53 protein-coding genes (2 of these 53 cut by a window edge) are annotated in these 57,671 nt (G+C 70.5%); 6 read left to right on the forward strand and 47 right to left on the reverse strand.

What is annotated here, in order from left to right; translation table 11 throughout:
* Window positions 1-80, reverse strand: partial view of a methionyl-tRNA formyltransferase gene (fmt, locus tag AB0N16_RS14110; protein ID WP_365796389.1) — the beginning only. The gene continues 853 nt to the left of window position 1, outside the view; the window shows 80 of its 933 coding nt (coding positions 1-80); it begins with the start codon at window positions 78-80; its stop codon lies beyond the left edge, outside the window.
* 661 nt (window positions 81-741) lie between these two features.
* Here fmt and AB0N16_RS14115 point away from each other — a divergent pair.
* A complete protein-coding gene (locus tag AB0N16_RS14115; protein ID WP_365796391.1) occupies window positions 742-1,290 on the forward strand; it encodes a hypothetical protein in 549 nt (182 codons plus the stop codon).
* 305 nt (window positions 1,291-1,595) lie between these two features.
* On the opposite strand, the gene AB0N16_RS14120 is transcribed toward AB0N16_RS14115, so the two are convergent.
* From AB0N16_RS14120 to pyrR, 14 genes are all read right to left on the reverse strand, one after another.
* Window positions 1,596-3,743, reverse strand: a complete 2,148-nt coding sequence (locus AB0N16_RS14120) for a primosomal protein N' (protein WP_365796393.1) — start codon at window positions 3,741-3,743, stop codon at window positions 1,596-1,598.
* Window positions 3,744-3,979: 236 nt separating this feature from the next.
* Complete coding sequence (metK, locus tag AB0N16_RS14125; protein WP_365796395.1) at window positions 3,980-5,188, reverse strand: methionine adenosyltransferase; 1,209 nt, start codon at window positions 5,186-5,188, stop codon at window positions 3,980-3,982.
* Window positions 5,189-5,428: 240 nt separating this feature from the next.
* Complete coding sequence (gene coaBC, locus AB0N16_RS14130; protein WP_365796396.1) at window positions 5,429-6,634, reverse strand: bifunctional phosphopantothenoylcysteine decarboxylase/phosphopantothenate--cysteine ligase CoaBC; 1,206 nt, start codon at window positions 6,632-6,634, stop codon at window positions 5,429-5,431.
* A 128-nt stretch (window positions 6,635-6,762) separates the two neighbouring features.
* Window positions 6,763-7,035: a DNA-directed RNA polymerase subunit omega gene (gene rpoZ / locus AB0N16_RS14135; RefSeq protein WP_003982715.1), complete on the reverse strand. Its 273-nt coding sequence runs from the start codon at window positions 7,033-7,035 to the stop codon at window positions 6,763-6,765.
* Between the two features lie 51 nt (window positions 7,036-7,086).
* Entirely contained in the window at window positions 7,087-7,680 is a 594-nt protein-coding gene (gmk, locus tag AB0N16_RS14140; protein ID WP_365796398.1) for a guanylate kinase, read from the reverse strand.
* Window positions 7,681-7,740: 60 nt separating this feature from the next.
* Window positions 7,741-8,064, reverse strand: a complete 324-nt coding sequence (locus AB0N16_RS14145) for an integration host factor (RefSeq protein WP_003977346.1) — start codon at window positions 8,062-8,064, stop codon at window positions 7,741-7,743.
* 278 nt (window positions 8,065-8,342) lie between these two features.
* A complete protein-coding gene (gene pyrF / locus AB0N16_RS14150) occupies window positions 8,343-9,188 on the reverse strand; it encodes an orotidine-5'-phosphate decarboxylase (RefSeq protein ID WP_365796400.1) in 846 nt (281 codons plus the stop codon).
* The gene (locus AB0N16_RS14155; protein ID WP_365796402.1) at window positions 9,185-10,291 is read right to left on the reverse strand and encodes a quinone-dependent dihydroorotate dehydrogenase; all 1,107 of its coding nucleotides are present in this window, start codon (window positions 10,289-10,291) and stop codon (window positions 9,185-9,187) included. Before AB0N16_RS14155 ends, pyrF begins: the two co-directional genes overlap by 4 nt.
* A gap of 150 nt (window positions 10,292-10,441) precedes the next feature.
* Window positions 10,442-13,750 (reverse strand): carbamoyl-phosphate synthase large subunit, encoded by a 3,309-nt coding sequence (gene carB, locus AB0N16_RS14160; RefSeq protein WP_365796403.1) that lies wholly within the window; start codon window positions 13,748-13,750, stop codon window positions 10,442-10,444.
* A complete protein-coding gene (gene carA, locus AB0N16_RS14165) occupies window positions 13,743-14,897 on the reverse strand; it encodes a glutamine-hydrolyzing carbamoyl-phosphate synthase small subunit (RefSeq protein WP_365796405.1) in 1,155 nt (384 codons plus the stop codon). The genes carB and carA overlap by 8 nt, the downstream gene beginning before the upstream one ends.
* Window positions 14,894-15,463, reverse strand: a complete 570-nt coding sequence (locus tag AB0N16_RS14170) for a hypothetical protein (protein ID WP_365796407.1) — start codon at window positions 15,461-15,463, stop codon at window positions 14,894-14,896. The genes carA and AB0N16_RS14170 overlap by 4 nt, the downstream gene beginning before the upstream one ends.
* Window positions 15,460-16,746 carry a dihydroorotase gene (locus AB0N16_RS14175; protein WP_365796409.1) on the reverse strand — a complete coding sequence of 429 codons (1,287 nt, stop codon included), beginning with the start codon at window positions 16,744-16,746 and terminating at the stop codon, window positions 15,460-15,462. Before AB0N16_RS14175 ends, AB0N16_RS14170 begins: the two co-directional genes overlap by 4 nt.
* A gap of 5 nt (window positions 16,747-16,751) precedes the next feature.
* Window positions 16,752-17,732, reverse strand: coding sequence for an aspartate carbamoyltransferase catalytic subunit (locus tag AB0N16_RS14180; protein ID WP_365796411.1), 981 nt, complete (start codon window positions 17,730-17,732; stop codon window positions 16,752-16,754).
* An 85-nt stretch (window positions 17,733-17,817) separates the two neighbouring features.
* A complete protein-coding gene (gene pyrR, locus AB0N16_RS14185) occupies window positions 17,818-18,393 on the reverse strand; it encodes a bifunctional pyr operon transcriptional regulator/uracil phosphoribosyltransferase PyrR (RefSeq protein WP_365796413.1) in 576 nt (191 codons plus the stop codon).
* Window positions 18,394-18,644: 251 nt separating this feature from the next.
* On the opposite strand from pyrR, the gene bldD reads away from it, so the two are divergent.
* A complete protein-coding gene (gene bldD, locus AB0N16_RS14190) occupies window positions 18,645-19,148 on the forward strand; it encodes a transcriptional regulator BldD (protein WP_020938842.1) in 504 nt (167 codons plus the stop codon).
* Window positions 19,149-19,409: 261 nt separating this feature from the next.
* Here the strand turns inward: bldD and nusB are convergent, their stop codons facing one another.
* From nusB to AB0N16_RS14255, 13 genes are all read right to left on the reverse strand, one after another.
* Entirely contained in the window at window positions 19,410-19,841 is a 432-nt protein-coding gene (nusB, locus tag AB0N16_RS14195) for a transcription antitermination factor NusB (protein WP_365796415.1), read from the reverse strand.
* Window positions 19,842-19,843: 2 nt separating this feature from the next.
* A complete protein-coding gene (gene efp / locus AB0N16_RS14200; RefSeq protein WP_365796417.1) occupies window positions 19,844-20,410 on the reverse strand; it encodes an elongation factor P in 567 nt (188 codons plus the stop codon).
* Between the two features lie 44 nt (window positions 20,411-20,454).
* Window positions 20,455-21,561, reverse strand: coding sequence for an aminopeptidase P family protein (locus AB0N16_RS14205; protein ID WP_365796419.1), 1,107 nt, complete (start codon window positions 21,559-21,561; stop codon window positions 20,455-20,457).
* A 176-nt stretch (window positions 21,562-21,737) separates the two neighbouring features.
* Window positions 21,738-22,577 carry a Pro-rich N-terminal domain-containing protein gene (locus AB0N16_RS14210; protein WP_365796421.1) on the reverse strand — a complete coding sequence of 280 codons (840 nt, stop codon included), beginning with the start codon at window positions 22,575-22,577 and terminating at the stop codon, window positions 21,738-21,740.
* Window positions 22,578-22,719: 142 nt separating this feature from the next.
* Window positions 22,720-23,811 (reverse strand): 3-dehydroquinate synthase, encoded by a 1,092-nt coding sequence (gene aroB, locus AB0N16_RS14215; protein ID WP_365796423.1) that lies wholly within the window; start codon window positions 23,809-23,811, stop codon window positions 22,720-22,722.
* Window positions 23,808-24,326 (reverse strand): shikimate kinase, encoded by a 519-nt coding sequence (locus AB0N16_RS14220; RefSeq protein WP_365796425.1) that lies wholly within the window; start codon window positions 24,324-24,326, stop codon window positions 23,808-23,810. The genes aroB and AB0N16_RS14220 overlap by 4 nt, the downstream gene beginning before the upstream one ends.
* Entirely contained in the window at window positions 24,323-25,507 is a 1,185-nt protein-coding gene (gene aroC / locus AB0N16_RS14225; RefSeq protein ID WP_351707176.1) for a chorismate synthase, read from the reverse strand. Before aroC ends, AB0N16_RS14220 begins: the two co-directional genes overlap by 4 nt.
* 168 nt (window positions 25,508-25,675) lie before the next feature.
* Window positions 25,676-26,515 carry a shikimate dehydrogenase gene (locus AB0N16_RS14230; protein ID WP_365796427.1) on the reverse strand — a complete coding sequence of 280 codons (840 nt, stop codon included), beginning with the start codon at window positions 26,513-26,515 and terminating at the stop codon, window positions 25,676-25,678.
* Between the two features lie 321 nt (window positions 26,516-26,836).
* Window positions 26,837-28,579, reverse strand: coding sequence for an endolytic transglycosylase MltG (mltG, locus tag AB0N16_RS14235; protein WP_365796429.1), 1,743 nt, complete (start codon window positions 28,577-28,579; stop codon window positions 26,837-26,839).
* A gap of 122 nt (window positions 28,580-28,701) precedes the next feature.
* Entirely contained in the window at window positions 28,702-29,166 is a 465-nt protein-coding gene (ruvX, locus tag AB0N16_RS14240; protein WP_365796432.1) for a Holliday junction resolvase RuvX, read from the reverse strand.
* A 16-nt stretch (window positions 29,167-29,182) separates the two neighbouring features.
* Window positions 29,183-31,855 carry an alanine--tRNA ligase gene (alaS, locus tag AB0N16_RS14245; protein ID WP_365796434.1) on the reverse strand — a complete coding sequence of 891 codons (2,673 nt, stop codon included), beginning with the start codon at window positions 31,853-31,855 and terminating at the stop codon, window positions 29,183-29,185.
* Window positions 31,855-32,202, reverse strand: coding sequence for a hypothetical protein (locus AB0N16_RS14250; RefSeq protein WP_365796436.1), 348 nt, complete (start codon window positions 32,200-32,202; stop codon window positions 31,855-31,857). Before AB0N16_RS14250 ends, alaS begins: the two co-directional genes overlap by 1 nt.
* An 11-nt stretch (window positions 32,203-32,213) precedes the next feature.
* Window positions 32,214-32,657, reverse strand: coding sequence for a DUF948 domain-containing protein (locus AB0N16_RS14255; RefSeq protein WP_365796438.1), 444 nt, complete (start codon window positions 32,655-32,657; stop codon window positions 32,214-32,216).
* A 155-nt stretch (window positions 32,658-32,812) separates the two neighbouring features.
* Between AB0N16_RS14255 and AB0N16_RS14260 the strand changes: the two genes are divergently transcribed.
* Complete coding sequence (locus AB0N16_RS14260; RefSeq protein ID WP_365796440.1) at window positions 32,813-34,978, forward strand: AAA family ATPase; 2,166 nt, start codon at window positions 32,813-32,815, stop codon at window positions 34,976-34,978.
* Between the two features lie 26 nt (window positions 34,979-35,004).
* On the opposite strand, the gene rpsD is transcribed toward AB0N16_RS14260, so the two are convergent.
* The 3 genes from rpsD to AB0N16_RS14275 form a co-directional block, all read right to left on the reverse strand.
* On the reverse strand, window positions 35,005-35,619 hold the full coding sequence (gene rpsD / locus AB0N16_RS14265; protein ID WP_351707197.1) for a 30S ribosomal protein S4: 615 nt from the start codon (window positions 35,617-35,619) through the stop codon (window positions 35,005-35,007).
* Between the two features lie 304 nt (window positions 35,620-35,923).
* On the reverse strand, window positions 35,924-37,279 hold the full coding sequence (locus AB0N16_RS14270) for a replication-associated recombination protein A (RefSeq protein WP_365796442.1): 1,356 nt from the start codon (window positions 37,277-37,279) through the stop codon (window positions 35,924-35,926).
* Between the two features lie 43 nt (window positions 37,280-37,322).
* The gene (locus AB0N16_RS14275; protein WP_365796444.1) at window positions 37,323-37,979 is read right to left on the reverse strand and encodes a vitamin K epoxide reductase family protein; all 657 of its coding nucleotides are present in this window, start codon (window positions 37,977-37,979) and stop codon (window positions 37,323-37,325) included.
* Window positions 37,980-38,204: 225 nt separating this feature from the next.
* Here AB0N16_RS14275 and AB0N16_RS14280 point away from each other — a divergent pair, with 225 nt between their 5' ends.
* Window positions 38,205-38,531, forward strand: a complete 327-nt coding sequence (locus AB0N16_RS14280; protein ID WP_365797113.1) for an ATP-binding cassette domain-containing protein — start codon at window positions 38,205-38,207, stop codon at window positions 38,529-38,531.
* Between the two features lie 166 nt (window positions 38,532-38,697).
* Here AB0N16_RS14280 and hisS read toward each other — a convergent pair whose 3' ends face one another.
* Together hisS and AB0N16_RS14290 are read right to left on the reverse strand one after the other, a co-directional pair.
* Window positions 38,698-39,960: a histidine--tRNA ligase gene (gene hisS / locus AB0N16_RS14285; protein ID WP_365796446.1), complete on the reverse strand. Its 1,263-nt coding sequence runs from the start codon at window positions 39,958-39,960 to the stop codon at window positions 38,698-38,700.
* 12 nt (window positions 39,961-39,972) lie between these two features.
* A complete protein-coding gene (locus tag AB0N16_RS14290; RefSeq protein ID WP_365796448.1) occupies window positions 39,973-40,680 on the reverse strand; it encodes an MBL fold metallo-hydrolase in 708 nt (235 codons plus the stop codon).
* A gap of 178 nt (window positions 40,681-40,858) precedes the next feature.
* On the opposite strand from AB0N16_RS14290, the gene AB0N16_RS14295 reads away from it, so the two are divergent.
* Both AB0N16_RS14295 and AB0N16_RS14300 read left to right on the forward strand, forming a co-directional pair.
* Window positions 40,859-41,680 (forward strand): peptidylprolyl isomerase, encoded by an 822-nt coding sequence (locus tag AB0N16_RS14295; RefSeq protein ID WP_365796450.1) that lies wholly within the window; start codon window positions 40,859-40,861, stop codon window positions 41,678-41,680.
* A gap of 135 nt (window positions 41,681-41,815) precedes the next feature.
* Window positions 41,816-43,045 (forward strand): DUF349 domain-containing protein, encoded by a 1,230-nt coding sequence (locus tag AB0N16_RS14300; RefSeq protein WP_365796452.1) that lies wholly within the window; start codon window positions 41,816-41,818, stop codon window positions 43,043-43,045.
* A 72-nt stretch (window positions 43,046-43,117) separates the two neighbouring features.
* Here the strand turns inward: AB0N16_RS14300 and AB0N16_RS14305 are convergent, their stop codons facing one another.
* The 14 genes from AB0N16_RS14305 to AB0N16_RS14370 all read right to left on the reverse strand — a co-directional run.
* On the reverse strand, window positions 43,118-45,658 hold the full coding sequence (locus AB0N16_RS14305; protein WP_365796454.1) for a bifunctional (p)ppGpp synthetase/guanosine-3',5'-bis(diphosphate) 3'-pyrophosphohydrolase: 2,541 nt from the start codon (window positions 45,656-45,658) through the stop codon (window positions 43,118-43,120).
* A gap of 228 nt (window positions 45,659-45,886) precedes the next feature.
* Entirely contained in the window at window positions 45,887-46,426 is a 540-nt protein-coding gene (locus AB0N16_RS14310; protein ID WP_365796456.1) for an adenine phosphoribosyltransferase, read from the reverse strand.
* On the reverse strand, window positions 46,423-47,532 hold the full coding sequence (gene secF, locus AB0N16_RS14315; RefSeq protein WP_365796458.1) for a protein translocase subunit SecF: 1,110 nt from the start codon (window positions 47,530-47,532) through the stop codon (window positions 46,423-46,425). The genes AB0N16_RS14310 and secF overlap by 4 nt, the downstream gene beginning before the upstream one ends.
* Before the next feature lie 3 nt (window positions 47,533-47,535).
* Window positions 47,536-49,329, reverse strand: a complete 1,794-nt coding sequence (secD, locus tag AB0N16_RS14320; RefSeq protein ID WP_365796460.1) for a protein translocase subunit SecD — start codon at window positions 49,327-49,329, stop codon at window positions 47,536-47,538.
* Between the two features lie 141 nt (window positions 49,330-49,470).
* A complete protein-coding gene (yajC, locus tag AB0N16_RS14325) occupies window positions 49,471-49,998 on the reverse strand; it encodes a preprotein translocase subunit YajC (RefSeq protein ID WP_365796462.1) in 528 nt (175 codons plus the stop codon).
* Window positions 49,999-50,464: 466 nt separating this feature from the next.
* The gene (ruvB, locus tag AB0N16_RS14330) at window positions 50,465-51,532 is read right to left on the reverse strand and encodes a Holliday junction branch migration DNA helicase RuvB (RefSeq protein WP_365796464.1); all 1,068 of its coding nucleotides are present in this window, start codon (window positions 51,530-51,532) and stop codon (window positions 50,465-50,467) included.
* Window positions 51,533-51,559: 27 nt separating this feature from the next.
* Window positions 51,560-52,165 (reverse strand): Holliday junction branch migration protein RuvA, encoded by a 606-nt coding sequence (gene ruvA / locus AB0N16_RS14335; protein ID WP_362565300.1) that lies wholly within the window; start codon window positions 52,163-52,165, stop codon window positions 51,560-51,562.
* Window positions 52,162-52,701 carry a crossover junction endodeoxyribonuclease RuvC gene (gene ruvC, locus AB0N16_RS14340; RefSeq protein WP_365796466.1) on the reverse strand — a complete coding sequence of 180 codons (540 nt, stop codon included), beginning with the start codon at window positions 52,699-52,701 and terminating at the stop codon, window positions 52,162-52,164. Before ruvC ends, ruvA begins: the two co-directional genes overlap by 4 nt.
* Window positions 52,702-52,824: 123 nt before the next feature.
* On the reverse strand, window positions 52,825-53,577 hold the full coding sequence (locus AB0N16_RS14345; RefSeq protein ID WP_365796468.1) for a YebC/PmpR family DNA-binding transcriptional regulator: 753 nt from the start codon (window positions 53,575-53,577) through the stop codon (window positions 52,825-52,827).
* Between the two features lie 52 nt (window positions 53,578-53,629).
* Window positions 53,630-54,232: a pyridoxal 5'-phosphate synthase glutaminase subunit PdxT gene (pdxT, locus tag AB0N16_RS14350; RefSeq protein WP_365796470.1), complete on the reverse strand. Its 603-nt coding sequence runs from the start codon at window positions 54,230-54,232 to the stop codon at window positions 53,630-53,632.
* A complete protein-coding gene (gene pdxS / locus AB0N16_RS14355) occupies window positions 54,232-55,137 on the reverse strand; it encodes a pyridoxal 5'-phosphate synthase lyase subunit PdxS (protein ID WP_365796472.1) in 906 nt (301 codons plus the stop codon). The genes pdxT and pdxS overlap by 1 nt, the downstream gene beginning before the upstream one ends.
* A 127-nt stretch (window positions 55,138-55,264) precedes the next feature.
* On the reverse strand, window positions 55,265-55,828 hold the full coding sequence (locus AB0N16_RS14360; protein WP_365796474.1) for a hypothetical protein: 564 nt from the start codon (window positions 55,826-55,828) through the stop codon (window positions 55,265-55,267).
* A gap of 482 nt (window positions 55,829-56,310) precedes the next feature.
* A complete protein-coding gene (locus AB0N16_RS14365; protein WP_365796476.1) occupies window positions 56,311-57,471 on the reverse strand; it encodes a glycosyltransferase family 4 protein in 1,161 nt (386 codons plus the stop codon).
* A protein-coding gene (locus AB0N16_RS14370) for a phosphatidylinositol mannoside acyltransferase (RefSeq protein WP_365796478.1) crosses the window boundary here: on the reverse strand, window positions 57,468-57,671 show its 3' portion. The gene runs 705 nt beyond the window's last position; the window shows 204 of its 909 coding nt (coding positions 706-909); its start codon lies beyond the right edge, outside the window; the stop codon is at window positions 57,468-57,470. Before AB0N16_RS14370 ends, AB0N16_RS14365 begins: the two co-directional genes overlap by 4 nt.

Below are 57,671 nucleotides of genomic sequence, written 5' to 3' on the forward strand. Positions count from 1 at the left end.
ACCTCATGCCGCCCGGAGGCGAGGAGAGCGTCCAGAGCGGGAACGGCGACTTCGGGGGTACCGGCGAAGACAAGCTTCATGGGCGACTGGGGGCCTCTCGGACACGACGAACACGGGCAACGCACAAGTCTATGCCGCAACCCGAAACCACCACCCACAAACCACAGCGCCGCAGCCACAACCCCACAGCCCCGCTCCTGCCCCGCAGCCCCGCAGCCCCACAGCCCGCAGCCCCGCAGCCCCGCAGCCCCAGAGCCCGCAGTCCCGCAGTCCCGCTGCCCCAGAGCCCACAGCTCCGCTCCTGCCCCGCAGCCCCACAGCCCCGCAGCCCCGCAGCCCCGCAGATCCGCAGATCCGCAGCCCCGCAGCCCCGCAGCCCCGCAGCCCCGCAGCCCGCGCACCACAGCATGCGAACCAGGAGCCATCAAGCGCGAAGCGCCAACCCCGAACTGCCAACCTCCAACCGCCAACCGCGGACTACTAACGGCGGACTACGAACCGCGGACTACGAACCGCGATCCACGAAGCGCAATCCGCCGACGGCGAACACCCCCACGGGTCGCCAGCCTCTCTGCCAACCGATCGGGCGGTGCGCGGGCGGGAAAACCCGGCGTACGCATATGCCCACACGCCCCCACACCGTGACCAGCGGAGCGCCCACGCGTTGGTCAAGGAAGAGTTGACCACAACGGGCCGCATACGCGGCCCATTCCTTTCAACGCCGGTTCGAGAGGCTTGTTCATGGCCGACCACGCATCCCACGACGCCCAGGCCCGGGCCAGCCTGCACTTGTTGGTGCGGGACATCGAGCGGGTCCGCCGGCAGGTGGACGCACTGCGCACGCTCACCGCCCAGTTGGGCAACGTCTACCGCCCGCGCCGCTCCGGCCCGTCCACGGGCTTCGTCGTCTACGGACGCGCCCCCGCCCCGACGGTCCGCCTCGCCCAGGAACTCCGGGACAGTGTCGAAACCCTGGTCACGGCCGCCGTGGACTTCGACCGCTCGCTCGGCTTCTCGTGGGACGCGGTGGGCTCCGCCCTAGGGGTCACCAAGCAGGCGGTACACCGCCGTTACGGCGCCCGACGCACCACGGCCCAGCCGGCACCGGCCGCCGAGACCGAACGGCCGACCGAGCCGTCCGGCACCCGCACGCTCAGCATGGGCGCAGGCCTGCCCACGGTACCCACGGTCCCGGCCGCCCGCTCCATGCCGACCCAGCCGACCGCGGGCAGCCCCACCCTCCGCGACGAGGCGAGGCCAACAGCCTTCCCCGGCCCGCGCAACGGCTGACCCAGCACAACGGCTGACTCAAGGGGCTGACCCGCCCGCCCTCTGCCCTCCCGGCAAACACCCGGGAGGGCAGCCGTCTACCCAGCCGCCTCTCCCTCTCCCCGCAACCCCGGTCTCCCCCGCTAGGGCTGCGACCCGACCGGAAAGGTTCACCGGCTCGCGAACGCCCGGCACGGCACCTCGCCGCGTCGTCGCACCAACCGAGTACATCCAGCGAGTACATCCCGTAGGCGGGTGATGCTCCGCCCTGCGATGCACCGCACCGGACGCCGCGAGCTTCCCGCCAAACCTTCCCGGTCACAGCACTAGCCGATGTCCGGCGGATCGACCCGCACCCGTACGGCCTCCCCGCTCCCCCGTGCCATCCGCGCCGCCTGAGCCGTCTTCAACGCGGCCGCCAGCGCGGCACCGCTCCCCGGCGGCACCCTTACCAGCGCCCGCTCCCAGTGCTCCCCGGGAGGCGGCGCCCCCGCCCGCCGAGGCGCCCCGGCCCGCACCACGGGCACCGGAACCGGCCCCAACACCTCCGCGTCCGACGGCAGTTCGGCTGTGGCGAGGAACTCCGCGAGCGCCTCCGCCGGCCCCGACACCGCCGCCATCCGCGACACCGGTGGGAACCCCAGCTCGGCCCGCTCGGCGAGTTCCCGCACCGCGTGCCCGACGGGATCCCAGCGCACCAGCGCCTGCACGGGCCGCAGCGTAGGCTCCGCGACGACGACCACGGTGCCGCCCTCCTCCTGCGGCCGCACCAGCGCCCCGGCCGCGATCCACCGGCGCAGCGCATCCTCACCGGCGCGCAGGTCGGGCCGCCCGAGCATCGCCCAGCCGTCCAGCAGCAACGCCGCCGCATAGCCGCCTTCGGCGACCGGCTCGGCGCCGGGCGTGCTCACGACCAGCGCGGGCGCCCCCGGGACGGTGTCCAGTACATGCTCGCGCCCCGAGGTCCGTACGGGTACGGCGGGAAAAGCCCGCCCCAGTTCCTCGGCGGTCCGCCGGGCCCCCACCACCTGGGCGCGCAGCCGGAAGCCGCCGCACTCGGGGCAGTGCCAGTCCCTCTCCTCACGCCCGCACCACCCGCACCCCAGCGCCCCGGCGTCCCGCCCCTCCAACGGACCGGCGCAGTGCCGGCAGCGTGCCGGCGCCCGGCACTGGGCGCAGGCCATCCGCGGCACATACCCCCTCCGGGGCACCTGCACGAGCACCGGGCCGTGCCGCAGACCGTCCCGTACCGCCTGCCAGGCGAGCGTCGGCAGCCGCGCGGCCCGCGCGGCCTCGTCCCGGGCCAGGTCCCCGTCCCCGACCGTCCGCACCAGCGGCGCGGCCCTGCGCACCTGTTCTCTCCCCGCCACCAGGGGCCGCGCCCAGCCGTTCTCCATCAGCTGCGCGGCCTCCACCGTGCAGCTCCAGCTCCCGAGCAGAAACGCGCACTTGTCCAGTGCCGCACGCAAGAGCAGCACATCCCGCGCATGCGGCTGCGGGGCGTGCTGCTCGCTGTGGCTGTCGTCGCCGTCGTCCCAGATCGCGACGAGCCCGAGGCCCCGTACCGGCGCGAACATGGCAGCCCGCGTCCCCACCACCGCCCGCACCGAGCCGCGGCTGACGGCGAGCCACTGCGCGTACCGCTTCTCGGGCCCGGCGTCGGCCGTGAGCAGCGCATGCCGCCCTTCACCGAGCACATCGGTCAGCGCGGCATCGACCCGCCCGGCGGCCCGCCCGTCCGGTACGACGACGAGCGCGCCGCGTCCCGAGGCGAGCGTGGCGGCGACGGCCCGGGCGATCTCCTCGCTCCACTCGGGCCCCGGCAGGGCGTTCCACACGGCACGCGGCGCGCCGCCGGAGGCCAGCGCCTCGATGAATGCCGCCCCGTGCTCGTACCGCGTCCAGGATCCGGCGTCGGGCACCGGCGGGGGCGGCGACGGCTCGGGCGAGGTCCGCTTCTCGGCCCGCGCGCTGCGCGGCGGCACGGCCAGCTGCAACACGTCCGCGAGGCTCCCCGCGTACCGGTCGGCGACGGCCCGCGCGAGCCGCAGCAGTTCCTCGCTCAGCACCGGCTCGGGCGACACCACCTGGGCCAGCGCGGCCAGCGGCCCCGAGTACTCGGATTCGGCGAGCCGCTCCACGAGGAACCCGTCGATGAGCCCCCCGCCCTCCCGGCGCCCGTCCCGCACCCGGTGCCGGCCGGCTCCGAACCGCACCCGCACCCGCACCCCCGGCTGTGCGTCGGCGTCCAGCTCGGCCGGGACGGCGTAGTCGAAGTACCGGTCGAGATGCAGCACACCCTTGTCCACGAGCACCCGGGCGACCGGCAGCCGCTCGGCCAGCTCGGCCCCCCGCCAGGTCCGCGGCTTGGCCCGGGGCACCTTGGCCCCCCGCACGCTCTCCCGAATGAGCGCGAGCTGCTCCGGCGGCGCCCCTTCGACGCCCCCGCCCCCCTGCCCGTTCTCGCTGCTCACGCTTGCATTTTTACCAAACGCCACTGACAACCGACGCCGCCCGAGACCATTCCGCCCCCGGACCGCCACCCGGCGCTCCTCTGCCCTGGACCACTCGGCCACGCCGGTCGGCGTCGGCGGCGAAGCCTCCGAGACGTCTCAGGACGACGGACGACGAGCCTTCGCCATGACATGCCGAGGCCCGGCCCCCTGCGGGGAGACCGGGCCTTCGGGCGGGTGCGGGGAGTCGGCCGGGGTTACAGGCCCACGGCCTTGCGCAGGGCGTCCACACGGTCCGTCTTCTCCCAGGTGAACTCGGGGAGCTCGCGGCCGAAGTGACCGTACGCGGCGGTCTGGGCGTAGATCGGGCGGAGCAGGTCGAGGTCGCGGATGATGGCGGCCGGACGCAGGTCGAAGACCTCGTCGATCGCCTTCTCGATCTTCTCGGTCTCGACCTTGGCGGTGCCGAAGGTCTCCACGAACAGACCGACGGGCTCGGCCTTGCCGATCGCGTAGGCCACCTGGACCTCGCAGCGGGAGGCCAGGCCGGCCGCGACGACGTTCTTGGCGACCCAGCGCATGGCGTAGGCGGCGGAACGGTCGACCTTGGACGGGTCCTTGCCGGAGAAGGCACCGCCACCGTGGCGGGCCATGCCGCCGTACGTGTCGATGATGATCTTGCGGCCGGTCAGGCCGGCGTCACCCATCGGGCCGCCGATCTCGAAGCGGCCGGTCGGGTTGACCAGGAGGCGGTAGCCGTCGGTGTCGAGCTTGATGCCCTCGTCCAGCAGGGCCTTCAGCTCCGGCTCCACGACGAACTCGCGGATGTCGGGGGCGAGCAGCGACTCCAGGTCGATGTCCGAGGCGTGCTGGCTGGAGACGACGACGGTGTCGAGGCGGACGGCCTTGTCGCCGTCGTACTCGATGGTGACCTGCGTCTTGCCGTCCGGGCGCAGGTAGGGGATGGTGCCGTTCTTGCGGACCTCGGACAGGCGCTTCGACAGGCGGTGCGCCAGGAAGATCGGCAGCGGCATCAGGGTCGGCGTCTCGTCCGTCGCGTACCCGAACATCAGGCCCTGGTCGCCGGCGCCCTGCTTGTCGAGCTCGTCCTCGTCGCCCTCGACCCGCGACTCGTACGCGGTGTCCACGCCCTGTGCGATGTCCGGGGACTGCGCGCCGATCGACACCGAGACGCCACAGGAGGCGCCGTCGAAGCCCTTCTTCGAGGAGTCGTAGCCGATCTCGAGGATCTTGTTGCGGACCAGCGTCGCGATGTCCGCGTACGTCTTGGTCGTGACCTCGCCGGCCACATGCACCAGGCCGGTGGTGATCAGCGTCTCGACGGCGACCCGGGAGGTCGGGTCCTCGCGCAGAAGCGCGTCGAGAATGGTGTCGCTGATCTGGTCAGCGATCTTGTCGGGGTGACCCTCGGTCACGGACTCCGAGGTGAACAGGCGACGGGACACAACGCTCCCTGGGGTTGCAGCGGCTGCTGGCTGATCATTGGCGGACGACGCGGTGGGCTGCACCTGTGCGTCGTCCGAGAACAGTTTATCGGTCGCACTCCGCCGCCGGCCCACCTGTCTCGACACTCGGGAGTGCTGTGACCTGCGGCACGGGCATTCTGCCCAATGGGCGGCGGCGTTGGCCAGAGCCACCGCACCCTAATGTGACGTCCGGGAAAGTTGACATACGGCTGAAAAAAGTTAACCCAAACGGGCCGCCACCAGATCCCACACGATGTCCGCGAGAGCCTCCTTGGGCCCGTGCGGCACAGGCGTCTCACTGCCGTCGGCACCGAGTACCACGGCCTCGTTCTCCTCGGAGCCGAAGGTCTTGCGCTCCCCCACCTCGTTCACCACGAGCAGGTCGCAGCCCTTGCGCGCCAGCTTGGTTCGGCCGTTGGCGAGAACGTCGTCGGTCTCGGCGGCGAAGCCGACGATCACCTGTCCGGGCCGCGCCCGGTCGGCCGAGATCTCCGCGAGAATGTCCGGATTCCGCACCAGGACGATCGGCTCTGGATCCTGGCCGTCCTTCTTCTTGATCTTCCCGGTCGCGTAGACCGAGGGGCGGAAGTCGGCGACGGCGGCGGCCATGACCACGGCGTCGGCGTCGGCGGCCGCCTTCAGCACCGCCTCCCGCAGTTGCACGGCCGTCCCCACCGGGACGACGTCCACTCCGGCCGGGTCGGGCAGGCCGGAGGTGTTGGCCGCGACCAGTGTCACCCGGGCGCCCCGCGCGGCGGCCGTGCGGGCGAGGGCGTAGCCCTGCTTGCCTGAGGAGCGGTTGCCGAGGAAGCGGACGGGGTCGAGGGGCTCGCGGGTGCCGCCGGCGGAGACGACGACATGGCGGCCCGTCAGGTCGGCCTCTCGCGCTCCGCGCGCCAGGACGCGACGACAGTCCTCGAAGATCTCCGCGGGGTCGGGGAAGCGGCCCTTGCCCGTGTCGACCCCGGTGAGGCGGCCGACCGCCGGTTCGATGACAACGGCGCCGCGGCGGCGCAGCGTCGCCACGTTCTCCTGGGTGGCCGGGTGCTCCCACATCTCGGTGTGCATCGCGGGGGCGAAGACGACCGGGCAGCGGGCCGTGAGGAGGGTGTTGGTGAGCAGGTCGTCGGCGAGGCCGTGGGCCGCCTTGGCGAGCAGGTCGGCGGTGGCGGGGGCGACCACGACCAGGTCGGCGTGCTGGCCGATCCGGACATGCGGGACCTCCTCGACGTGGTCCCAGACCTCGGTGGAGACGGGGTTGCCGGAGAGGGCGGACCAGGTGGCGGCGCCGACGAAGTGCAGCGCGGAGGCGGTGGGCACGACCCGGACGTCATGGCCCGACTCGGTGAACCTTCTCAGCAGCTCGCAGGCCTTGTACGCGGCGATGCCACCACTGACCCCCAGCACGACCTTCGGCTTGTCCACCGTCTCTCCCCGCACTCGGCTCCCGTGCACCGGCTCCGGCGCACGACTCCATCACACACCACAGGCCCGACAGTCGGCTGCCGGGCCTGTGGATAAGTCAACTGCAATACGAAAGTACTACTGCGCTGCTACTGCGCCGGGCCTTCGACGGCCTCGGACGTCAGCAGACCCGCGTTGATCTCACGCAGGGCGATGGAGAGCGGCTTCTCGTGGACGTGGGTGTCGACGAGCGGACCGACGTACTCCAGGAGACCCTCGCCGAGCTGCGAGTAGTACGCGTTGATCTGGCGGGCACGCTTGGCCGCGTAGATCACGAGGCTGTACTTCGAGTCGGTGGCCTCGAGGAGCTCGTCGATCGGAGGGTTGATGATGCCCTCGGGCGCGGTGATGGAAGAGGACACGCTCTGCCTTCCGATGGATGGGAAAGATTCAGTCTGAATGACCAGAGACGATCACACAACGTCCATCAAGGCTAGCAGCTCGCGCGCCACGTCCTCGACGGAGGTGTTGACCAGGGTCTCGTCGAACTCCGGCTCGGCCGCCAGCTCGATCCTGGCCGCTTCCAGACGGCGCTCGATCACCTCGGGCGGCTCGGTACCCCGTCCGGTGAGCCTGCGCACCAGCTCCTCCCACGACGGAGGGGCCAGGAACACCAGCCGGCCCTCCGGCATGGACTCGCGGACCTGCCGGGCGCCCTGGAGGTCGATCTCCAGCAGCACCGGCACGCCGGACTCCAGGTGCTCCAGCACCGCCTGCCGCGGGGTGCCGTAGCGGTTGCCGGCGAATTCGGCCCACTCCAGGAGCTCGCCGTTGGCGATGAGCTTGTCCATCTCCTCGTCGGAGACGAAGAAGTAGTGCACTCCGTGCTTCTCGCCCGGGCGGGGCTTACGGGTGGTCGCCGACACCGAGAGCCAGACCTCGGGGTGCACCTTGCGCATATGGGCGACGACCGTGCTCTTGCCGACCCCGGAGGGGCCGGAGAGCACGGTCAGCCGCGGACGTACGTCCGGGGGCTCGGGGGTCGTCCCCCGGAATGTTGCAGCCATGCAGCGATTATTCCAGCAATCGCAGGTAGCCCGGGACGGCTGTCCCGGACGACCCGGTGATCAGGAGCCGGTGCTGCCGAACTCACGCTCCAGGGAAGCGATCTGGTTGGAACCGAGGCCACGCACCCGGCGGCTCTCGGAGATCCCGAGTCGCTCCATGATCTGCTTGGCGCGGACCTTGCCCACGCCCGGCAGGGACTCGAGCAGGGCGGAGACCTTCATCTTGCCGATGACGTCGTTTTCCTGACCCTGCTTGATGACCTCGTGGAGAGAGGCGCCGGAGTGCTTGAGTCGATTCTTGACCTCGGCCCGCTCCCGGCGAGCCGCGGCGGCCTTTTCGAGCGCGGCTGCGCGCTGTTCAGGGGTAAGGGGCGGAAGAGCCACGCCTACGTCACCTCGGATGTCGAACTGTCGGATACGGACCGGTGAGGAACCTAGTCGCCCCACACCTGGGGAGCCACGAGCAACACGCTTGCCCGTTCACCCTGCTCGGAGACTAGCGGGCAAGTCCGCCAGAGTCAGCGAGAACAGCGGAAAAGTCCTGGTCAGCCTCCGCCAGGCCGGACATTTCAGACATACTGCCCAGGATTTGAGGATGTATTCACGCTGAACCCGTCGGCCGAGCGCCCACCGAAGCGCTCCCGGAGGACTCGCCGGAGTCCTCACCGACCTGCGACGACGTCCCGGATCTCGCCAGCGAACCGCTCCGCGGCCACCCGCAGCGCCCCGGCATCGGGACCGTGACGCAAAACACCTCGGCTCACGTTTGGAACCACGTTGCGCACCGCCGCCCCGAAGACCATGGGCAGGTCGGCCGCCGTCGCCCCCTGCGCCCCGACGCCCGGCGCGAGCAGCGGGCCGTTGATGTCGAGGTCGTACGACGACAGATCGCCGACCGTGGCACCCACGACGGCGCCGAAGGAGCCCAGCGGCTCCTCCCCCGCGTTCTCGGCGGCCAGGTGGGCCAGCATGGTCGCGCCGACCGTCCGGCCGTCGCCGCGCACCGCGTGCTGCACCTCGGGGCCCTCCGGGTTCGACGTCAGGGCCAGCACGAACAGGCCGGCCCCGCTCTCCCGGGCCAGCGCCACGGCCGGGCTGAGCGAGCCGTAGCCGAGATAGGGCGAGACGGTCAGGGCGTCCGAGAACAGCGGCGCGTCCTTGCTCAGGTAGGCCTCCGCGTAGCCGGCCATGGTGGAGCCGATGTCGCCGCGCTTGGCATCCATGACGACCAGCGTCCCGGCGTCCCGTGCCTCCCGCACCACCCGCTCGAGGACGGCCACCCCGCGCGAGCCGAACCGCTCGAAGAAAGCGCTCTGCGGCTTCATGACCGCGACCCGGTCGGCCACCGCCTCCACCACGGTACGGCTGAACCGCTCAAGCCCTGCCACGTCGTCGTTCAGGCCCCACTCGGACAGCAGTGAGGCATGCGGGTCGATGCCGACGCACAGCGGACCGCGCTCGTCCATCACACGGCGCAGCCGCGCGCCGAAGGGCTCCAACGGGCTCATACGGCCTTCCTCACATCGGCGCCGACCGCGTCGGCGAGCGTGGCGTACGGGCTGGTGCGCAGACGCGCCGCTAGCCCCTTGTGGAGGGCGCGAGCGTAGAACGGCCCCTCGTAGATGAAGGCGCTGTAGCCCTGGACCAGCGTGGCACCGGCCAGGATGCGCTGCCAGGCGTCCTCGGCGTTCTCGATGCCGCCGACACCGACCAGGGTGATCCGGTCGCCCACGCGCGCGTACAGCCGCCGCAGCACTTCCAGGGACCGCGCCTTCAGCGGCGCCCCGGAGAGCCCTCCGGTCTCCTTCACCAGCTCGGGGCCGGAGCGCAGTCCGAGGCCCTCGCGCGCGATGGTGGTGTTCGTCGCGATGATCCCGTCGAGCCCCAGCTCGACGGCCAGGTCGGCGACGGCGTCGACGTCCTCGTCGGCGAGGTCCGGCGCGATCTTCACCAGCAGCGGAACCCGGCGGTTCGCCGCCACCCGGTCGGCGGCCTCGCGCACGGCCGTCAGGAGCGGACGCAGATGGTCGACGGCCTGGAGGTTGCGCAGGCCCGGCGTGTTCGGCGACGACACGTTCACGACAAGGTAGTCGGCGTACGGCGCGAGCCGCTCGGCGGACTTCACGTAGTCGCGGGCCGCCTCGGCCTCCGGTACGACCTTGGTCTTGCCGATGTTGACGCCCACGACGGTCCTGAAGACGGGCTCACGGGTCGCCAGCCGCGCGGCGACGGTCAGCGATCCGTCGTTGTTGAACCCCATCCGGTTGATCAGCGCCCGGTCGGCGACCAGCCGGAACAGCCGCTTCCTGGGATTACCGGGCTGCGCCTCACCGGTCACGGTGCCGATCTCGACATGGTCGAACCCGAGCATCGACATCCCGTCGATCGCGACGGCGTTCTTGTCGAACCCTGCGGCCAGCCCGAAGGGCCCGTGCATCCGCAGCCCGAAGGCCTCGGTACGCAGTTCCTTGTAGCGAGGGGCCAGAGCGGCCGCGACGAAGGTACGCAGCACGGGGATGCGAGCGGCGAGCCGGATCCACCGGAAGGCGAGGTGATGGGCCTGCTCCGGGTCCATCCGCTTGAAAACGAGGTTGAAGAAGATCTTGTACATGGAGTCCTCATGCAGAGGGGGACACCGATGTACGGTGCCCCCCATATCGACGGCTGGGCAACGCGCCCCCGAAGGGGCGCGGGGCGGTGCTCAATATGCGGCTCCGCCGCGCGACCGGCCCCCACCGGCCCGCAGCTTCACTACGGCCTCTCAGACCCGCGCGGCCGTCAACCCCTCCGCATGCTCCTGGAGCGACCGCACACCCACATCCCCGTGGTTGAGCGCATCAATGCCCTGCACAGCCGCCGCCAGCGCCTGCACCGTCGTCAGACACGGCACCGACCGCGCCACCGCGGCCGTCCGGATCTCGTACCCGTCCAGGCGACCCCCCGTGCCGTACGGGGTGTTGACGATGAGGTCGACCTCGCCGTCGTGAATCAGCTGAACGATCGTCTTCTCGCCCTGAGGACCGACACCGTCCGACTGCTTGCGAACAACGGTCGCGTTGATGCCGTTGCGCTTGAGCACCTCGGCCGTGCCGGACGTGGCGAGCAGCTCGAAGCCGTGGGCGACCAGCTCACGCGCCGGGAAGATCATCGAGCGCTTGTCGCGGTTGGCGACCGAGATGAACGCCCGGCCCTTGGTCGGCAGCGGCCCGTACGCCCCCGCCTGCGACTTGGCGTACGCCGTGCCGAAGACGGAGTCGATGCCCATGACCTCGCCGGTGGAGCGCATCTCCGGGCCGAGCACGGTGTCGACGCCCCGGCCGTGGATGTCGCGGAACCGCGACCACGGCATGACCGCCTCCTTGACGGAGATCGGAGCGTCGAGCGGCAGCTCACCGCCGTCGCCGCGGGCCGGCAGCAGTCCCTCGGCGCGCAGCTCGGCGACGGTCGCGCCCAGCGAGATCCGGGCGGCGGCCTTGGCCAGCGGCACCGCGGTCGCCTTCGAGGTGAAGGGGACCGTACGGGACGCGCGCGGGTTGGCTTCGAGGACGTAGAGGATGTCCCCGGCCATCGCGAACTGGATGTTGATCAGACCGCGTACGCCGACGCCCTTGGCGATGGCCTCCGTCGAGGCCCGCAGGCGCTTGATGTCGAATCCGCCCAGCGTGATCGGCGGCAGGGCGCACGCCGAGTCGCCGGAGTGGATACCGGCCTCCTCGATGTGTTCCATGACGCCGCCGAGGTACAGCTCCTCGCCGTCGTAGAGAGCGTCGACGTCGATCTCGATCGCGTCGTCCAGGAACCGGTCGACGAGCACCGGACGGGAGGGGCTGATCTCGGTGGACTCGGCGATGTAGGCGGCGAGGCGGGTCTCGTCGTAGACGATCTCCATGCCCCGGCCGCCGAGGACGTACGACGGCCGCACCAGCACCGGGTAGCCGATCTCGTCGGCGATGGCCTTTGCCTCGGCGAACTTGGTGGCGGTGCCGTGCTTGGGGGCCGGCAGGCCCGCCTCCGCGAGGACCCGCCCGAAGGCGCCCCGGTCCTCGGCCGCGTGGATGGCCTCGGGGGGCGTGCCGACGATCGGCACGCCGTTGTCCTTCAGCGCCTGCGCCAGACCCAGCGGCGTCTGCCCGCCGAGCTGCACCACCACACCGGCGACCGGACCGGCCTGCTGCTCGGCGTGGACGATCTCCAGGACGTCCTCCAGGGTGAGCGGCTCGAAGTACAGCCGGTCGGAGGTGTCGTAGTCGGTGGAGACGGTCTCCGGGTTGCAGTTGACCATCACGGTCTCGTACCCGGCGTCCGACAGCGCGAAGGACGCGTGCACGCAGGAGTAGTCGAACTCGATGCCCTGGCCGATGCGGTTGGGACCGGAGCCCAGGATGATGACGGCCGGCTTCTCGCGCCGGGCGACCTCGGTCTCCTCGTCGTAGGAGGAGTAGAAGTACGGCGTCTTCGCGGCGAACTCGGCCGCGCAGGTGTCGACCGTCTTGTAGACCGGGCGGACGCCGAGCGCGTGCCGGACCTCGCGGACGACGTCCTCGCGCAGACCGCGGATCTCGCCGATCTGCTGGTCGGAGAAGCCGTGCCGCTTGGCCTCGGCGAGCAGGTCGGGGGTGAGTTCGGCGGCGGCCGCCAGCTCGTCGGCGATCTCCTTGATCAGGAAGAGCTGGTCGACGAACCACGGGTCGATCTTCGTGAACTCGAAGACCTCCTCGGGCGTGGCGCCCGCGCGGATGGCCTGCATGACGGTGTTGATCCGGCCGTCGGTGGGCCGTACCGCCTCGTGCAGCAGCGCCTCCTTGTCGCCGGGCTCGCCGACGAAGGTGAACTGGCTGCCCTTCTTCTCCAGCGAGCGCAGCGCCTTCTGGAAGGCCTCGGGGAAGTTGCGGCCGATGGCCATCGCCTCGCCGACCGACTTCATGGTCGTGGTCAGCGTGGAGTCGGCCTGCGGGAACTTCTCGAACGCGAAACGGGGTGCCTTGACGACCACATAGTCGAGCGTGGGCTCGAAGGAGGCCGGGGTCTCCTGGGTGATGTCGTTCGGGATCTCGTCGAGGGTGTAGCCGACCGCCAGCTTGGCCGCGATCTTCGCGATCGGGAAGCCGGTTGCCTTGGAGGCGAGCGCCGAGGACCGCGACACGCGCGGGTTCATCTCGATGACGATGACCCGGCCGTCCTCGGGGTTGACCGCGAACTGGATGTTGCAGCCGCCGGTGTCGACACCGACCTCGCGGATCACGGCGATGCCGATGTCCCGCAGGATCTGGTACTCGCGGTCGGTCAGCGTCATCGACGGGGCGACGGTGATCGAGTCACCGGTGTGCACGCCCATGGGGTCGAAGTTCTCGATGGAGCAGACGACCACGACGTTGTCGTGCTTGTCGCGCATCAGCTCCAGCTCGTACTCCTTCCAGCCGAGGATGGACTCCTCCAGGAGCACCTCGGTGGTGGGCGAGAGGGTCAGGCCCTGGCCGGCGATCCGGCGCAGCTCCTCCTCGTCGTGTGCGAAGCCGGAGCCGGCGCCGCCCATGGTGAAGGAGGGTCGGACGACGACGGGGTAGCCGCCCAGCTCGTCCACGCCCGCGAGCACCTCGTCCATGGAGTGGCAGATCACCGACCGGGCGGACTCACCGTGCCCGATCTTGGCGCGCACGGCCGCCACGACGTCCTTGAAGAGGTCGCGGTCCTCGCCCTTGTTGATGGCTTCGACGTTGGCGCCGATCAGCTCGACGCCGTACTTGGCGAGGACGCCGTTCTCGTCCAGCGAGATCGCGGTGTTGAGCGCGGTCTGGCCGCCCAGGGTGGGCAGCAGGGCGTCGGGGCGCTCCTTGGCGATGATCTTCTCGACGAACTCCGGGGTGATCGGCTCGACATAGGTCGCGTCGGCGATCTCCGGGTCGGTCATGATCGTCGCCGGGTTGGAGTTGACCAGGATGACGCGCAGGCCCTCGGCCCGCAGGACGCGGCAGGCCTGGGTACCGGAGTAGTCGAACTCGGCGGCCTGGCCGATGACGATCGGGCCGGAGCCGATGACCAGGACGGACTGGATATCGGTGCGCTTAGGCACGCTGGCCCTCCATCAGGGAAACGAAGCGGTCGAACAGGTAGGCGGCGTCGTGCGGGCCGGCTGCTGCTTCGGGGTGGTACTGGACGGAGAAGGCCGGCTGATCGAGCAGCTGCAGCCCCTCCACGACGTCGTCGTTCAGGCAGACGTGGGACACCTCGGCGCGGCCGAACTTCGTGTCGCTGACCTGGTCGAGCGGGGCGTCGACGGCGAAGCCGTGGTTGTGCGCGGTGACCTCGACCTTGCCGGTCGTACGGTCCTGGACCGGCTGGTTGATGCCCCGGTGGCCGTACTTCAGCTTGTACGTGCCGAAGCCGAGCGCGCGGCCGAGGATCTGGTTGCCGAAGCAGATGCCGAAGAGCGGGGTCTTCCGCGCCAGCACGGCGGTCATCAGGGCCACCGGGCCGTCGGCCGTGGCCGGGTCGCCGGGGCCGTTGGAGAAGAACACACCGTCCGGGGAGACGGCGTACACGTCCTCCTCGGTGGCGGTCGCGGGCAGCACGTGCACCTCGATGCCGCGCTCGGCCATGCGCTGCGGGGTCATGCCCTTGATGCCGAGGTCTATGGCGGCGACGGTGAATCGCTTCTCCCCGACGGCCGGGACGACGTACGCCTCCTTGGTGGCGACCTCTTCGTACAGCGAGGCGCCCTTCATGTGCGGCTGGGCCTGCACGCGCGCGAGGAGCTCGGAATCGGCGGCGATCGCCTCGCCCGAGAAGATGCCGGAGCGCATCGAGCCGCGTTCACGGAGGTGGCGGGTGAGGGCGCGGGTGTCGATCCCGGAGATGCCGACCACGCCCTGCGCGACCAGCTCGTCGTCCAGGGACCGCTTGGCACGCCAGTTGGAGGGCACGCGCGCGGGGTCGCGCACGACGTAGCCGGAGACCCAGATGCGGGCGGACTCGTCGTCCTCGTCGTTCCACCCCGTGTTGCCGATCTGGGGGGCGGTGGCGACCACGATCTGGCGGTCGTAGGACGGGTCGGTGAGGGTCTCCTGGTAGCCGGTCATGCCGGTGGAGAACACGGCCTCGCCGAAGGTCTCCCCCACGGCCCCGTAGGCGCGGCCGCGGAAGATCCGGCCGTCCTCCAGGACGAGTACGGCGGGAAGAGCCCTCTGCTGAGAAGCGGTTCCCCTGGTGGAGGTCGTCATCGTTCGGCGCCTTCCGTGCTGGGTGTCTTGATCATGGAGTTGATGGCGTCGACCCACTCGGTGTGCTCGGCCGCGTGGTCGGAGCGGAAACCGGAGTCGATCAGCTTGTCGCCGTGTGCCCAGGTCACCACGAGGAGTCCGCCCTCGGTGAGGACCTTGCCCGCGATGCCCTTGCCGAGCAGGGCCTCGCGGAGCGCGTCCGCGGGGATGAAGAAGTCCGGCGCGCCGGGGCGTACGACGTCCAGGCCCGCGTCGGTCAGGGTGAGCTCGACCCGGCTGCGGGAGCCGAGGCCGCGGGCCACGATGCGGTCCAGCCACTGCCCGGCGGTGGTGGAGCCGTGGTAGCGGCCGCTCATGGTCAGTCTGGCCGCACCGAGGTCGTCCGGCGCGGTGGGCAGCTCGGGAAGGTCCCCCTGAAGCGTGCCGCGCCATTTCCAGCCCTCACGCATCAGCCAGTAGACGAGCGCGACGAACAGGGCGAGCCCGACGAGCCAGCCGATCCGCGCGGACCAGTCGGTGACCGCGGCCGACTTCTTGTCGTCGGCCAGCAGGATCAGAGGTGTCACGTCAGCTTCCCGTCCACGAGCGTCGCCTTGCCCCGCAGCCATGTGTGGGTGACACGGCCCGGCAGCTCACGCCCCTCGTAGGGGGTGTTGCGGCTGCGCGAGGCGAAGCCCGCGGGGTCCACCAGGCCACGGTATTCCGTGTCGACGAGGACGAGGTTGGCGGGCTCACCTGCCGAGACGGGACGGCCGTGGCCGGCGGCCCGTCCGATCCGCGCGGGCTTGACGGACATCCGGTCGGCGACGCCGGCCCAGGTCAGCAGGCCCGTGTCCACCATGGTCTCCTGGACCACCGACAACGCGGTCTCCAGACCCACCATCCCCATGGCGGCCGCGGCCCACTCGCAGTCCTTGTCCTCGTGCGGGTGCGGGGCGTGGTCGGTGGCGACGATGTCGATGGTGCCGTCGGCGAGCGCCTCGCGCAGGGCCAGCACATCGCGCTCGGTGCGCAGCGGCGGGTTGACCTTGTAGACCGGGTCGTACGACCGGACCAGCTCGTCGGTGAGGAGCAGGTGGTGCGGGGTGACCTCGGCCGTGACGGCGATGCCCCGGGACTTGGCCCAGCGCACGATCTCGACGGACCCGGCGGTCGAGAGGTGGCAGATGTGGACGCGGGAACCGACGTGCTCGGCGAGCAGGACATCCCGGGCGATGATCGATTCTTCGGCCACCGCCGGCCAGCCGCCGAGCCCCAGTTCGGCGGAGACCACACCCTCGTTCATCTGGGCGCCCTCGGTCAGCCGGGGCTCCTGCGCGTGCTGGGCGACGACGCCGCCGAAGGCCTTCACGTACTCCAGCGCGCGGCGCATGATCACGGCGTCGTCGACGCACTTGCCGTCGTCGGAGAAGACGGTGACCCCGGCGGCCGACTCGTGCATGGCCCCCAGCTCGGCGAGCTTCCGGCCCTCCAGGCCGACGGTGACGGCGCCGATGGGCTGGACGTCGCAGTAGCCGTGCTCCTGGCCCAGCCGGTAGACCTGCTCGACCACACCGGCGGTGTCGGCGACCGGGAAGGTGTTGGCCATGGCGAACACGGCCGTGTAGCCGCCGGAGGCGGCCGCGCGGGTGCCGGTGAGCACGGTCTCGGAGTCCTCGCGCCCGGGCTCGCGCAGATGCGTGTGCAGGTCGACCAGGCCCGGCAGCAGCACCTGGCCGGCGGCCTCCACGACCTCGGCGCCCTCGGCCGACAGCCCGCTGCCCACCGCCTCGATGACCTCGCCGTCGATCAGGACGTCCTGCGGGTCACCGCCGAGCACCTTCGCACCACGGATCAGGATCTTGCTCATGGGTGTTACTTCTCCTCGATGGTGCGGGCGTGGCTGACGGCGGGTTCGTTTCCGCCGAGCAGGAGGTAGAGAACGGCCATCCGGATGGAGACTCCGTTTGCGACCTGCTCGACGACGGTGCAGCGGTCGGAGTCGGCGACCTCGGCGGTGATCTCCATCCCGCGGACCATCGGGCCGGGGTGCATCACGATGGCGTGCTCGGGCATCCGCGCCATGCGGTCGCCGTCGAGGCCGTAGCGCCGCGAGTACTCGCGCTCGGTCGGGAAGAACGCGGCGTTCATGCGCTCGCGCTGGACGCGCAGCATCATCACCGCGTCGGACTTGGGGAGGACGGCGTCGAGGTCGTACGACACCTCGCAGGGCCAGTTCCCGACGCCGACCGGCACCAGGGTGGGCGGGGCGACCAGGGTGACCTCGGCGCCCAGGGTGTGCAGCAGGTCGACGTTGGAGCGGGCGACCCGGCTGTGCAGGACGTCTCCGACGATCGTGATGCGCTTGCCGGCGAGGTCCTGCCCGATCCCGGTGTCCCGGCCGACGAGCCGGCGGCGCATGGTGAAGGCGTCCAGGAGGGCCTGGGTGGGGTGCTGGTGGGTGCCGTCACCGGCGTTGATGACGGCGGCGTCGATCCAGCCGGAGTTGGCGAGGCGGTAGGGGGCTCCGGAGGCGCCGTGCCGGATGACGACGGCGTCGACGCCCATAGCCTCCAGGGTCTGGGCGGTGTCCTTGAGGGACTCGCCCTTGGAGACGCTCGACCCCTTGGCGGAGAAGTTGATGACGTCCGCCGACAGCCGCTTCTCGGCGGCTTCGAAGGAGATCCGGGTCCGCGTCGAGTCCTCGAAGAAGAGGTTGACCACGGTGCGGCCGCGCAGGGTCGGCAGTTTCTTGATCGGCCGGTCGGCGACCCGGGCCATCTCCTCGGCGGTGTCGAGGATCAGGACGGCGTCGTCGCGGGTGAGGTCGGCGGCCGAGATGAGATGACGCTGCATCTGTCAGGCTCCGTAAGGCAGTTCACATATCGGGAGATTGCGGGCAGGCGTGGGCGCACCGGGGTGGTGCGGGCCCCTCGGCCTGCTAAGAGGTCGGCTTCACACCGAGCAGCACGGTGTCGCGACCGTCCTCCTCGGTGAGCAGGACCTTGACCGTCTCCCGCAGCGACGTGGGGAGGTTCTTGCCGACATAGTCGGCACGGATGGGCAGTTCGCGGTGACCGCGGTCGACGAGGACCGCGAGCTGCACCGCGCGCGGGCGCCCGATGTCGTTCAGGGCGTCGAGGGCGGCGCGGATGGTGCGGCCGGAGAAGAGCACGTCGTCGACGAGGACGACCAGTCTGCCGTCGATGCCGTCACCGGGGATCTCGGTGCGGGCCAGCGCACGCGGCGGATGCATGCGCAGGTCGTCGCGGTACATGGTGATGTCGAGCGAGCCGACGGGCACCTTGCGGTCGGTGATCTCCTCCAGCTTGGCGGCGAGCCGCCGGGCGAGGAAGACACCGCGGGTCGGAATGCCGAGGAGCACCACGTCGTCGGCGCCCTTGGCGCGCTCGACGATCTCGTGGGCGATGCGGGTCAGGACCCGCGCGATGTCGGGCCCTTCGAGAACGGGCCGGGCATCGGATGCCTGAAGGTCGGGCTTTACCTGCTTGTCCATACGAAACGGACCCCCTTCTCCGCCTCACGGGACGGATCTTAAAGGACGTCGGATTTGCGCCATCCACCGTATCAGGTGCCCGAGAGCCCCTGATCACCCGCTTGGCGTAATCGGCCGTCACTGCCACGGAAGAGCCGGTGCGGACCATTCGGCTTGACGCGAGAGAGTAACGCTGCGTAACCTCACAGTGAGTTACCAGCCGCGCGGCGGGACCAAGGCCGGCCGCGTCGACACAGTGTCCGGGGAGCTATATGTCCAGCGAATACGCCAAACAGCTCGGGGCCAAGCTCCGGGCCATCCGCACCCAGCAGGGCCTTTCCCTCCACGGTGTCGAGGAGAAGTCCCAGGGGCGCTGGAAGGCCGTAGTGGTCGGTTCGTACGAGCGCGGCGACCGTGCCGTGACCGTGCAGCGCCTTGCCGAGTTGGCGGATTTCTACGGCGTTCCGGTGCAGGAGCTGCTGCCGGGCACCACCCCGGGCGGAGCCGCCGAGCCGCCGCCCAAGCTGGTCCTGGACCTGGAGCGGCTGGCCACCGTGCCGGCCGAGAAGGCCGGCCCGCTGCAGCGCTACGCGGCGACGATCCAGTCCCAGCGCGGTGACTACAACGGCAAGGTGCTGTCGATCCGCCAGGACGACCTGCGCACACTGGCCGTCATCTACGACCAGTCCCCCTCCGTCCTCACCGAGCAGCTGATCAGCTGGGGCGTCCTGGACGCGGACGCCCGCCGCGCGGTCGCCACCCACGAGGACGCCTGACCCCCACAACGCCTGAGCAGAAACGTGCCGCCGGGGCGGCCGGAACCCGATGGGTTCCGGCCGCCCCGGCGGTTTTCGCGATCAGAGGCGCGAGCTTTCGGCGCGGGGCCACCACGACCTGCCCGGGGGGGCGTGGGGAACTGCGCGACAGGCCCCACACGGCCCGCAGCCGCGCTGTCATCGCACCACCCACCCCATTGGGCACACGAACGCCGGAGGGCCCGCAGCAAGGCATGCGGGCCCTCCGGCGCGTCTGTCGGCTCACGCCTCCCGGCGCAGCGACGGCTTCAGCTCCTTCAGCCGCCCCAGCAGTCCGTTCACGAACGACGGCGACTCGTCCGTCGAGAACTCCTTCGCCAGCTGCACCATCTCGTCGAGGACGACCGCGTCCGGCGTCTCGTCGACCCAGATCAGCTCGTACGCCCCGAGGCGCAGGATGTTGCGGTCGACGACGGGCATCCGGTCGAGTGTCCAGCCGACGGCGTACTGGGCGATCAGCTCGTCGATCCGCCGCGCGTGCTCCGCGTAACCCTCGACCAGCTGCATCGTGTACTCGCTCACCGGCGGCTGCCGGGTGTCGTCCCGGGAGAGCCTGATCCAGTCCGCGAGAACGGTCAGGACGTCGGCCGCGCGCTGGTCGCCCTCGAAGAGGATCTGGAAGGCACGCTTGCGGGCCGTGTTGCGGGCAGCCACGGTTAGCTGTTCACCCGGCCGAGGTAGTCGCTGGTGCGGGTGTCGACCTTGATCTTCTCACCGGTGGTGATGAAGAGCGGGACCTGGATCTGGTGGCCGGTCTCCAGGGTGGCCGGCTTGGTGCCGCCGGTGGAGCGGTCGCCCTGGACGCCGGGCTCGGTCTCGGCGATGACCAGCTCGACGGCGGCCGGCAGCTCGACGAAGAGCACCTCGCCCTCGTGCTGCGCGACGACCGCCGTGAAGCCCTCGATCAGGAAGTTCGCGGCGTCGCCGACGGCCTTCGGGTCGATGTGCAGCTGGTCGTACGTCTCCATGTCCATGAAGACGAAGTACTCGCCGTCCTTGTACGAGTACTGCATGTCGCGCTTGTCGACGGTGGCCGTCTCGACCTTGACGCCGGCGTTGAAGGTCTTGTCGACCACCTTGCCGGACAGCACGTTCTTCAGCTTGGTGCGCACGAAGGCCGGGCCCTTGCCGGGCTTGACGTGCTGGAACTCGACGACGGACCAGAGCTGGCCGCCTTCGAGCTTGAGCACCAGGCCGTTCTTGAGGTCGTTCGTGGAAGCCACGGTTGCGGAATCTCCTGGACTGACGTACGACCCCGGGTCACGCGCTACAGCGCGAGCAGCTCCTTGGTCGTGATGGTGAGTAGCTCGGGTCCGCCGTCCGCCTCAGGGCGTACGACGAGCGTGTCATCGATCCGGACACCGCCCCGGCCCGGGAGGTGGACCCCCGGTTCGACGGTGACCGGCACGCAAGCGTCCAGTTTACCCATGGACGACGGGGCGAGCTGCGGGTCCTCGTCGATTTCGAGTCCGACGCCGTGTCCCGTGAGGGGCTGGAGTCCCTCGGCATAGCCCGCGGAGCCCAGTACATGGCGTGCGGCGCGGTCCACGTCGCGGTAGGCGGCGCCGGGTACGAGGCTCTCCCGGCCGGCCCGCTGAGCGGCGAAGACGAGGTCGTAGAGGTCGATCTGCCAGTCGGCGGGCGAGGTGCCGATGACGAAGGTACGCCCGATCTCGCAGCGGTAGCCGCGGTAGGTGGCGCCGAGGCAGACGGAGAGAAAGTCGCCCTCCTCGACCCGCCGGTCGGTGGGGCGGTGGCCGCGGCGGCCGGAGTTCGGTCCGGTCGCCACGGAGGTGGGGAGGGCCGGGCCGTCGGCGCCGTGGTCGACCAGGCGACGCTCCAGCTCCAGGGCGAGGTGCCGTTCGGTGCGGCCGACGAGGATCGACTCCAGCAGCTCACCGAGGGCCTGGTCGGCGATCTCGGCACCGATCCGGAGGCAGGAGATCTCCTCCTCGTCCTTGACGACCCTCAGCTGCTCGACGGCGCCGCCGAGGTCGGTGAGGCGGAGGCGGGGGGCGACCGAGGAGAGGGCGCGGTGCCGGGTCACCGTGAGGTGGTGCTCCTCGACGGCGAGGGCGTCGGCGTCCTGTGCGGCGGCGAGGTCGGCGGCGGCCACGGCGGGGTCACCGCCGGGCCCTTCGAGGAGATGCTGCCGAAGGGAGTCGTCGGGGCGGGCCTCGGTGGGGCGGTCGTCCTGGGGGCCGGGGCTGACGAGGAGATCCTCGCGCTTGCCGAGCAGCAGGACGGAGCCGGAGGGGGCGACGCCGGCGAGGTATCTCACGTTGGCGGGGCGTGAGACGAGCGCGGACTGGCAGCCGGCCGCGTTGCATCGTTCCCTCAGCCTGGTTCGGCGGGCCGCGTACACGTCTGACATGAGTCGAGCGTAGGAGTCGTAGGCGATGTGTGCCGGTTGAGGGGGGCCGAGTGGGGTGGTGGGGCGCCGTTGCGGAGTGCGGGGCCGTGGGCTTTTCCGCGCAGTTCCCCGCGTCCCTGAAACCGCGGGCCGTCTCTCCGGCCGCCGGCCGGTGGAGGCTGTTCGCGCCCCCACGTTCACCAGCTCGGTGGGCTCGCTATCGCCCGTGCCAGGACCTCGTCCAGCACACGGGCCGTGCTCGCTACGTCCAACTGCGAGTTGTCGATGATCGGGAGGCCCGAGCCGTACCAGCCCGCCATGCGGCCGTGGATGCGGGCCACCTCCTCGTCGGCGAGGCGGCGGTTGCCCGTGCGTTCGGCGTTGCGCTCCAGGACGATGTCGAGGCCCGGGAGGAGGACGACCGGGAGGAGGCCGGGGCCTACGTGGCGCTTCCAGCCGCCGAGGCCGACGACCGGGCGGTCCGGGAAGACCGCGTCGTCGAGGATGCACGAGATCCCGTTGGCCAGGAAGTTGCGCGCGGCGAAGCCGCAGGTGCGGCGGGCCAAGCGGTACTGGGCCTCGGAGTTGTCGTTCCAGCCGGACTGGGGGTCGGCGAAGCCGGAGCGGACCCATTCGCGGACGTCGTCGAGACTGATGTGGGCCGTGGGCACCCGGCGGTGGTCGGCCCAGTACTTGGCCACGCTCGTCTTGCCCGCACCGGCCGGGCCGATGAGGAGGACGGCCAGGGTGGTGGTGGTCGGGTCGGGCATGGTGGTCGCGGCCGGGGGCGCGGTGGGGATGCCCACCGGGGCGCCCGGAGGCAGCGGGACATGGCCCGTGGTGTCGGGGGGTGGCGGGGCCGAGGGCAAGGGAGGCGGCGGCGGGACCGACGGTTGCGGCGGCGCGGCCGGTGGCGGCGGCGGCACGGGCGCGGGGCCCTGCGGCGCTCCCGGGTGGTGTGCGGCCGGCGGCCAGCCGGTCGGTCCCTGCCCCGGCTGATGGGGCGGCGGCAGCGGAGATCCCACTGCGTGCTGCATCCGGTGCCACTCCGTCTCGTCATGTGCGGCTGCGCTCGTTACCGAACGGTACCGCCCCCGGTCGTCGTTTGGTGAAACGGCCGGGGGCGGTACGAAGTGCCCGTGCCGGGAGGCGAATCGGGCGGAAGGAACAGCGGCGGACTTACTGTCCGACCTCGCCGTAGGCGGCGAGCAGCACGGCCGGGTCCGGGCCCTCCAGGACGGTCGGCTTGGCGAGGCCGTCGAGGACGATGAAGCGCAGCAGGTCGCCGCGGGACTTCTTGTCGACCTTCATCGTCTCGACGAGCTTGGGCCACTGGTCGTAGCGGTAGTGCAGCGGCAGGCCGACCGATTCGAGGATCGCGCGGTGGCGGTCGGCCGTCGCGTCGTCCAGGCGTCCGGCCAGCCGGCCGAGTTCGGCGGCGAAGTGCATGCCCACGGCGACCGCGGCGCCGTGCCGCCACTTGTAGCGCTCGTTCTTCTCGATCGCGTGGCCGAGGGTGTGGCCGTAGTTGAGGATCTCCCGCAGGCCCGACTCCCTGAGGTCGGAGGAGACGACCTCGGCCTTGACCCGGATGGAGCGCTCGATCAGCTCGGCCGTGTGCGGGCCGGCCGGGGTGCGCGCGGCCTCGGGGTCGGATTCGATGAGCTCCAGGATCGCCGGGTCGGCGATGAAGCCGGCCTTGATGACCTCGGCGAGCCCGGAGACGTAGTCGTTGACCGGGAGGGAGTCCAGCGCGGCCAGGTCGCAGAGCACACCGGCGGGCGGGTGGAAGGCGCCCACCAGGTTCTTGCCCTCGGCGGTGTTGATGCCGGTCTTGCCGCCGACGGCCGCGTCGACCATGGCGAGGACGGTGGTCGGGATGGCGATCCAGCGCACCCCGCGCAGCCAGGTGGCGGCCACGAACCCGGCCAGGTCCGTCGTCGACCCGCCGCCCACGCCGACGACGACGTCGGAGCGGGTGAACCCGGACTGGCCGAGCGCCTTCCAGCAGTAGGCCGCGACCTCGGCGGTCTTGGCCTCCTCCGCGTTGGGCACCTGGATGGCGACGGCCTCGTAGCCCTGCCCGGCCAGGTCGGCGCGGAGCGCGTCGCCGGTCTCGGCGAGCGCCTCGGGGTGGATCACGGCGACCCGCTTGACCCTCTCGCCGATCAACCCGCCCAGTTCGCCGAGCAGTTGACGACCCACCAGGACCTCGTACGGCTCGGTGCCCGCCGTGCCGCCGACCTGGATCCGGGTGACTGCCTCGCTCATGCTTCCTTCAACTCCAGTGCGTCCAGCGCTGCTTGGGTGACCTCTTCGGGCGTACGCCCGTCGGTCGCGACGACGGCCGAGGCGACCTCCTCGTACAGGTGCCGGCGCGCCTCCATCAGCTCCCGCCACTGCTTGCGGGGGTTGATGGCGAGCAGCGGCCGGGCGGCGTTCAGGCCGGTGCGCTTGACGGCCTCCTCGACGTCCATCGAGAGGTAGATCACCCGCCGGCCGGCGAGCAGCGCGCGTGTGTCCGCGTCGAGGATCGCGCCGCCGCCGAGTGCGAGGACGCCCTCGTGGCCGGCCAGCGCGACCCGTACGGCCCGCTTCTCGATCTCCCGGAACACCGGCTCGCCGTCGGCCACGAAGATGTCGGCGATGGCGCGGCCCTCGGCGGCGACGATGTCCTCGTCGGTGTCCCGGTAGCCGACACCGAGCCGCTCGGCGAGCAGGTGCCCGACCGTGGACTTGCCGACGCCCATCGGTCCGACCAGCACCACCATCGGTGCGCCGCTCATCGGATGGCCAGGTTCTCGAGGTACGACCGCACGTTACGGCGGGTCTCGGGCACCGAGTCACCGCCGAACTTCTCCGCGACCGCGTCCGCGAGGACGAGCGCGACCATCGCCTCGGCGACGATGCCCGCGGCCGGCACTGCGGAGACGTCGGAGCGCTGGTGGTGGGCCTGGGTGGCCTCGCCGGTGGCCACGTCCACGGTCCGCAGGGCGCGCGGCACGGTCGCGATCGGCTTCATCGCGGCACGGACCCGCAGCAGCTCACCGGTGGACAGGCCGCCCTCGGTGCCGCCGGCGTGGCCGGAGACACGCCGGATGCCCTCGTCGGTGCCGACGATCTCGTCGTGCGCCTGGGAGCCGGGCACCCGCGCCAGTTCGAACCCGTCGCCGATCTCGACGCCCTTGATCGCCTGGATGCCCATCAGGGCACCGGCGAGGCGGGCGTCCAGCTTGCGGTCCCAGTGGACGTGCGAGCCGAGGCCGACCGGCACGCCGTAGGCCAGCACCTCGACCACACCGCCGAGGGTGTCGCCGTCCTTGTGGGCCTGGTCGACCTCCGCGACCATCGCCTTCGACGCGTCCGCGTCCAGGCAGCGCAGCGGGTCCGCGTCCAGCTTCTCGACGTCGGCCGGGGTGGGGTAGACGCCCTTGGGGGCCTTCACGGAGCACAGTTCGACGACGTGCGAGACGATCTCGATGCCGGCCGTCTCCTTCAGGTACGACCGGGCCACCGCGCCGAGCGCCACCCGGGCCGCGGTCTCCCGCGCGGAGGCGCGCTCCAGGATCGGCCGGGCCTCGTCGAAGCCGTACTTCTGCATGCCGGCCAGGTCGGCGTGGCCGGGACGCGGGCGGGTCAGCGGGGCGTTGCGGGCGAGCCCGGCGAGGATCTCGGGGTCGACCGGGTCGGCGGCCATGACCTGCTCCCACTTGGGCCACTCGGTGTTGCCCACCATGATCGCGACCGGGGAGCCGAGCGTGAGGCCGTGCCGGACCCCGCCCAGGAAGGTGACCTGGTCCTGCTCGAACTTCATGCGCGCACCGCGTCCATAACCGAGCCGCCGCCGCGCCAGATGGTCCGCGACCATCTCGGTCGTGATCGGCACGCCGGCGGGAAGGCCCTCCAGCGTCGCGACAAGTGCGGGACCGTGGGACTCCCCCGCGGTCAGCCAACGCAGCCTGCTCAACGATGCTCCTCAGTGCTCGCGCCCCGGTACTGCCCTGCGTACGCGCGTCCTCGCGTACGGCGACGGCCCGACCGGGTGCGCGGCCCCGGTCCGCCGTCTCCGATCCTCCCACGTCCGGGCGGTGAACCCGGCCGCCGGTCCAGCAGACGGACGCGGAGGTGGACCCGGTCAGCGCTCGGCGAGTGCCTTCTCACCGGCCCTGCGCATGGCGTCCAGCGGCGCCGGGCCACGGCCGGTCATCTGTTCGACCTGGAGCACGGCCTGGTGCACCAGGAGGTCGAGGCCGCTCACCACGGCTCCGCCGAACATGGACCAGCGTGCGGCCAGCGCCGTGGGCCAGGGGTGGTAGAGGACGTCGAAGAGGGTGGTGGGGCGCTCGGGTACGGCGGCGGCGAGGGCGTCCGTGGTGCCCGCCGGGGTGGTGGCGATCACCAGGGGGGCGTGCAGGGCCTGTTCGGCATCGGCCCAGTCGGCGGTCCGCACGTCCACGTCGAGCCGCTCGCCCCAGTGCCGCATCTCGGCGGCGCGCTCCTCGCTGCGGACGTAGGCGACGACCTCGCCGGTGCAGATCCGGGAGAGCGCGGCCAGCGCCGAGGAGGCGGTGGCGCCGGCGCCGAGGACGGCGGCGGAGTCGACCTGCTCGATGCCGTGCTCGCGCAGCGCGGCGACCATGCCGGGGATGTCGGTGTTGTCCCCGAGTCGACGACCGTCCTCCGTGAAGACGACCGTGTTGACCGCGTCGACCGAGGCGGCCGTCTCGCTGATCTCGTCGACCAGCGGAATGACCGCCCGCTTCAACGGCATGGTCAGCGACAGCCCCGCCCACTCCGGTCCCAGCTGCCCGAGGAAGCCGGGCAGCCCGGCCTCGTCGACCTCGAAGCGCTCGTACGACCAGTCGGTGAGCCCGAGTTCGTCGTAGGCGGCCCGGTGCAGCACCGGGGAGAGCGAGTGGCCGATGGGCTTACCGAGCACAGCGGCCCGGCGGGCATCAGTTGCCCGAAATGGCATTTGATTTGTCCTTGCGCCTCGCGGCTCCGATAAGGCTCGTGATTATACCGGTCACCCCGAAACCGTCACTCACCAGAACAATGTCACAACGGGCGCGCCGGAACCGTGAAGGCGATACCCGGATACGCCCGTTCACGATCCCGGTCAGACGTGATCCGACCTGTTGACACACGTGCTGGTAAATATGCCAGCGTCGCCGGATTCCCCGATACAGGCCTTGAGAGTGACCGAGGTCCCCCTAGGCCGGCACCGCTGCGAACCCTAGGACGGCGACACCCATGTCACGCAAAGGGCGAGTAACACGAGTTGATCATGCCCAGCTCAGCTCTTCTTCTTGGATGCGTTCCACTCGTTCACCAGCTTCTCGTGCTCGGCGAGGGTCTTGGTGAACTCGCTGGTCTTGCCGTCCATCGAGATGAAGTAATACCAACCGTCATCAGTCGGGTTGAGCGCGCCCTCCAGCGCTTCCTCACCGGGGTTGTCGATCGGCCCCGGAGGCAGCCCCTTGGTGTAGTACGTGTTGTACGGGTTCTTGTAGTTCCGCAGTTCGGCGATCGACAGGTCGATCTTGCTCTGGTTCTTCACGTAGTTGTACGTGGAGTCGAACTCCAGCGCCCCGTAGGTCTCGGGGTTACCAGGCTTGAGACGGTTGTAGACCACTTCGGCCATCTTGCGGAAGTCATCGTGGCTCGTGCCCTCGGCCTGGACCAGGCTGGCCACCGTCAGCAGTTGCCACGGCCCGTCGAGGCCCAGACTGGTGGCCTTCTTCTCCAGACCGAGTGTCTGGTACTGCTCGGTGGCACGGGCCACCATCTCCTTGAGAACGGCCTTGGGCTTCTGCCCCTTCGCGACGGCGTAACTGGAGGGGTAGAGGAATCCTTCCAGCGGGTCCTTCAGGTTGGGGTGGTTCAGTGCCCACTTGGGCAGGCCGAAGGACTTGTACTCCTTCTTCGCCACGCTCGCGGTCGTCCCCTTCGCCACAGCAAGACGCTTGTCGATCAGCTCGTAGACCGCGGAGTTACGCAGCCCCTCGGCGATGACCAGGTTGTTGTGGCTCTTGGGGCTGAGCATGAGTTCCACAGCGCTGGCCGCGGACATGTGCTTCTGCAGCGTGTAGACGCCGTCCTGGATGGACTTGCCGTCGGGGTTCGCCTGCTGTGCGGAAACGAACGCGTCGACGCTCTGGACTACGCCGGCCGACTTCAGGATGCGGCCGATGTCGTAGCCGCCCGCGCCCTTGGGGATCGTGATGGTGGTCGTCTCGCCATTACCGCTGCCCGCGTAGTCCAGGCCGGCGCCGAAACGATTTTGGTAGAAGTGCCAGCCGTAGTAGCCGACCCCGGCAGCACCGCCGCCGAAGACCAGGCAGACCACCAGACAGGCGCAGCCGTTGCGGCGCTTCTTGGCCCCCTTGCCGCCCTTCGCGTCCTTGCCGCGGCCACCACCGCGGCGCCCTTTCGGGTCGTCGTCATCCTCGTCGTCATCGTCGTCGGCGCCCGTGAAGAAGGGGTGCTGCTCCTCCTCCTCGGCGACGGGCTCCGGCTGCGTCTCCGGCTCCGGGTCGCGCCGGCGGCCGGGTGGCTCCGGCGGCGGGTAGGCGTCCTCGGTGCCGTAGAAGTCGGGCTGCTCCCCGCCGTACGCCACCGGCTGCTGGCCGTAGGGGTCGCCCGGGTCGGCGGCGTAGGGGACCTGGCCATGGGTGCCGGTCGCGTCCCAGCCGCCCTGGTGGTACTGCTGCTGGGCATGGCCGGCGTACTGCTCGTCGTATTGCTGGTCGTACTGCTGCTGACCCTGTCCGTCGGCGTACTGAAGCTGGCCCTGTTCGTCGTAGTACGCGTACTGCTGCTGGTCGTGCTGCTGGTCGTACCCGCCCTGCGGGTGCTGACTCCAGTCGCCGTACTGCTGCTGCGGCTGCTGCGGCTGCTGCGGATAGTGCTGCGGCTGACCGCCGTAGGGGGACTGCTGACCCACGTGGGCCTGCTGTCCTCCCCATCCGTCGTCCCCGTACAACGGGTCCTCCGGATGCCACGGTTCGGAGCCTTCGCCCCGGCCATACTCAGTCATCGATCCCCTAGAGCCGCGAGGCGGCGCGTCACGCGGCTGGTGGGCCGACTGTCGTACCGCTTCTTGCTGTGCGGTGGCTGTTCGAAAACCATCGCATCGCGCGGAACGTTACCGTATCGCGATCAGATGACCACTTCGACGCCCTCGCCGGGTGGTTTACCTGACACCCGTTCGGATTCCAGCGCCTGCTGGAGGATGATCACAGCGGCGGCCTGGTCGATGACCGAGCGGCCCTTCTTCGACTTCACCCCCGAGGCGCGCAGTCCCTGACTGGCCGTCACGGTCGTCATCCGCTCGTCGACCAGCCGGACCGGCACCGGTTTGATGCTGTCGGCCAGCTCCTGGGCGAAGCCCCGGACCTTGACGGCGGCCGGTCCCTCCCCTCCCTTGAGGGAGCGTGGGAGTCCGACGACGACCTCGATCGGTTCGTACTCCTCGACCAGTTGCCCGAGCCGGCGGTGGGCCGCCGGGATGTCCCGGCCTGGGACCGTCTCGACCGGGGTGGCGAGGATCCCGTCGGGGTCGCACGAGGCGACCCCGATCCGGGCGTCCCCGACGTCGATGGCGAGTCGACGTCCTCTGCGCATCTTCGTGACCGTTTTCTTACTTGGCGGTCTCGGCCACGAGACGCTGGACGGCGTCGATGGCCTCGCCCACGGCGGCCGGGTTCTGGCCGCCGCCCTGGGCGACGTCCGGCTTGCCGCCGCCACCGCCGCCGAGGGTCTTGGCGGCGGTGCGCACCAGGTCACCCGCCTTGAGGCCGCGGTCGCGGGCGGCGTCGTTGGTGGCGATGACCGTGAGCGGCTTGCCGTTGTTGACCGTGAACAGGGCGACCACGGCGGCGCGTCCGCCCTGGATGCGGCCGCGCACGTCGAGGACGAGCTTGCGCAGGTCGTCCGGGGTGGTGCCGTCGGGGACCTGCCCGGTCACCACGGCGATCCCGCGGACGTCCTTCGCGGAGTCGACCAGACCGCCGGCGGCCTGGAGCACCTTCTCCGCACGGAACTTCTCGATCTCCTTCTCGGCGTCCTTCAGCTTGCCGAGCATGGCGGAGACCTTCTCCGGAAGCTCCTCCGGGCGGCCCTTGATCAGCTCCTGGAGCTGGGCGACGACCGTGTGCTCACGGGCCAGGAAGTTGTAGGCGTCGACACCGACGAGGGCCTCGATACGGCGGACCCCCGAGCCGATCGACGACTCGCCGAGCAGCTTCACCAGGCCCAGCTGGGCGGTGTTGTGCACATGGGTGCCGCCGCACAGCTCCTTGGAGAAGTCGCCGATGGTCACGACGCGCACCCGCTCGCCGTACTTCTCGCCGAACTCGGCGATGGCGCCCTGCTTCTTGGCCTCGTCGATGCCCATGATGTCGGCGCGCACGTCCAGGTCGCGGGCGAGCACCTCGTTGATCTTCTGCTCCACGTCGGTCATCACGGCCGTCGGAACGGCAGACGGCGAGCCGAAGTCGAAGCGGAACCGGCCGGGCTGGTTCTCGGAACCGGCCTGCGCGGCCGTCGGGCCGAGGGCGTCGCGCAGCGCCTGGTGGGTGAGGTGAGTGGCCGAGTGGGCACGGGCGATCGCGGTGCGACGGCGCTGGTCGATCGCGGCGTGGGCCTTGGCGCCGACCGTCACCTCGCCGAACTGGACGACGCCCTTGTGGACGTAGACACCCGGGACCGGCTTCTGGGTGTCGCGGATCTCGACGACGGCACCGGAGTCGACCTTGATCCGGCCGGTGTCGCCGATCTGGCCGCCGCCCTCGGCGTAGAACGGGGTGCGGTCCAGGACGATCTCGACCTCGTCGCCCTCGGTGGCGGCCGGCGAGGAGACGCCGTCGACGAGGATGCCGACGATCGTGGTCTCGCCCTCGGTGTCGGAGTAGCCGATGAAGTCGGTCTCGCCGGTCTTGTCGGCGATCTCGCGGTAGGCGCCGGCGCCGGCATGCCCGGTCTTCTTGGCCTGGGCGTCGGCCTTGGCGCGGTCCCGCTGCTCCTTCATCAGGCGGCGGAAGCCGTCCTCGTCCACCTCGAGGCCCTGCTCGGCGGCCATTTCGAGGGTGAGGTCGATCGGGAAGCCCCAGGTGTCGTGGAGCAGGAAGGCCTTGTCACCGGCGAGGACCGTGCCGCCGGCCTCCTTGGTCTCGGTGACGGCGGTGTCGAGGATGTTGGTGCCGGCCTTCAGCGTCTTGAGGAAGGCGTTCTCCTCGGCGACGGCGACCTTCTCGATGCGCTCGCGGTCGGTGACCAGCTCGGGGTACTGCTGGCCCATCATCCGGATGACGGTGTCGATCAGTTCCAGGACGACCGGGCCGGTGGCGCCCAGCAGCCGCATGTTGCGGATGGCGCGGCGCATGATGCGGCGCAGCACGTAACCACGGCCCTCGTTGCCGGGGGTCACGCCGTCGCCGATGAGCATGACCGACGTCCGCATGTGGTCGGTGACCACGCGCAGCGAGACGTCCGAGCCGTGGGCGTCGCCGTAGGCCACGCCGGTCAGCTCGGTGGCCTTCTTGATGACGGCCATGGAGGTGTCGATCTCGTACATGTTCTGCACGCCCTGCAGAATCATGGCGAGACGCTCCAGGCCGAGGCCCGTGTCGATGTTCTTGCTCGGCAGCTCACCGAGGATCTCGAAGTTGTCCTTGCCGATGCCCTCGCCACGCTCGTACTGCATGAAGACGAGGTTCCAGATCTCCACGTACCGCTCGTCGTTGACGGCCGGGCCGCCCTCGACGCCGAACTCGGGGCCGCGGTCGTAGTTGATCTCGGAGCAGGGGCCGCAGGGTCCGGGGACGCCCATGGACCAGTAGTTGTCCTTCATGCCGAGGCGCTGGATGCGCTCCTTCGGCACGCCGACGACGTCGTGCCAGATGCGCTCGGCCTCGTCGTCGTCCTTGTAGACGGTGATCCACAGACGGTCCGGCTCCAGGCCGTAACCGCCCTTGTCCTGGGGGCTGGTGAGCAGCTCCCAGGCGTACTTGATGGCGCCTTCCTTGAAGTAGTCGCCGAAGGAGAAGTTGCCGCACATCTGGAAGAAGGTGCCGTGCCGGGTAGTCTTGCCGACCTCTTCGATGTCCGGTGTGCGCACGCACTTCTGCACGCTGGTGGCGCGGTCGAAGGGCGGCTTGACCTCACCCAGGAAGTAGGGCTTGAAGGGCACCATGCCGGCCGGGACGAGGAGCAGAGTCGGGTCGTCCGCGATGAGCGACGCCGAAGGGACGACGGTGTGCCCGCGCTCCTCGAAGAAGCTCAGCCAGCGGCGGCGAATCTCTGCCGACTCCATCAGTGGTCCTCATTCCGGTCGTACGAGTACGTCGTGTTCTCGATGTACTTCGGGTTGCTGCGGTTGTTCTCGATGGCGGTGAGCCGCCGGGGCGCGGGGAGTTCGGGGTCCGCGTTGATGCCCAGCGCGTCCCCCAGCTCCGCCTCCCGCTGGGCCATGTTGTCGCGGACGTCGAGCGCGAAGCCGATCGCCCGGTCCTTGATCCGGTGGCCGGTCTCCAGTGCCTTGTTCGCGGCGGTGGCGGCGAGACTCTCGGGGGTCAGCTGCCTGAGCTTGCGGTTGACCTTGGTGGTGGCCCAGACACCGGCGGCGACACCGGTGGTGAACCAGAAGGTACGGCGGAACATCTGCCTGGCTCCTACTTTCCCCGGTTCTTCCGCCGTGCGGCGGGCACGGTCCGGCCCACGATCACGGTACGCCCGGGCTTCCGGGCGGGCACGTCCTCCGCCTTGCGGCCGGTCAGTGCCCGGCGCACGCCGTAACCGAACGCCGCGACCTTGACCAGCGGGCCGCCGAAGGTGGAGGCGACGGTGGTCGACAGTGCGGAGGCGTTGGAGGTGACCTCCTGGACGTCGGAGGCGATCGCGTCGACCCGGTCGATCTGGGTCTGCGCGGAGCGTACGGCCGCGGAGGCGTCGGCGAGCAGCGGGACGGCCTGGTCGGTCACATCCGCCACGAGCTTGGTGGTCGCCTTGAGCGTCTGGGCCAGCCTCACGAGAGCCACCGCGAGGAAGGAGACCAGGATCGCCCAGAAGACGGCCACCAGGATCCCGGCCACCTCTCCACCGGACACTGCGCGCACCCGCTCCCTGAAACGTGCCTCGAATATCGAAAAAGTCTGCACCGAGCCTATCGCGCCGGGCGTGGGACTCCGTACCGGATTACCCGCGCGCTGGAGGTGGAGTTTGCGGGAAGTGATTGTACGGACTGAACACGGTTAAGTACGCTCCGTGTCCCATGCGAGGTCCTCAGCGCCCCGGCTCTTCGGCGGACGGCAATCTGCCCCTGGAACTGACCGCGTTCGTGGGTCGCTCGGCCGAACTCGGCGAGCTGGCCCGGGCCCTGGAGTCCGGCCGGCTGGTGACGGTGACCGGGGTCGGCGGGGTCGGCAAGTCCCGGCTCGCGGCCCGGGCGGCCGCCGCGGCGGCGCCCCGGGACGGGGTGTGGCGGGTGGAGCTGGCGGCGGTGCGCGATCCCGGGTTCGTGGAGTACGCGGTCGTGGAGGCGCTGGGCCTGACCGACCACACCACCCGGCTGCCGCGCGAGACGCTTCTGGAGCACCTGGCCGGCCGCCGTTGTCTGCTGCTGCTCGACGGGTGCGAGCACCTGGTCGGCGGATGCGCGGAGCTGGTGGCCGAGCTGCTGCGGCGGCTGCCCGACCTGACCGTGCTGGCGGTGGGGCGGCGGCCGCTGGGCGTGGCGGGTGAGCGGCTGTTCCCGCTGGCGCCGCTCGGCGAGGACGAGGCAGTGGAACTGCTCACCGAGCGCGCCGAGCGGCAGGGGCTGGCGGTCCGGGACCGTGCGGAGGTTCGGGAGGTGTGCCGGCGCCTCGACGGGATCCCGCTGGCGATCGAGCTGGCGGCGGGCCGGCTTCGGGCGCTCTCGCCGGGGCAGCTGCTGGAGCGGCTCGACGACCGGTTCCGGCTGCTGACCGGCGGCGGGCGCGACGTCCTCCCCCGCCATCAGACGCTGCGCACGGCGATCGGCTGGAGCCATGAACTGTGCACCCCCGCCGAGCGGTTGCTGTGGGCACGGCTGTCGGTGTTCGCGGGGACCTTCGACCTGGAGGCCGCCGAGTACGTGTGCGGCGGGGACGGGCTGTCGTCGGAGAACGTCCTGGACGTGCTGACGGAGCTGCTCGCGCAGTCGGTGGTGTCCCGGGAGGAGACCCCGACGGGGGTGCGCTACCGGATGCTCGACACCGTACGGGCGTACGGCGCCGACTGGCTGGCGGCGACGGGGGACGCGGGGCGGCTGCGGCGCCGGCACCGCGACTGGTTCATGGGGCTGGCGACCTGGTGCGAGCTGGACTGGTTCTCGCCGCGGCAGGGCGAGGTGGCCGCGCGTGTCGAGGTCGAGCTGCCGAACCTGCGGGCCGCTCTGGACCACTGTCTGACCGAGCCGGACGAGGCGCATCTGGGCCAGTATCTGGCGGGCTCGCTGTGGTTCTGCTGGGCGGGCTGCGGACGGCTCTCGGAGGGGCGGCGCTGGCTGGAGCTCAGTCTGGAGCTGGACTCGGAGTATCCGCGGTCCCGGCTGAAGGCGCTGTGGGTGCTCGGCTATGTGGCGATCCTGCAGGGCGACGCGGTGCCCGCGCTGGCCGCGCTCCAGGAGTGCCGGGAGGAGGCCGAGCTGGTCGCCGACCCCACGGCGGTGGCGTACGCGGAACATCGCACCGGCTGTCTGGCCCTGGTCACGGACGACATGGCTCGGGCGGAGACGCTGCTGCGCTCTGCGCTCGGCCGGTACCGGGAGATCGGCGAGCTGAACAGCAATGTCCTGATGGGCCAGGTCGAGCTGGCGATGACCAGGGCGTTCCTCGGCGATCTGCCGGACGCGGTGCGGCTGTGCGAGGACGTGCGCCGGGTGTGCGAGGACCACGGTGAGCACTGGACCCGGTCGTACGCGCTGTATGTGCTGGCGTACGCGGCCTGGCGGGACGGCGACCACGCGGGCGCCCGCGAGCTGCTGACCGACTGCCTGGGCCATGCGCACGGCTTCCATGACCTGCTTGGCTCAGTTCTGTCGATCGAGCTGCTTGCCCTGGTGACGGTGGCGCAGGGCGATCCGGCGGAGGCGGCGGTGCTGCAGGGCGCGGCGGGTCGGATGTGGCCGTCGGTGGGGCTGCCGCTGTTCGGCTCGGCCCACTACAACGCCCCGCACGAGCTGTGCGAGGCGACGGCCCGGCAGGCGCTGGGCGAGGAGCGGTACGCGGAGTGCGTACGGCAGGGCGCGCTGCTGGACCGGGAGGCGGCGGTGGCCCGGGCACTGGAGTACTTCGGGGTACGGCCGCTGGACGCGCTGCCGTCGCCGCGCGGGCCGGTACGGCAGCGCCGGGACGGTGCCGGAATGCGGAAGCCCGCCGCCTCGCCCACCCGGAAGGGCGGGGAGACGGCGGGCTGACGCTGAGTGCTGCGCGGGGGCTGGGATCAGCGGGCGTAGTACTCGACGACGAGCTGCTCGTCGCAGATGATCGGAACTTCCTTGCGGTTGGGCTCGCGGTCCAGGCGGAACGCCAGGGCCTTGAGGTTCACCTGCAGGTAGCGCGGGATCTCGCCGTCGGGGGCGAAGCCACCCTCACGGGCGATCTGGAAGAGCGTCTTGTCCTTCGAGCGGTCGCGGACCTGGATGACGTCGTCCGGACGCACGCGGTAGGACGGCTTGTCGACCTTCTGGCCGTTGACCTGGATGTGGCCGTGGACGACCATCTGGCGGGCCTGGTAGATGGTGCGGGCGATGCCCGAACGCAGGACCAGCGCGTCGAGGCGACGCTCCAGCTCGATGATCAGGGCCTCACCGGTCTTGCCCTGCACCTTGGAGGCACGCTCGTAGGCGCGGACGAGCTGACGCTCGGACACGTCGTACTGCGCGCGCAGACGCTGCTTCTCGAGCAGACGGACCTTGTAGTCCGAGTTCTGCTTGCGGCCGCGGCCGTGCTCACCCGGCGGGTAGGGACGGGCCTCGAAGTACTTGACGGCCTTCGGGGTCAGCGCGATGCCGAGGGCACGCGACTTCTTGACCTTGGGGCGGGACTGGTTCGCCACTTGTCTCTTTCTTCCTTCTGATATCCGGCTCGTCAGGGTTAAGGGAGGTCGCAATCCGCAGCCGGGGAAACCCGCCGGTACCCGTTGCCGGGCCTGGTGGGCAGCCGCTCCCCTGGTCTGGGCACATACGTGCAGCACGCGAGTGGCCCACCGACCGTTCTCGCCGTACGGCGAGTGGTGGTGGGTTGCCCGCGACACCGTTCGACGGTGCGCGACGCTCCTGGAACCTCCTTGCGGAGGCTCCGGCCGACTGTCCCGCTCTGACAGCGCGGGACTCAGCGCTTCGAGGGATTCTACAGGCTGCTCAGGACCGCCTGCGACCGAGGTGCTTCCTGGTCCATTCGACCGCGTCCGCGTAGCGGGCCTCGGAGCCGTGCCGGGTCGGGGTGTAGTACTCGCGGTCCTTGATCGGGTCCGGGGCGTACTGCTGCTCGGCGATGCCCTCGGGCAGGTCGTGCGGATAGACGTACCCCTGCGCGTGCCCCAGCTTGGCGGCGCCCTTGTAGTGCCCGTCCCGCAGATGCGGGGGCACCTGTCCGGCCAGTCCCTTGCGTACGTCCTCCAGGGCGGCGCCGATCGCCATGGTCGCGGAGTTGGACTTGGGGGCCAGGGCGAGGGCGATGGTGGCGTGGCTGAGGGTGAGGGCGGCCTCCGGGAAGCCGATCATGGCGACGGCCTGGGCGGCGGCCACCGCTATGGGCAGGGCGTTCGGGTCGGCGAGCCCGATGTCCTCGCTGGCGGAGATCATCAGGCGGCGGGCGATGAAGCGGGGGTCCTCGCCGGCCTCGATCATCCGGGCCAGGTAGTGCAGGGCCGCGTCGACGTCGGAGCCCCGGATGGACTTGATGAGGGCGCTGGCGACGTCGTAGTGCTGGTCGCCGTCCCGGTCGTACTTCACCGCGGCCCGGTCGACGACCTCCTCCAGGGTCTGGAGGCCGATCTCCGCCTCGCCCTTGTCGAGGGCGGCTCCGGCGGCGGCCTCCAGGGCGGTCAGGGCGCGGCGGGCGTCGCCGCCGGCGATCCGCAGCAGGTGCTCCTCGGTGTCCTCGGGGAGGGTGACGGAGTCCTTCAGGCCGCGCTCGGCGGTCAGGGCCCTTCTGAGCAGGCCGCGGACGTCGTCGTCGGTGAGGGGTTCGAGGGTGAGCAGCAGGGAGCGGGAGAGGAGCGGAGAGATCACCGAGAAGTACGGGTTCTCGGTGGTCGCGGCGATCAGGGTGACCCAGCGGTTCTCGACGGCCGGGAGCAGGGAGTCCTGCTGGGCCTTGCTGAAGCGGTGGATCTCGTCGAGGAAGAGGACGGTCTCCTTGCCGTATCCCCCGGTGGCGCGGCGGGCGCCCTCGATGACCGCGCGGACCTCCTTGACGCCCGCGGTGATCGCGGAGAGTTCCACGAACCGCTTGTTGGTCGCCTTGGAGACGACGTACGCGAGGGTCGTCTTGCCGGTGCCGGGCGGTCCCCAGAGGATCACAGAGGAGGGGCCGGCCGGGCCGCCGGAGCCCTCGCCGACCAGTCTGCGCAGCGGGGACCCCGGCTTCAGCAGATGCTGCTGGCCCACCACCTCGTCGAGGGTGCGCGGGCGCATCCGCACCGCCAGGGGGCTGCCGGTCGGGTCCTTCTCCTGGCGTTCTTCTGCGGCTGCGGTGAACAGGTCGGGTTCCACGCTGAAACCCTAAGACACGGCACTGACAATGCGGCGTGCGCTGTCAGCTGGTCCAGAAGTCCCACCAGCGGGTCAGGATCAGCATGCCGATGATGCCGATGTGCAGGACCGGCAGCACCCAGGTGAACTCGCCGAAGAACGACTTCAGCCACGTCGGGGCAGGCAGGAAGCTCTTGCGGATGTTGAAGGACGTCACGTACCAGAACATGATGATCGTCGCGACCCAGGCCAGCGAGCACCACAGGCACAGCGCGTTGATCCGGTACAGGGACTGGAACTGCAGCCAGCTGCAGAAGCCGACGCCGAAGAGAGTGCCGAAGTTGAAGGTCAGCCAGTACCAGCGCGGGAAGCGGGCGCGGGCCAGCAGGCTCATGCCGACGCAGATGACGATGCCGTAGCAGACCAGGCCGAGCATCGGGTTGGGGAAGCCGAAGGCGGCGGCCTGCTTGGACTCCATGACGCTGCCGCAGGAGACGACCGGGTTGAGGCTGCACCCGGGGGTGAACGTCTTGCCCTCGACCTTGGCTTCCAGCAGCTTGAACTTGTCGATCGTGATGACCCAGGCGGCCAGCAGCCCGGCGGCGCCGGTGATGATCAGCAGCAGGCCGAAGGCGATGCTGCCGCCCTCGGTGCGCGGTGCTGCGGAGGCGTGCTCGGGCTCGGGCTCGGTGGAGACGTCGTGGACTGTCGTCTTGCTCATCACGCCGATTCCGTCTGTTTGAGAGTTGGAACTTCTTCGGGCAGGGGCCATTGTGCCGCACGAGGCGCCCTGTCCACCGTTCGGTGGACATAAGGACCTACGCACGGTCGCCCCGGAGTGTTCGGTTCCGGCCGAGGATCCAGGCATGACAGCACACGCGAACGAACTCGCGGTGGACGTCCGGGGGCTGCGCAAGCGGTACGGGGCGTGACCGCGGTGGACGGCATGGATCTGGGCATCCGGCGAGGCGAGGTGTTCGGCCTGCTCGGGCCCAACGGGGCGGGCAAGAGCACGACGGTGGAGATCCTCCAGGGCACCCGGATCTCGATCAGCGCGATCCCCGGCTGGATGCTGGACATCGGTGCCCTGTTCCTCCTGAAGTGGCTGTGCCAGGGGCTGCGCGGGGTGTTCCTGCCGGACTCGGCGAAGGTGCTGGAACAGGCGGGCGCCTGGGAGTTCGGGCGGATCGCCCTGGTGCTGGCCGCCTGGTGCGTCGGAGGACTGGTGCTGTGTCTGCCGACCTTCCGCTGGAAGGACCGGCACGACGGATGACCGGCCGCGGTGCGGCGCGCGACGCGCACGCCTGGGACCGCACGATCCGTCTCTGGGACGTGTACTGCACCGAACTCGGAGTGGACGACCGCACGGGGCGGTGACGCCCGCGATGCGGTTCGGGTTGCTGGAGTGAGGGGACTCGCGCCCCCTCACTCCGCCGGGCTCAGCCCAGCCTCGACTCCAGCTCCGCCACGATCTCGTTCACGCCGATCGACGTCTGCTCGCCGGACTCCATGTCCTTCAGCTGGACGACACCCTCGGCGAGGTCGCGCTCGCCGGCGACGATCGTGTAGCGGGCTCCGCTGCGGTTGGCGCTCTTCATCGCGCCCTTGAGGCCCTTGGCCCCGTAGGAGAAGTCCGCCGCGACGCCCGCCCGGCGGAGTTCCGTGACCTTGGCGAACAGGATCCGGCGGGCCTCCTCGCCGAGCGGGACCGCGAAGACGCTGGTGGCGGAGGGCAGGTTCAGCTCCACGCCCTCGGCCTCCAGGGCGAGGACCGTGCGGTCGACGCCGAGCGCCCAGCCCACCGACGGCAGCGCGGGACCGCCGATCATCTCGGAGAGGCCGTCGTAGCGGCCGCCACCGCCCACCGCGGACTGGGATCCCAGACCGTCGTGGACGAACTCGAAGGTCGTACGCGTGTAGTAGTCGAGGCCCCGGACCAGCTTCGGGTCGTCCTCGAAGGCGACGCCCGCGGCCGTGATCAGTTCGCGGACCTCCTCGTGGTACACCTTGCAGGCGTCGCAGAGGTAGTCACGGAGCAGCGGGGCACCGCCCAACTGCTTCTGCACCGACTCCCGCTTGTCGTCCAGGACCCGGAGCGGGTTGATCTCCGCTCGGCGGAGGGTGTCCTCGTCCAGGTCCAGGCCGCGCAGGAAGTCCTGGAGCGCGGCCCGGTACACCGGGCGGCACTCCTTGTCGCCCAGGCTGTTCAGCAGGATGCGGAAGTCGCGCAGGCCCAGCGAGCGGTACGCCTGGTCGGCCAGGATGATCAGCTCGGCGTCCAGCGCCGGGTCCTCCGCACCGATCGCCTCGGCGCCGACCTGCGAGAAGTGACGGTAACGGCCCTTCTGCGGGCGCTCGTAGCGGTAGTACGAGCCGGAGTACCAGAGCTTGACGGGGAGGTTGCCGACCTTGTGCAGGTTCGCCTCGAGCGCGGCGCGCAGGACGGACGCGGTGCCCTCGGGGCGCAGCGCCAGCCGGTCGCCGCCCTTCGTCTCGAACGCGTACATCTCCTTGGTGACGATGTCGGTCGACTCGCCCACCCCGCGCGCGAACAGTTCGACGTTCTCGAAGCCGGGGGTCTCGATGTAGCCGTAGCCGGAGTCGCGCAGCGGCGCGGCGATCGCCTCACGGACGGCCAGGTACTTGGCGCTCTCCGGCGGGATCAGGTCGTAGGTGCCCTTGGGGGCCTGGAAGGTACTCACGAAGCTCTCTCGTCACATTCCTCGTCGGGGAGCGTCCACGCTCCCGAGGCCGGCCGCCACCTGCCGCAGATAGGCGTTGGTGGCGCGCTCCTGGCCGATGGTCGTCTGGGGGCCGTGGCCGGACAGCACCACGGTGGAGTCGTCGAGCGGCAGGCACACGCGGGCCAGCGAGGCCAGCATGTCGTCCATGGAGCCGCCCGGCAGGTCCGTGCGTCCGATGGAGCCGGCGAACAGCAGATCGCCCGAGAAGAAGACCGAGGGGATGTCGGCCGTCTCCGGCATCTGGAAGGTCACCGACCCCTTGGTATGGCCCGGTGCGTGCGCGACGGAGAGTTCGAGTCCGGCCAGTTCCAGCTTCGCGCCGTCGGTCAGTTCGAAGACGTCGTCGGGCTCGCCCACCGTCAACTCGCCCATCAGCGGCATGCCGATGGACCGGCCGAGCGCCTTCTCGGGGTCGCTCATCATGTACCGGTCCATGGGGTGGATCCAGGCCGGCACGTCGTGCGCGCCGCACACCGGGACGACCGAGGCCACATGGTCGATGTGGCCGTGGGTGAGGACGACGGCGACGGGCTTGAGCCGATGCTTCTTCAGTGCTTCCTCGACGCCTTCGGCGGCCTGGTGGCCGGGGTCGATGATCACGCACTCCGCACCGGCGGCGGGGGCGACGAGATAACAGTTCGTCCCCCAGGCCCCGGCAGGGAACCCGGCAATGAGCACGATCGTCCTTCGTTGTGTCGATTCGGGCGGCCACAAGCTGTGGTCCAGAGCCTACCGGCGCTGCCGTTTCCTCAGCGAACCCATATACGGTACGGGGCTACACGCAGCGGTCGGCTCACACAGCGCACAGGACGCACGCGTACCGGTCGACATACGACACGCATGAGGAGAGAACCCGGTGGTCAGCCAGGAGCAGCGGCGGCGTCAGCTCGCCCGGGAGAAGTTCTTGCGGCAGCAGCAGCGGCGTACCAGCGCACGGCGCAAGTCACGCATGCGCAACTCCGTGATCGCGTCGGTGCTCGGCGTGATCGTGATCGGCAGTGTGGCGCTGTACACGACCGGCGTGCTGAAGAACGACGACAAGGCGAACGCCAGCTCGGAGACGACGCCCAGCGCCACGCCCAGCGCCAGCAAGGCGCCGGACCCGTGCGAGAAGCCCGCCGCCGGCAAGGTGGCGAAGCTGAGCTGGAAGAAGGAGCCGGCGATGTCGATCGACACGTCGGCGAACTACACCATGAAGCTGGCGACGACCTGCGGTGACATCGACGTCGCGCTGAAGACGGCGGCGGCCCCGCACACGGTGAACTCGTTCGACTTCCTCGCCTCGAAGGGCTACTTCGACCACACGAAGTGCCACCGGCTCACCACCAACGGCATCTACGTGCTGCAGTGCGGTGACCCGACGGGTACCGGCAGCGGCGGTCCCGGGTACACGATTCCGGACGAGAACCTGAAGGACAAAAGCCTGAAGGGCGGTGTCTACCCCGCGGGCACGATCGCGATGGCCAACACCGGCCAGAAGCACACCGGCGGCAGCCAGTTCTTCCTGGTCTACCAGGACAGCCAGTTGCCGGCCAGCTACACCCCGTTCGGCACGGTGGACGCGGCCGGACTCAAGGTCCTGAAGAAGATCGCCGCCGCCGGCGAGAGCACCGGAGCCGGTGACGGAGCCCCGAACGCGACGGTCGTCATCAACAAGGCGACGGTCACGAAATCCTGAGGTCCAACTGCGAAACTTCGGTCGCGCGGGATGCGGACAGGCAACCCGCCGGTCGCCTATGTTGGCCGTGACGAAACTGTGGACGATGCCCGGGGGCGCTGAGGCCCCTCGCGGGCATCATGTGGAGGAGGCGCTGTGAGCAGCGACCCGTGGGGCCGCGTCGACGAGACGGGGACCGTGTACGTGCGTACGGCCGACGGCGAGCAGGTCGTCGGTTCCTGGCAGGCCGGCTCCCCTGACGAGGCGCTGGCCTACTTCGAGCGCAAGTACGAGGGCCTGGTTGTCGAGATCGGCCTCCTCGAAAAGCGAGTACGGACCACCGACCTGTCCGCGAAGGACGCCCAGGCCGCCATCGACCATCTGCGCGAGCAGGTGGACGCGCACCACGCGGTCGGTGATCTGCAGGCACTGCGGAACCGGCTCGACGAGCTGGTGAAGACCGTGGAGTCGCGTCGCGAGGAGCGTCGCGCCCAGCGTGCCAAGCAGTCCGACGAGGCCCGCAAGGCCAAGGAGGACCTGGTCGTCGAGGCGGAGCAGCTGGCCCAGTCCGACCAGTGGCGGTCGGCCGGTGAGCGGCTGCGCGCGCTGGTGGACACCTGGAAGGGGCTGCCGCGCCTGGACCGCAAGTCGGACGACGAGCTGTGGCACCGCTTCTCGCACGCCCGGTCGGCGTTCTCCAAGCGCCGCAAGGCGCACTTCGCACAGCTGGACGCGCAGCGCGAGGACGCCCGCAAGGCCAAGGAGAAGCTGGTCGCCGAGGCCGAGTCGCTGTCCGACTCGACGGACTGGGGTCCCACGGCCGCCCGCTACCGTGAGCTGATGACGGAGTGGAAGGCCGCCGGCCGCGCCCAGCGCGAGCACGAGGACGACCTGTGGAACCGCTTCCGCGGCGCCCAGGACGTGTTCTTCGCGGCCCGCGGCTCGGCCTTCGCCGAGCGGGACGCGGAGCAGACCGAGAACCTGAAGCTGAAGGAGGAGCTGGCCGCAGAGGCCGAGAAGCTCCTGCCGATCAGGGACCTGAAGTCCGCGCGGTCCACCTTCCGCTCGATCAACGAGCGCTGGGAGGCCATCGGCCATGTGCCCCGCGACGCGCGTCCCAAGGTCGAGGGCCGGATGCACACGGTCGACCGGGCCATCCAGGAGGCCGAGGAGGCCGAGTGGCGCCGGACCAACCCGGAGGCACGCGCGCGTGCGGCGGGTCTGACCGGCCAGCTCCAGGCCGCGGTGGACAAACTCAGGACGCAGATCGACCAGGCTCGCGCCCAGGGCAACACGTCCAAGGCGGAGAAGCTGGAGCGTGAGCTGGAGGGCCGCCAGGCGCTCCTGGACCAGGCTCTGAAGGGCCTCCAGGAGTTCGGCGGCTAGCCGCGGGAGGCGGTTACGACGAGAGGGGCCCCGTACACGGCGTACGGGGCCCCTCTCGTCGTATGCCGTGCGCTACGACCGGTTGCGGGCCGACGTGACCCGGTAGACGTCGTAGACGCCCTCCACGCCGCGTACGGCCTTCAGGACGTGGCCCAGGTGCTTGGGGTCGCCCATCTCGAAGGTGAAGCGCGAGGTGGCCACCCGGTCGCGGGAGGTCTGGACGGCCGCGGAGAGGATGTTGACGTGCTGGTCGGACAGGACGCGGGTGACGTCCGACAGCAGCCGGGAGCGGTCCAGGGCCTCGACCTGGATGGCCACCAGGAAGACCGAGGACTGGGTGGGCGCCCACTCCACGTCGAGGATGCGCTCCGGCTCCCGGGACAGTGACTCCACGTTGACGCAGTCGCTGCGGTGAACCGAAACACCGCTACCACGGGTGACGAAGCCGATGATCGGGTCGCCGGGTACGGGCGTACAGCAGCGGGCCAGCTTGACCCAGACGTCGTCGACGCCCTTCACGACCACACCGGGGTCCTGGCTGCTGCGGCGCTTGTTGCGGCGGCCGCGGGCCGGCGGGACCGACTCGTCGATCTCCTCGGTGGCCGCCTCCTCGCCGCCGAGCGCCTGCACCAGCTTCTGCACGACGTTCTGCGCGGCGACATGGCCCTCGCCGATCGCCGCGTACAGCGAGGAGATGTCCGGGTAGCGCATCTCGTGGGCGAGCGTGACCAGCGAGTCGCCGGTGAGGATGCGCTGGATCGGCAGGTTCTGCTTGCGCATCGCGCGGACGATGGCGTCCTTGCCCTGCTCGATCGCCTCGTCCCGGCGCTCCTTGGAGAACCAGGCGCGGATCTTGTTGCGGGCACGCGGTGACTTGACGAAGCCGAGCCAGTCGCGGGACGGGCCCGCGCCGGGTGCCTTGGAGGTGAAGACCTCGACCAGGTCGCCGTTGTCCAGGGTGGATTCGAGCGGGACCAGGCGGCCGTTGACCCGCGCGCCTATCGTGCGGTGGCCGACCTCGGTGTGCACGGCGTACGCGAAGTCGACCGGGGTGGCCCCGGCCGGGAGCGCTATGACATCGCCCTTGGGGGTGAAGACGAAGACCTCGTTGCGGGACAGGTCGAAGCGCAGGGACTCCAGGAACTCGCTGGGGTCCTCGGTCTCCTTCTGCCAGTCCAGCAACTGCCGCAGCCACGCCATGTCGTTGAGGTGGTCGTCCTTGCCCTTGCCGGACGACTTCGGCACGTCGGTGCGGACCTTGGAGGCACCGGCGACGGCCTCCTGCTTGTACTTCCAGTGCGCGGCGATGCCGTACTCGGCGCGGCGGTGCATGTCGAAGGTGCGGATCTGGAGTTCGACCGGCTTGCCGTTGGGGCCGATGACCGTGGTGTGCAGCGACTGGTACATGTTGAACTTGGGCATCGCGATGTAGTCCTTGAAGCGCCCCGGAACCGGGTTCCAGCGCGCGTGGACGGTGCCCAGGGCCGCGTAGCAGTCGCGGACGGTGTCCACCAGGACGCGGATGCCGACCAGGTCGTAGATCTCCGCGAAGTCCCGGCCGCGGACGATCATCTTCTGGTAGACGCTGTAGTAGTGCTTCGGGCGGCCGGTGACGGTCGCCTTGATGCGGGCGGCGCGCAGGTCGGACTGGACCTCGTCGGTCACTATGGCCAGGTACTCGTCCCGCTTCGGGGCCCGCTCGGCCACCAGCCGGACGATCTCGTCGTACATCTTGGGATAGAGGATCGCGAACGCGAGGTCCTCCAGCTCCCACTTGATGGTGTTCATGCCCAGGCGATGGGCGAGCGGCGCGTAGATCTCCAGGGTCTCGCGCGCCTTCTTCTCCTGCTTCTCGCGCTTGAGATAGCGCATGGTGCGCATGTTGTGCAGGCGGTCGGCGAGCTTGATGACCAGGACGCGCGGGTCCTTGGCCATGGCGACGACCATCTTGCGGACGGTCTCGGCCTGCGCGGCCTCGCCGAACTTGACCTTGTCCAGCTTGGTGACGCCGTCGACGAGCAGCGCGACGACGTCGCCGAAGTCGCGGCGCAGGTCTTCCAGGCCGTACTCGGTGTCCTCGACGGTGTCGTGCAGCAGCCCCGCCATCAGGGTCGCCGGGTCCATGCCCAGCTCGGCGAGGATCGTGGTCACCGCGAGTGGGTGGGTGATGTACGGGTCGCCGCTCTTGCGCTTCTGGCCGCGGTGCCAGCGTTCGGCGACCTGGTAGGCCCGTTCGATCTGGCGCAGCGTGGCGTTCTCGATCTTGGGGTCGTTGCTGCGGACTATGCGCAGCAGCGGCTCCAGGACCGGGTTGTACGGGTTCGCGCGCTGCACGCCGAGACGGGCGAGGCGGGCGCGGACGCGGTTGGAGGAGCCGGTGCGTGCGGACTGGCCGGCGTTCGGACGGGCCGTGGGCGCCGTCTCGGGGGGCTCGGGCGGGGCCGGCTTGGGGCGCGAGGTCTCGGCCGACTTCTCGACCGGCGCGGACTGGGCGTGCTCGACCGCCCCACGGGTGTCGTTCTTCGTCTGCGACACGTTCGGCGCGGGCTTGGCCGCGGGCGCCGAGGCGGGCTCGGGCTTGGCGGCTGTCAGTGGCTGGGCCTCGTCTGGCAAGAGGGCTCCTCGTGCGCGATCCGGGTCCCCCGGTCAGGCTCCGGAGTGCCCATGGTAGCGATCCTGGGCCACGTCATCGCCTGCAGGCCGGACGGAGAACCGTATACGGGAGGAACACCGGAGGCTGCCGTGGGATTCCACAGGGGTGTCGTGCGGGTTGCCCCCGGTCCCCGCGGAACGCGAACGGCCGCCCCTGAGGGGGCGGCCGCTTGGTCGGTCGTACGACGCTCAGACCTGGAGGAGGACCTCCAGCGGCGCTCCCCGCAGGGCCGGCTCCAGGCGCCCGCGGCCGCCCAGGAAGCCCAGCTCCATCAGGACCGCGACGCCCGCGACCTCGGCACCGGCGCGGTGGATCAGCTGGATCGCGGCCTCGGCGGTGCCGCCGGTGGCGAGCACGTCGTCGACGATCAGGATCCGGTCGTCCGTGCCGAGGTCCTCGGCGTGCACCTCGATCTCGGCAGAGCCGTACTCCAGCTCGTAGGCCTGGCGGAGGGTGGCTCCGGGGAGCTTGCCCGCCTTGCGGACCGGGATGAAGCCGAGCCCGGCGCGGACGGCGACCGGGGCGCCCAGGATGAAGCCCCGGGCCTCCAGGCCGACGACCTTGGTGGCGCCGGTGCGCTCGGCGATCTCCGCGAGGGCGTCGGTGAGCGCGGTGAACGCCGCCGGGTCCGCCAGGAGCGGCGTGATGTCCTTGAACATCACGCCCTGCTCCGGGTAGTCCTCGACGTCCCGGATACGGCTGAGCAGCAGTTCCTTGATGTCGGTCACCGGCGCTTCCCCGAGGGTCGGCCGCGACCGCCCCGGTTACGGGACGCGGGCTGGTTGCGCGGACCGACGACGGCCGGAGTGGCGTCCTCGGGTCCCTCCTGGCCGTCGACCCTGGACTCCGCCATCTCCTCCTCGGCGGTGGCCTGGGCCCGCTTGGCGAGGACGCGCTTCCTCAGCGCCTTCATCTGCGGCTCGGCCTCCTTGAGGTCGGCGACGAGCGGCGTGGCGATGAAGATCGACGAGTAGGCACCGGCGGCCAGACCGACGAAGAGCGACAGCGAGATGTCGTTGAGCGTGCCCGCGCCGAGGAAGCCACCGCCGATGAACAGCAGGCCCGCGACCGGCAGCAGCGCGACCACCGTGGTGTTGATCGAACGGACCAGGGTGCCGTTGATCGACCGGTTCGCGATGTCGCTGTAGGTGAAGCGGGTCTGCTTGGTGATGTCCTTCGTCTGCTCCTTGAGGCTGTCGAAGACGACGACCGTGTCGTAGAGCGAGTAACCGAGGATCGTCAGCAGACCGATGATCGTGCCGGGCGTGACCTCGAATCCGACCAGGGCGTAGATACCGGTCGTGATCGTGATGTCGTGGATCAGCGCGACCAGGGCCGCGATCGCCATCCGCCACTCGAACGCGATCGCCAGGTAGATCACCACGAGGACCATGAAGATGGCGAGGCCTTCCCAGGCCTTGTTGGCGATCTGGTCACCCCAGCTGGGGCCGACCAGGTCGGCGGCGATGGACTCGGAGTCCAGCTTCATGTCCTTGGCCAGCGCGGCCTTGGTGGCGTCCGACTTCTCGGTGTCCATGCCCGCGATCTGGATACGCAGACCCCCCGTGCCGAGCTTCTGCACGACCGCGTCGTGGCCCGAGGCGTCCTCCGCATACGTCTCGGCCTGCGAGACGGAGACGCTGGTCTTCGGGGTGGTGAAGACGGCACCGCCCTGGAAGTCGATGCCCATGTTCAGGCCGCGCACCGCCAGGCCGACGATGGCCGTGATGGTGATCAGGATGGAGATGCCGTACCAGATCTTGCGCTTGCCGATGAAGTCGTAGCTGATCTCGCCGCGGTGGAGTCGGGCGCCGAGGTTGCCGAGTTTCGACATCGCTCACGCTTCCTTCGGGTCGACAGGGCCGGCGACAGGACCGGCGGGACGGCGGGTGCGGCGCAGCGGGGGCTTGGCGCCCAGACCCTTCGGGTCGAGCCCGGACCACTTGTGGCCGCCCGCGAAGAACTTACGCCGGGCGAGGATCGTCATCAGCGGCTTGGTGAAGAAGAAGACGACGACCACGTCGAGCACGGTGGTCAGACCGAGGGTGAACGCGAAGCCCTGTACCTTGCCGACGGTCACGATGAACAGCACGGCAGCGGCCAGGAACGACACGAAGTCGGAGACCAGGATGGTGCGCCGGGCGCGCGGCCAGGCCCGCTCGACGGCGGGACGCAGCGTGCGGCCCTCGCGGATCTCGTCCCGGATGCGTTCGAAGAACACGATGAACGAGTCCGCTGTGATACCGATCGCGACGATCGCACCACAGACGGCCGGCAGGTTCAGCGCGAAGCCGATGGCCTGGCCGAGCAGCGCCATGAGTACGTAGGTCAGGATCGCGGAGACCAGCAGCGAGGCGATCGCGACCAGCGACAGACCCCGGTAGTAGACCACCAGGTAGATCACGACGAGCGCGAGACCGATGGCACCGGCCAGCAGACCGGCGTGCAGCTGCTCGCCACCGAGGGCGGCGGTGACGGTGGTGACGCTCTGCGTCTTGAAGGACAGCGGGAGCGCGCCGTACGACAGCATGTTGGCGAGGCTCTGCGCCTCGTCCTGAGTGAAGCTGCCGGAGATCTCCGCCTGGCCGCCGGTGATGGACTGCTGCACGTACGGGCTGGAGACGACCTCGCCGTCGAGGACGATGCCGAACTCGTTCTGCGGCTGGGAGTTCTTGGCGAGGGAGGCGGTGACGTCGGCGAACTTCTTGGCTCCGCTGGAGCTGAAGTTCATCTGGACCTGCCAGCCGGAGGCGCCCTGCGTGTCGAAGACGGCCTGGGCCTTCTTGACCTCGGTGCCGTCGACGGCGGCCGGGCCGAGCACGTACTTGTACCAGGCGCCGTCGACCTGGCCGCAGGCCACGGTGGAGTCGGCCGGCTTGGCGCTCTTGCCGGCGGTGGCGCGCTGCGCGGCCTTGGAGCAGTCCAGCGCGGTGTACTGGGCCTCCAGCTTCGAGGCCGCGGCGGAGGCGCTCGCGTCGGCCGAGGAGGAGGCGGAGGGGCTCGCCGACGAGGACGCGGACGCCGAGGACGACGGCGTGGAGCCGGCCTTCAGTGCGTCGGTGACGGCGCGGCCCTGCGAGGTGGCGGAGGAGGACGGCGTGGCGGAGGACGACCCGGTCGCCTTCTCGGACCCCGACGCGCTGCTCGACGGGCTCGCGGTCGTGCTCGGGGAGGCGCTGGAGCTGCCGCTGGAGGACGCGCTCGGGGAGGCGCTCGCCGCGGCGCCGGCGCTGGCCTCCTGGGCCAGGACCGGGCGGAAGTACAGCTTCGCGGTGGTGCCGACCTGCTGGCGGGCCTCTTCGGAGTTGGTGCCCTTGGGGATGTTGACGATGATGTTGCTGGTGCCCTGGGTCTGCACCTCCGCCTCGGAGACACCGAGGCCGTTGACACGGCGGTTCATGATGTCGACCGCGGTGTCCATGTTGGCCTTGTTGATCGCGGACCCTTGGTCGGCCTTCGCCTGCAGCGTGATGCTCGTACCACCGGCCAGGTCGATACCGAGACGCGGAGTGGTGTTTCCGGAGAGGAACATCCCTCCGGTGAGCGCCACGATGGCGATCAGGATCAAGGCCAGCGAGCGCCCTGGCTTGCTCTGGGCGCTCGCGCTCCGGCCCCTCTTAGGTGCTGCCACCTTCTCGTACTCCCTCTCGGGCCGCCGCGCGCCTGGTCGGCGCGGTCGGCCATGACATGGTGTCGGGATCCCGTCCGGGAAACAGACGTGCCCGGGGTGCGGCCGGCGCCGGTGATGCGCGCCGTGCTCCCCGGGACGCGGCTACTTCGCGTCGGAGTCGCCGTCGGTCTTCTTCGGCTCTTCGTCGGCCTTCGCCTCGGTGGGCTCCGCCTCCTCGGCCTTGGCCTCCACCGTGTCCTCGGCCTTCTCGTCGGCCACGTCCTTCTTACCGAAGTCGACGGGCTTGTCGCCGGAGGCGGCGGCAGCGCCGGCGGGCTCGTCGTCGGTCTCGGTGAGGGAGGAGGCGTCGTCCGGGACGCTGTCGGTGTCGGACTTCAGGTCGTGCTCGATGCCGTGCACGATGCGGTTGTACTCGTCGTCGGTGAGAACGGCGCCGATCGCGTTCTTCGCGAAGAGGAGGTCGACGCCCGGGCCGGCGTCGAGGAGGACCGTGTCCTCGTTGACTTCCTTGACCGTCGCGTACATGCCCCCGATGGTGCGGACGCCACTGCCGGGCTGCATCTCGTTCCGCATCTGCTTCGCCTGCTGCTGGCGCTTCCTGTTGGAACGCGTCATCAGGAACATGGCCGCGATAAGGACGATGAAGAAGAGAAGAGGCAAGGTATTCACGAGACGGAATTTCCTTCGCGCAGCCGCGGCAGTGAGCGGCCTGGATGATGGGGGTGTGGTCGGCGCCGCCCGCAAAGGCAGCATCGGCGGAGTCTAAGCGAGTCCGCGCGCATGGAACAACGCTCAGCATGGCACCTGGGTTCCTGCACCCGCCAATGCCCCGCCGTCACGAAGAGATCACGTCTGCCCGCGGAGCCTGCGCGGCGGGCGGGACACCGGGGGTCAGGGGTCAAGGAGGGTCGGGCCGGGGCGCACGCCGGGGCCGGACACGAGGCCCCGGCCCGGGACGTCCGGCCCGGACACCACCACTGAACACCACGTGTCAGGGCACCGGCACGGGGATCCGGCGCCGCGCATCCGGCGGCATGCGGGAAGGCCGGGCACTCGGGATTGGCGGGCGTCTACCGTCGCGGCACTGGTGGGCCGGTGGGGCGGGCTGTGGCGGGGGCCGGACGTCGGACGGGTGTCACGTGCCGAACAGGTCCTGTTGGCCGGGTCCCGTCGCCCGCGGGGCGGTCAGGCCCAGGTGGGCCCAGGCGGCGGGGGTGGCGACCCGGCCGCGTGGGGTGCGGGCGAGCAGGCCCTCGCGGACCAGGAAGGGCTCGGCGACCTCCTCGACGGTCTCGCGCTCCTCCCCCACCGCGACGGCGAGCGTGGACAGACCGACCGGGCCGCCGCCGAACAGCTTGAGCAGGGCCTCCAGGACCGCGCGGTCGAGCCGGTCGAGGCCTCGTTCGTCCACCTCGTAGACGGCCAGTGCGGCGTGCGCGATCTCGCGCGTGATCAGTCCGTCCGCCTTGACCTGCGCATAGTCGCGGACGCGGCGCAGCAGCCGGTTGGCGATCCGGGGCGTGCCGCGCGAGCGGCCGGCGATCTCGGCGGCGCCGGCGGTGTCGATCTCGACGTCCAGCAGGTTCGCCGAGCGGTGCACGACCCGCTCCAGCTCCCGCGGCTCGTAGAACTCCATGTGCCCGGTGAAGCCGAAGCGGTCGCGCAGCGGCGGGGGCAGCAGGCCGGCCCGTGTGGTGGCGCCGACCAGGGTGAACGGAGGGAGTTCGAGCGGGATGGCGGTGGCACCGGGGCCCTTGCCGACGATCACGTCGACGCGGAAGTCCTCCATCGCCATGTACAGCATCTCCTCGGCGGGCCGCGACATCCGGTGGATCTCGTCGAGGAAGAGGACCTCGCCCTCCTGGAGGGAGGAGAGGATCGCGGCCAGGTCGCCGGCGTGCTGGATGGCGGGGCCGGAGGTGATGCGGATCGGTGCGCCCATCTCCGCCGCGATGATCATGGAGAGGGTGGTCTTGCCCAGGCCGGGCGCCCCGGAGAGCAGCACGTGGTCGGCGGTGGCGCCCCGCGCGCGTGCGGCCCGCAGGACCAGGTCGAGCTGCTCGCGGACCTTCTCCTGGCCGATGAACTCGCCGAGGTCCTTGGGGCGCAGGGCGGCCTCGACGGCCTGGTCCTCACGGTCGGCGACAGCACCCACCAGCCGCTCCGCGTCGGCGCCGGTGTCGGTCGTGTCGTCCCAGTTCATAAGTGATGTGCCTCAGCGGTGGTGGGGTCAGCGGGCGCGGTTGAGGGTCTGCAGGGCCGCCTTGAGCAGCTGGCCGACCTGGGGGGTGCCCCCGGCGGCCTCGGCCTGCGGGGCGACGGCGGTGACGGCCTCCTCGGCCTCCCTGGTCGCGTAGCCGAGGCCGATCAGCGCGGCGTGCAGTTGGTCGCGCCAGCCCTGGCTGACCGGCGCACCGATCGCGGGGGCGCCGAGAGGCTCGCCGAGCCGGTCCTTCAGCTCCAGGAGCAGCTTCTGGGCACCCTTCTTGCCGATGCCCGGGACGGCGGTGAGGGCCTTCTCGTCGCCGGTGGCGACGGCCCGGCGCAGGGCGTCGGGGCTGTGCACCGCCAGCATGGCCTGGGCGAGCCGGGGGCCGACCCCGCTCGCCGTCTGCAGCAGTTCGAAGGTCTGGCGCTCGTCGTCGTCGGCGAAGCCGTACAGGGTGAGCGAGTCCTCCCGGACGACGAGGGAGGTGGCGAGCTTGGTCTGCTGGCCCATCCGCAGCCCGGACAGGGTGTTGGGCGTGCACTGGACCGCGAGGCCGATCCCACCCACCTCGACGACCGCGGAGTCCGGGGCGAGGGCGGCGACCGGGCCGCTCACGAAGGCGATCATGCCGTACGGCCTTTCGTTGCGTTGGCTGCGTGCAGGGCGACGGCCTGCTGGAGTCGGTTCTGGGCGGGGGCCCGCCAGATGTGGCAGATGGCGAGCGCGAGGGCGTCGGCGGCGTCGGCCGGTTTGGGTGGCGCGTCGAGCCGTAGCAGCCGGGTGACCATGGCGCCGACCTGGGCCTTGTCGGCGCGCCCTGAGCCGGTGACGGCGGCCTTGACCTCGCTGGGGGTGTGCAACGCGACCGGGATGCCCCGGCGGGCGGCGCAGAGCATGGCGACGGCGCTGGCCTGGGCGGTGCCCATCACGGTCCGGACGTTGTGCTGGCTGAACACCCGCTCCACGGCGACGCATTCGGGCCGGTGCTCGTCCAGCCACTGCTCGATGCCCTGCTCGATGGCGACGAGGCGTCGGCCGAGTTCGGCGTCCACGGGCGTGCGCACGACTCCGACGCCGACCATGGTCAGCGGCCGCCCGGCGACGCCGTCGACGACCCCGACACCGCATCGGGTCAACCCGGGATCCACCCCCAGTACGCGCACGCGCCCCTCCCATCGGTCACCTGTTTGTGCAGGCTATCCGGTGCCACCGACAACGGCTGTCACGGCGACGGGCCGACGGGTGTGTCCCGTCGGCCCGTTCGGTCCGTTCAGCCCGTGCGCGGGTTACGCGTCGACCTTCTCCATGACCTCGTCGCTGACGTCGAAGTTGGCGAAGACGTTCTGCACGTCGTCGCTGTCCTCAAGGGCGTCGATCAGCTTGAAGATCTTCCGGGCACCCTCCTCGTCCAGCTCGACCTGCATGGTCGGGACGAAGTTGGCCTCGGCGGAGTCGTAGTCGATGCCGGCGTCCTGGAGGGCGGTGCGGACCGCGACCATGTCGGTGGCCTCGCTGAGCACCTCGAAGGACTCGCCCAGGTCGTTGACCTCCTCGGCGCCCGCGTCGAGCACCGCGCCCAGCACGTCGTCCTCCGTCAGCTCGCCCTTGGGGACGATCACGACGCCCTTGCGGTTGAAGAGGTACGACACCGAGCCCGGGTCGGCCATGGAACCGCCGTTGCGGGTCATGGCGACGCGGACGTCGGAGGCCGCGCGGTTGCGGTTGTCGGTGAGGCACTCGATGAGCACCGCGACGCCGTTCGGGCCGTAGCCCTCGTACATGATCGTCTCGTAGTCGGCGCCGCCGGCCTCAAGACCACCGCCGCGCTTGACCGCGGAGTCGATGTTCTTGTTCGGGACCGACTGCTTCTTCGCCTTCTGGATGGCGTCGTAGAGCGTCGGGTTGCCCTCGATGTCGACGCCGCCCATACGCGCGGCGACCTCGATGTTCTTGATCAGCTTCGCGAAGAGCTTGCCGCGCTTGGCGTCGATCACGGCCTTCTTGTGCTTCGTCGTGGCCCATTTAGAGTGGCCGGACATCTGCCTGTCTCCTTCGCGTAACCCATCTCTGCAACGAACGCCAGAGATCCTACTAGGACTCCGTCGCCCGGTTCGCGTGCACCATGTCGACGAACAGGGAGTGCACGCGGTGATCTCCGGTCAGCTCCGGGTGGAACGAGGTGGCGAGGGCGTTGCCCTGGCGGACCGCGACGATGTGGCCTTCGTGCTCGGCGAGCACCTCGGCCGCGGCGCCGACCGACTCGACCCAGGGCGCGCGGATGAAAACGCCCTCTACAGGATCGCCCGTGACGCCCTTGACGTCGACCGCCGCTTCGAACGACTCGTTCTGCCGTCCGAAGGCGTTGCGGCGCACGATCATGTCGATGCCCCCGATCGTCTCCTGACCCGAGCGCGGGTCGAGGATCTTGTCGGCGAGCATGATCATGCCCGCGCAGGTGCCGTAGACGGGCATTCCGGCCCGCACGCGCGCGCGGAGGGGCTCCATCACGCCGAACAGGACGGCCAGCTTGGAGATGGTGGTGGACTCGCCGCCCGGGATGACCAGGCCGTCCACCTCGGCGAGCTCCTCGGGACGCCGGACCGGCCGGGCCAGGGCGTCGGCCGCGGCCAGGGCGACGAGGTGCTCCCGTACGTCGCCCTGGAGCGCGAGGACTCCGACCACCGGAGTGGTCATCACCAGCCCCGGTTCGCGTAGCGCTCGGTCTCGGGGAGGGTGTCGCAGTTGATGCCGACCATGGCCTCGCCGAGGTCGCGGGACGCGTCCGCGATGATCTTCGGGTCGTCGTAGAAGGTGGTCGCCTTGACGATGGCGGCGGCGCGCTTGGCCGGGTCGCCGGACTTGAAGATGCCGGAGCCGACGAAGACGCCCTCGGCGCCGAGCTGGCGCATCAGGGCCGCGTCGGCCGGGGTGGCGACGCCACCGGCGGAGAACAGGACCACGGGGAGCTTGCCGAGCTCGGCGACCTCCTTGACCAGCTCGTAGGGGGCGCGCAGCTCCTTGGCGGCGGCGTACAGCTCGTTGTTGTCGCAGCCGCGCAGCTTGGCGATCTCGCCCTTGATCTGGCGCAGGTGGCGGACGGCCTCGACGACGTTGCCGGTGCCGGCCTCGCCCTTGGAGCGGATCATGGCGGCGCCCTCGGCGATCCGGCGCAGCGCCTCGCCGAGGTTGGTGGCACCGCAGACGAAGGGGGTGGTGAAGGCCCACTTGTCGGAGTGGTTGACCTCGTCGGCCGGGGTGAGGACCTCGGACTCGTCGATGTAGTCGACGCCGAGCGACTGCAGGACCTGGGCCTCGACGAAGTGGCCGATACGGGACTTGGCCATGACCGGGATCGAGACGGCCTCGATGATGCCCTCGATCATGTCGGGGTCGGACATCCGCGCCACTCCGCCGTCCTTGCGGATGTCGGCCGGGACCCGCTCCAGGGCCATGACGGCGACGGCGCCCGCGTCCTCGGCGATCTTCGCCTGCTCCGGCGTGACGACGTCCATGATCACGCCGCCCTTGAGCTGTTCGGCCATGCCGCGCTTCACGCGGGCGGTGCCGGTCTCGGGGGCCTGGTTCTCAACGGTGGACACGGGTGACCTCACTGGGTGAAAGAGGGTTTCTGCAAACACCGAGGAAACGTGAGTGGACCAGTCCACAGCAAGGGCCAATGGCAAGCCAGTGGATCCTTTTGACCCGCCGGAGTCGGGCCGCCGCAGCTCAGGCGGCTGGTCCGGTGCCCCGGTCCACCAGTGCCGCGGGCGGCTCGTCGTCCATCTCGAAGGCCATCGGGAAGGGCGCGTGTCCGGCGAGCCGGAACCAGCGGACCTTGCGGTGCTCGCGCAGCCGGCGGGCCGCGCCGACGGCGTCGTTGTGGAAGCGGCGGGCCATCGGCACCCGGCGTACGGCCTCGGCCAGCTCGCTCGTCGCGGCCTCGCCGCCGGGGGCCGCGCGGACCTCCTCGACCTGCTGCGGGTGCTCGAAGACCGCGCGCAACGCCTGGCTCAGGTCGCTCTCGGCGACCTCGCGCTGCTCCTCCTCGGCCTGCCGGGCGGCGTGCGCGGCCTCGTAGAGCACGATCGAGGCGGCCGGATCCAGTACCCCGGAGGTCGCCAACTCCTGGGCGACGGAGGCGCGCCGCAGCAACTGGGCGTCGAGGGCGGCGCGGGCGGCGTCGATGCGCGCGTGCAGCCGGTCGAGCCGCCCCGCGGTCCAGCTCAGATAGAGGCCGATGACGACGAGGGCGGCGAGGATCCAGAGCGTCCAGATGAGGGTTGCGGTCACGGGCGCACACGCTAGCGGCCCACCGACGCACCCGGGGAACTCAGCCCCACGCCAACCGGAACCGCACCCGCGGAACGCGATCCCGCACCACTCCGAACCGCGCCCGCAGAACTCAGCCCACACCAACCGAAACCGGCCCCGGCGACACAGCCCCACGCCAGCACCAGCCCCGCCGGACTCAGCCCCACACCAGCACCAGCCCCGCCGAACTCAGCCCCACACCAGCACCAGCCCCGCCGAACTCAGCCCCACACCAGCACCAGCCCCGCAGAACTCAGCCCCACACCAGCACCAGCCCCGCCGCACTCAGCCCCACACCCGCACGAACCACACCCCCGGAACTCAATCCCGCGCATTCCGGGCCGCGTCCCCGGCACTCGGCACCGCGCCGGCACGAACCACGCCCGAGGACTCGGCACCGCGTCGGCATGAACCGCGCCCGGGGACTCTGCACCGCGCCGGCATGAACCGCGCCCGGGGGCTCAGTCCCGTGCCAGTCCGAATCGCGCTCGCAGGCCCGGGCGTTCGTCCGCCGCCACCGCGGCCGCGCCCGCCGTCACCGTCTCGTAGACGGACAGGATGTCCGCGCCCACGGTCGACCAGTCGAAGCGGCGTACGTGCACGCTGCCGCGTGTGCTCAGCGCGGTCCGGCGCTCCGGGTCCGCCAGGAGCCGTACCGCGGCCTCCGCCAGTTCGTCGGCATCCTCGTTGGCGAAGAGTTCGCCCGCCGCCCCCTGGTCCAGGACCTGGGCGAAGGCGTCGAGGTCGGAGGCGAGGACAGGAGCCCCGGCCGAGAGAGCCTCGACCAGGATTATGCCGAAGCTCTCGCCGCCCGTGTTGGGCGCGATGTACAGATCGAGGCTGCGCAGGAAGCGGGCCTTGTCCTCGTCGCTGATCATGCCGAGGAACTCGACGCGGGCGCGCAGCTCGGCGGGCAGGGACTCGACGGCGGCCGCCTCGTCCCCGCGGCCGGCCACCAGGAGCCTGGTCTCCGGGCGGGCGGCGAGGATCTTGGGGAGGGCCTTCATCAGCACCGGGAGGCCCTTGCGGGGCTCGTCGATCCGGCCGATGAAACCGATGGTGTCGCCCTGCCACTCGGGGCGCGGCTCAGCCGTGGCGAAGAAGTCGACGTCCACACCGTTGGGGATGACCACCGCGTCCCCACCGAGGTGCTCGACCAGCGTGCGGCGGGCGTACTCGCTGACCGCGATCCGGGCGCTGATCTTCTCCAGGGCGGCCTGGAGGATCGAGTACGCGGCGATCATCGCGCGGGAGCGCGGGTTGGAGGTGTGGAAGGTCGCGACCATCGGGCCCTGCGCCGCCCAGCAGGTCAGCAGGCCGAGCGACGGCGAGGTCGGCTCGTGGATGTGGACCACGTCGAAGGCGCCGTCGTGCAGCCAGCGGCGCACCCGCGCGGCGGACAGGAAACCGAAGTTCAGGCGGGCCACCGAGCCGTTGTACGGCACCGGGACCGCGCGGCCGGCCGAGACGACGTAGGGCGGGAGGGGGGTGTCGTCGTCGGCGGGGGCAAGGACCGAGACGTCGTGGCCGAGGCGGATGAAGTAAGCGGCGAGGTCGCGGATGTGGAACTGGACGCCACCCGGCACGTCCCAGGAGTACGGGCAGACGATGCCGATCCTCACGACGGTCCCTTCGCGGGGTCGAGGTCGGCGAGCCACAGCCGCTGGAGCATGTGCCAGTCCTCCGGATGGTCGGCGATCCCGGTGGCGAAGGCATCGGCCAGCGCCTGTGTCATGACAGACGTCTTCGAGTCCCGGTCACCTGACTCGGGCACGTCGATCGGGGCGTGCACCCGGCCCTTCATGACAGGGGTGTCGTCGTA

Origin of the sequence: Streptomyces sp. NPDC051105, assembly GCF_040682795.1 — a bacterium.
GTDB lineage: Bacteria > Actinomycetota > Actinomycetes > Streptomycetales > Streptomycetaceae > Streptomyces.

Excerpts from the sequence above, each read along its gene's own strand:
- AB0N16_RS14115 (WP_365796391.1), top strand. The coding sequence starts at position 742 with ATGGCCGACCACGCATCCCACGACGCCCAGGCCCGGGCCAGCCTGCAC.
- gmk (WP_365796398.1), bottom strand. The coding sequence starts at position 7,680 with ATGGCTGCAACATTCCGGGGGACGACCCCCGAGCCCCCGGACGTACGT.
- pyrF (WP_365796400.1), bottom strand. The coding sequence starts at position 9,188 with ATGAGCCCGTTGGAGCCCTTCGGCGCGCGGCTGCGCCGTGTGATGGAC.
- AB0N16_RS14155 (WP_365796402.1), bottom strand. The coding sequence starts at position 10,291 with ATGTACAAGATCTTCTTCAACCTCGTTTTCAAGCGGATGGACCCGGAG.
- carA (WP_365796405.1), bottom strand. The coding sequence starts at position 14,897 with ATGACGACCTCCACCAGGGGAACCGCTTCTCAGCAGAGGGCTCTTCCC.
- AB0N16_RS14175 (WP_365796409.1), bottom strand. The coding sequence starts at position 16,746 with ATGAGCAAGATCCTGATCCGTGGTGCGAAGGTGCTCGGCGGTGACCCG.
- AB0N16_RS14180 (WP_365796411.1), bottom strand. The coding sequence starts at position 17,732 with ATGCAGCGTCATCTCATCTCGGCCGCCGACCTCACCCGCGACGACGCC.
- pyrR (WP_365796413.1), bottom strand. The coding sequence starts at position 18,393 with ATGGACAAGCAGGTAAAGCCCGACCTTCAGGCATCCGATGCCCGGCCC.
- bldD (WP_020938842.1), top strand. The coding sequence starts at position 18,645 with ATGTCCAGCGAATACGCCAAACAGCTCGGGGCCAAGCTCCGGGCCATC.
- AB0N16_RS14205 (WP_365796419.1), bottom strand. The coding sequence starts at position 21,561 with ATGTCAGACGTGTACGCGGCCCGCCGAACCAGGCTGAGGGAACGATGC.
- AB0N16_RS14210 (WP_365796421.1), bottom strand. The coding sequence starts at position 22,577 with ATGCAGCACGCAGTGGGATCTCCGCTGCCGCCGCCCCATCAGCCGGGG.
- aroB (WP_365796423.1), bottom strand. The coding sequence starts at position 23,811 with ATGAGCGAGGCAGTCACCCGGATCCAGGTCGGCGGCACGGCGGGCACC.
- AB0N16_RS14220 (WP_365796425.1), bottom strand. The coding sequence starts at position 24,326 with ATGAGCGGCGCACCGATGGTGGTGCTGGTCGGACCGATGGGCGTCGGC.
- AB0N16_RS14230 (WP_365796427.1), bottom strand. The coding sequence starts at position 26,515 with ATGCCATTTCGGGCAACTGATGCCCGCCGGGCCGCTGTGCTCGGTAAG.
- mltG (WP_365796429.1), bottom strand. The coding sequence starts at position 28,579 with ATGACTGAGTATGGCCGGGGCGAAGGCTCCGAACCGTGGCATCCGGAG.
- ruvX (WP_365796432.1), bottom strand. The coding sequence starts at position 29,166 with ATGCGCAGAGGACGTCGACTCGCCATCGACGTCGGGGACGCCCGGATC.
- alaS (WP_365796434.1), bottom strand. The coding sequence starts at position 31,855 with ATGGAGTCGGCAGAGATTCGCCGCCGCTGGCTGAGCTTCTTCGAGGAG.
- AB0N16_RS14250 (WP_365796436.1), bottom strand. The coding sequence starts at position 32,202 with ATGTTCCGCCGTACCTTCTGGTTCACCACCGGTGTCGCCGCCGGTGTC.
- AB0N16_RS14260 (WP_365796440.1), top strand. The coding sequence starts at position 32,813 with ATGCGAGGTCCTCAGCGCCCCGGCTCTTCGGCGGACGGCAATCTGCCC.
- AB0N16_RS14275 (WP_365796444.1), bottom strand. The coding sequence starts at position 37,979 with ATGAGCAAGACGACAGTCCACGACGTCTCCACCGAGCCCGAGCCCGAG.
- AB0N16_RS14280 (WP_365797113.1), top strand. The coding sequence starts at position 38,205 with ATGGATCTGGGCATCCGGCGAGGCGAGGTGTTCGGCCTGCTCGGGCCC.
- secF (WP_365796458.1), bottom strand. The coding sequence starts at position 47,532 with ATGTCGAAACTCGGCAACCTCGGCGCCCGACTCCACCGCGGCGAGATC.
- ruvB (WP_365796464.1), bottom strand. The coding sequence starts at position 51,532 with ATGAACTGGGACGACACGACCGACACCGGCGCCGACGCGGAGCGGCTG.
- ruvA (WP_362565300.1), bottom strand. The coding sequence starts at position 52,165 with ATGATCGCCTTCGTGAGCGGCCCGGTCGCCGCCCTCGCCCCGGACTCC.
- AB0N16_RS14345 (WP_365796468.1), bottom strand. The coding sequence starts at position 53,577 with ATGTCCGGCCACTCTAAATGGGCCACGACGAAGCACAAGAAGGCCGTG.
- pdxT (WP_365796470.1), bottom strand. The coding sequence starts at position 54,232 with ATGACCACTCCGGTGGTCGGAGTCCTCGCGCTCCAGGGCGACGTACGG.